General features: G+C 65.9%; 49 protein-coding genes and 1 pseudogene (1 of these 50 running past the window's edge). 23 read left to right on the top strand and 27 right to left on the bottom strand.

Going from position 1 to position 57,494, the window contains the following annotated elements:
* Nucleotides 1-908 precede the first annotated feature (908 nt).
* Both DWA33_RS19720 and gltB read right to left on the bottom strand, forming a co-directional pair.
* Nucleotides 909-2,363: a glutamate synthase subunit beta gene (locus DWA33_RS19720; RefSeq protein ID WP_114360224.1), complete on the bottom strand. Its 1,455-nt coding sequence runs from the start codon at nt 2,361-2,363 to the stop codon at nt 909-911.
* 197 nt (nt 2,364-2,560) lie between these two features.
* Nucleotides 2,561-7,294: a glutamate synthase large subunit gene (gene gltB / locus DWA33_RS19725; RefSeq protein WP_114360279.1), complete on the bottom strand. Its 4,734-nt coding sequence runs from the start codon at nt 7,292-7,294 to the stop codon at nt 2,561-2,563.
* 487 nt (nt 7,295-7,781) lie between these two features.
* On the opposite strand from gltB, the gene DWA33_RS19730 reads away from it, so the two are divergent.
* On the top strand, nt 7,782-8,501 hold the full coding sequence (locus DWA33_RS19730) for a hypothetical protein (protein ID WP_430707907.1): 720 nt from the start codon (nt 7,782-7,784) through the stop codon (nt 8,499-8,501).
* A 98-nt stretch (nt 8,502-8,599) separates the two neighbouring features.
* On the opposite strand, the gene DWA33_RS19735 is transcribed toward DWA33_RS19730, so the two are convergent.
* A complete protein-coding gene (locus tag DWA33_RS19735) occupies nt 8,600-9,076 on the bottom strand; it encodes an Hsp20 family protein (protein WP_114360226.1) in 477 nt (158 codons plus the stop codon).
* Nucleotides 9,077-9,293: 217 nt separating this feature from the next.
* Between DWA33_RS19735 and DWA33_RS19740 the strand changes: the two genes are divergently transcribed.
* Nucleotides 9,294-10,238 (top strand): alpha/beta fold hydrolase, encoded by a 945-nt coding sequence (locus DWA33_RS19740; protein WP_114360227.1) that lies wholly within the window; start codon nt 9,294-9,296, stop codon nt 10,236-10,238.
* Between the two features lie 121 nt (nt 10,239-10,359).
* A complete protein-coding gene (gene galU, locus DWA33_RS19745) occupies nt 10,360-11,235 on the top strand; it encodes a UTP--glucose-1-phosphate uridylyltransferase GalU (RefSeq protein ID WP_107343045.1) in 876 nt (291 codons plus the stop codon).
* A gap of 27 nt (nt 11,236-11,262) precedes the next feature.
* Here the strand turns inward: galU and DWA33_RS19750 are convergent, their stop codons facing one another.
* A complete protein-coding gene (locus DWA33_RS19750; RefSeq protein WP_114360228.1) occupies nt 11,263-12,771 on the bottom strand; it encodes a sensor domain-containing diguanylate cyclase in 1,509 nt (502 codons plus the stop codon).
* Between the two features lie 168 nt (nt 12,772-12,939).
* Here DWA33_RS19750 and DWA33_RS19755 point away from each other — a divergent pair, with 168 nt between their 5' ends.
* On the top strand, nt 12,940-13,212 hold the full coding sequence (locus tag DWA33_RS19755) for a DUF7662 domain-containing protein (RefSeq protein ID WP_114360229.1): 273 nt from the start codon (nt 12,940-12,942) through the stop codon (nt 13,210-13,212).
* Between the two features lie 128 nt (nt 13,213-13,340).
* Here the strand turns inward: DWA33_RS19755 and DWA33_RS19760 are convergent, their stop codons facing one another.
* A complete protein-coding gene (locus DWA33_RS19760; RefSeq protein ID WP_114360230.1) occupies nt 13,341-15,056 on the bottom strand; it encodes an outer membrane beta-barrel protein in 1,716 nt (571 codons plus the stop codon).
* Nucleotides 15,057-15,260: 204 nt separating this feature from the next.
* Here DWA33_RS19760 and DWA33_RS19765 point away from each other — a divergent pair, with 204 nt between their 5' ends.
* Together DWA33_RS19765 and DWA33_RS19770 are read left to right on the top strand one after the other, a co-directional pair.
* The gene (locus DWA33_RS19765; RefSeq protein ID WP_114360231.1) at nt 15,261-16,274 is read left to right on the top strand and encodes a KpsF/GutQ family sugar-phosphate isomerase; all 1,014 of its coding nucleotides are present in this window, start codon (nt 15,261-15,263) and stop codon (nt 16,272-16,274) included.
* A gap of 6 nt (nt 16,275-16,280) precedes the next feature.
* Nucleotides 16,281-16,940: a DUF3800 domain-containing protein gene (locus DWA33_RS19770; protein ID WP_114360232.1), complete on the top strand. Its 660-nt coding sequence runs from the start codon at nt 16,281-16,283 to the stop codon at nt 16,938-16,940.
* 350 nt (nt 16,941-17,290) lie between these two features.
* Here DWA33_RS19770 and DWA33_RS19775 read toward each other — a convergent pair whose 3' ends face one another.
* The 6 genes from DWA33_RS19775 to DWA33_RS19800 all read right to left on the bottom strand — a co-directional run bounded on the left by DWA33_RS19775 (nt 17,291) and on the right by DWA33_RS19800 (nt 24,030).
* Nucleotides 17,291-17,740 (bottom strand): NfeD family protein, encoded by a 450-nt coding sequence (locus tag DWA33_RS19775; RefSeq protein ID WP_114360233.1) that lies wholly within the window; start codon nt 17,738-17,740, stop codon nt 17,291-17,293.
* A 15-nt stretch (nt 17,741-17,755) separates the two neighbouring features.
* Nucleotides 17,756-18,763, bottom strand: coding sequence for an SPFH domain-containing protein (locus tag DWA33_RS19780; protein WP_114360234.1), 1,008 nt, complete (start codon nt 18,761-18,763; stop codon nt 17,756-17,758).
* 139 nt (nt 18,764-18,902) lie between these two features.
* Nucleotides 18,903-19,940, bottom strand: coding sequence for a ferrochelatase (gene hemH, locus DWA33_RS19785; protein WP_114360235.1), 1,038 nt, complete (start codon nt 19,938-19,940; stop codon nt 18,903-18,905).
* A gap of 175 nt (nt 19,941-20,115) precedes the next feature.
* Nucleotides 20,116-21,285, bottom strand: a complete 1,170-nt coding sequence (locus tag DWA33_RS19790) for a nickel/cobalt transporter (RefSeq protein WP_114360236.1) — start codon at nt 21,283-21,285, stop codon at nt 20,116-20,118.
* Nucleotides 21,282-21,935 (bottom strand): DUF1007 family protein, encoded by a 654-nt coding sequence (locus DWA33_RS19795; RefSeq protein WP_114360237.1) that lies wholly within the window; start codon nt 21,933-21,935, stop codon nt 21,282-21,284. Before DWA33_RS19795 ends, DWA33_RS19790 begins: the two co-directional genes overlap by 4 nt.
* Nucleotides 21,936-21,939: 4 nt before the next feature.
* Nucleotides 21,940-24,030, bottom strand: coding sequence for a M3 family metallopeptidase (locus tag DWA33_RS19800; RefSeq protein WP_114360238.1), 2,091 nt, complete (start codon nt 24,028-24,030; stop codon nt 21,940-21,942).
* A gap of 207 nt (nt 24,031-24,237) precedes the next feature.
* Between DWA33_RS19800 and DWA33_RS19805 the strand changes: the two genes are divergently transcribed.
* Nucleotides 24,238-24,498, top strand: a complete 261-nt coding sequence (locus DWA33_RS19805) for a hypothetical protein (protein WP_114360239.1) — start codon at nt 24,238-24,240, stop codon at nt 24,496-24,498.
* A gap of 20 nt (nt 24,499-24,518) precedes the next feature.
* Here the strand turns inward: DWA33_RS19805 and DWA33_RS24955 are convergent, their stop codons facing one another.
* Nucleotides 24,519-24,704 (bottom strand): hypothetical protein, encoded by a 186-nt coding sequence (locus tag DWA33_RS24955; RefSeq protein ID WP_147270258.1) that lies wholly within the window; start codon nt 24,702-24,704, stop codon nt 24,519-24,521.
* 456 nt (nt 24,705-25,160) lie between these two features.
* Here DWA33_RS24955 and DWA33_RS19815 point away from each other — a divergent pair, with 456 nt between their 5' ends.
* The 5 genes from DWA33_RS19815 (at nt 25,161) to DWA33_RS19835 (ending at nt 29,966) form a co-directional block, all read left to right on the top strand.
* Nucleotides 25,161-26,303, top strand: a complete 1,143-nt coding sequence (locus tag DWA33_RS19815; protein ID WP_114360280.1) for a type III PLP-dependent enzyme — start codon at nt 25,161-25,163, stop codon at nt 26,301-26,303.
* Nucleotides 26,304-26,505: 202 nt separating this feature from the next.
* Nucleotides 26,506-27,093: a GNAT family N-acetyltransferase gene (locus tag DWA33_RS19820; protein ID WP_114360240.1), complete on the top strand. Its 588-nt coding sequence runs from the start codon at nt 26,506-26,508 to the stop codon at nt 27,091-27,093.
* Between the two features lie 275 nt (nt 27,094-27,368).
* Nucleotides 27,369-27,755: a RidA family protein gene (locus DWA33_RS19825; RefSeq protein ID WP_114360281.1), complete on the top strand. Its 387-nt coding sequence runs from the start codon at nt 27,369-27,371 to the stop codon at nt 27,753-27,755.
* Nucleotides 27,756-28,020: 265 nt separating this feature from the next.
* The gene (gene rnk / locus DWA33_RS19830) at nt 28,021-28,425 is read left to right on the top strand and encodes a nucleoside diphosphate kinase regulator (protein WP_114360241.1); all 405 of its coding nucleotides are present in this window, start codon (nt 28,021-28,023) and stop codon (nt 28,423-28,425) included.
* 110 nt (nt 28,426-28,535) lie between these two features.
* On the top strand, nt 28,536-29,966 hold the full coding sequence (locus DWA33_RS19835; protein WP_114360242.1) for a homospermidine synthase: 1,431 nt from the start codon (nt 28,536-28,538) through the stop codon (nt 29,964-29,966).
* Between the two features lie 332 nt (nt 29,967-30,298).
* On the opposite strand, the pseudogene DWA33_RS19840 reads toward DWA33_RS19835, so the two are convergent.
* From DWA33_RS19840 to DWA33_RS19875, 8 genes and pseudogenes are all read right to left on the bottom strand, one after another.
* Nucleotides 30,299-31,262: pseudogene (locus tag DWA33_RS19840) on the bottom strand (IS5 family transposase).
* A gap of 473 nt (nt 31,263-31,735) precedes the next feature.
* Nucleotides 31,736-32,089: a hypothetical protein gene (locus DWA33_RS19845; RefSeq protein WP_244601352.1), complete on the bottom strand. Its 354-nt coding sequence runs from the start codon at nt 32,087-32,089 to the stop codon at nt 31,736-31,738.
* A 105-nt stretch (nt 32,090-32,194) separates the two neighbouring features.
* Nucleotides 32,195-32,917: an MgtC/SapB family protein gene (locus tag DWA33_RS19850; RefSeq protein WP_114360244.1), complete on the bottom strand. Its 723-nt coding sequence runs from the start codon at nt 32,915-32,917 to the stop codon at nt 32,195-32,197.
* Nucleotides 32,918-32,950: 33 nt separating this feature from the next.
* A complete protein-coding gene (locus DWA33_RS19855; RefSeq protein WP_114360245.1) occupies nt 32,951-33,970 on the bottom strand; it encodes a WD40 repeat domain-containing protein in 1,020 nt (339 codons plus the stop codon).
* Nucleotides 33,967-35,016: a CobW family GTP-binding protein gene (locus DWA33_RS19860; protein WP_114360246.1), complete on the bottom strand. Its 1,050-nt coding sequence runs from the start codon at nt 35,014-35,016 to the stop codon at nt 33,967-33,969. Before DWA33_RS19860 ends, DWA33_RS19855 begins: the two co-directional genes overlap by 4 nt.
* A 119-nt stretch (nt 35,017-35,135) precedes the next feature.
* Nucleotides 35,136-36,077, bottom strand: a complete 942-nt coding sequence (locus DWA33_RS19865) for a metal ABC transporter substrate-binding protein (RefSeq protein WP_114360247.1) — start codon at nt 36,075-36,077, stop codon at nt 35,136-35,138.
* Nucleotides 36,078-36,082: 5 nt separating this feature from the next.
* Complete coding sequence (locus DWA33_RS19870) at nt 36,083-36,952, bottom strand: metal ABC transporter permease (RefSeq protein WP_114360248.1); 870 nt, start codon at nt 36,950-36,952, stop codon at nt 36,083-36,085.
* A gap of 7 nt (nt 36,953-36,959) precedes the next feature.
* Nucleotides 36,960-37,709, bottom strand: a complete 750-nt coding sequence (locus DWA33_RS19875; RefSeq protein WP_114360249.1) for a metal ABC transporter ATP-binding protein — start codon at nt 37,707-37,709, stop codon at nt 36,960-36,962.
* A gap of 580 nt (nt 37,710-38,289) precedes the next feature.
* Here DWA33_RS19875 and DWA33_RS19885 point away from each other — a divergent pair.
* The 5 genes from DWA33_RS19885 to DWA33_RS19905 all read left to right on the top strand — a co-directional run bounded on the left by DWA33_RS19885 (nt 38,290) and on the right by DWA33_RS19905 (nt 47,696).
* Entirely contained in the window at nt 38,290-38,994 is a 705-nt protein-coding gene (locus DWA33_RS19885) for an outer membrane protein (protein ID WP_114360251.1), read from the top strand.
* A 213-nt stretch (nt 38,995-39,207) separates the two neighbouring features.
* Nucleotides 39,208-41,346 (top strand): methyl-accepting chemotaxis protein, encoded by a 2,139-nt coding sequence (locus DWA33_RS19890; RefSeq protein ID WP_114360252.1) that lies wholly within the window; start codon nt 39,208-39,210, stop codon nt 41,344-41,346.
* Between the two features lie 140 nt (nt 41,347-41,486).
* Nucleotides 41,487-42,548, top strand: a complete 1,062-nt coding sequence (locus DWA33_RS19895) for an MBL fold metallo-hydrolase (protein WP_114360253.1) — start codon at nt 41,487-41,489, stop codon at nt 42,546-42,548.
* A 220-nt stretch (nt 42,549-42,768) separates the two neighbouring features.
* Nucleotides 42,769-43,998 carry a 5-aminolevulinate synthase gene (hemA, locus tag DWA33_RS19900; protein WP_114360254.1) on the top strand — a complete coding sequence of 410 codons (1,230 nt, stop codon included), beginning with the start codon at nt 42,769-42,771 and terminating at the stop codon, nt 43,996-43,998.
* A 188-nt stretch (nt 43,999-44,186) separates the two neighbouring features.
* Nucleotides 44,187-47,696, top strand: a complete 3,510-nt coding sequence (locus DWA33_RS19905) for a hybrid sensor histidine kinase/response regulator (protein ID WP_114360255.1) — start codon at nt 44,187-44,189, stop codon at nt 47,694-47,696.
* A gap of 163 nt (nt 47,697-47,859) precedes the next feature.
* Here DWA33_RS19905 and DWA33_RS19910 read toward each other — a convergent pair whose 3' ends face one another.
* Entirely contained in the window at nt 47,860-48,537 is a 678-nt protein-coding gene (locus tag DWA33_RS19910; protein ID WP_114360256.1) for a response regulator transcription factor, read from the bottom strand.
* Between the two features lie 336 nt (nt 48,538-48,873).
* Between DWA33_RS19910 and DWA33_RS19915 the strand changes: the two genes are divergently transcribed.
* On the top strand, nt 48,874-50,538 hold the full coding sequence (locus DWA33_RS19915) for an MFS transporter (protein WP_114360257.1): 1,665 nt from the start codon (nt 48,874-48,876) through the stop codon (nt 50,536-50,538).
* Between the two features lie 240 nt (nt 50,539-50,778).
* Here DWA33_RS19915 and DWA33_RS19920 read toward each other — a convergent pair whose 3' ends face one another.
* From DWA33_RS19920 to DWA33_RS19930, 3 genes are read right to left on the bottom strand one after another with little or no spacing between them, the layout of a single operon-like run.
* Nucleotides 50,779-51,255 carry a secondary thiamine-phosphate synthase enzyme YjbQ gene (locus DWA33_RS19920; RefSeq protein ID WP_114360258.1) on the bottom strand — a complete coding sequence of 159 codons (477 nt, stop codon included), beginning with the start codon at nt 51,253-51,255 and terminating at the stop codon, nt 50,779-50,781.
* A gap of 23 nt (nt 51,256-51,278) precedes the next feature.
* On the bottom strand, nt 51,279-51,869 hold the full coding sequence (locus DWA33_RS19925) for a hypothetical protein (protein ID WP_114360259.1): 591 nt from the start codon (nt 51,867-51,869) through the stop codon (nt 51,279-51,281).
* A gap of 34 nt (nt 51,870-51,903) precedes the next feature.
* A complete protein-coding gene (locus DWA33_RS19930) occupies nt 51,904-52,539 on the bottom strand; it encodes a 2-hydroxychromene-2-carboxylate isomerase (RefSeq protein WP_114360260.1) in 636 nt (211 codons plus the stop codon).
* Nucleotides 52,540-52,843: 304 nt separating this feature from the next.
* Here DWA33_RS19930 and DWA33_RS19935 point away from each other — a divergent pair, with 304 nt between their 5' ends.
* From DWA33_RS19935 to DWA33_RS19955, 5 genes are all read left to right on the top strand, one after another.
* On the top strand, nt 52,844-53,230 hold the full coding sequence (locus DWA33_RS19935) for an AtpZ/AtpI family protein (RefSeq protein ID WP_114360261.1): 387 nt from the start codon (nt 52,844-52,846) through the stop codon (nt 53,228-53,230).
* A 69-nt stretch (nt 53,231-53,299) separates the two neighbouring features.
* Nucleotides 53,300-54,046, top strand: coding sequence for a F0F1 ATP synthase subunit A (locus tag DWA33_RS19940; RefSeq protein WP_114360262.1), 747 nt, complete (start codon nt 53,300-53,302; stop codon nt 54,044-54,046).
* A 48-nt stretch (nt 54,047-54,094) separates the two neighbouring features.
* Nucleotides 54,095-54,322, top strand: coding sequence for a F0F1 ATP synthase subunit C (locus tag DWA33_RS19945; RefSeq protein ID WP_009796340.1), 228 nt, complete (start codon nt 54,095-54,097; stop codon nt 54,320-54,322).
* Nucleotides 54,323-54,379: 57 nt separating this feature from the next.
* Nucleotides 54,380-54,937 carry a F0F1 ATP synthase subunit B gene (locus tag DWA33_RS19950; protein ID WP_107343013.1) on the top strand — a complete coding sequence of 186 codons (558 nt, stop codon included), beginning with the start codon at nt 54,380-54,382 and terminating at the stop codon, nt 54,935-54,937.
* 5 nt (nt 54,938-54,942) lie between these two features.
* Nucleotides 54,943-55,434 (top strand): F0F1 ATP synthase subunit B family protein, encoded by a 492-nt coding sequence (locus DWA33_RS19955; RefSeq protein ID WP_114360263.1) that lies wholly within the window; start codon nt 54,943-54,945, stop codon nt 55,432-55,434.
* A 518-nt stretch (nt 55,435-55,952) separates the two neighbouring features.
* Here the strand turns inward: DWA33_RS19955 and DWA33_RS19965 are convergent.
* The 3 genes from DWA33_RS19965 to DWA33_RS19975 all read right to left on the bottom strand — a co-directional run.
* A complete protein-coding gene (locus DWA33_RS19965) occupies nt 55,953-56,606 on the bottom strand; it encodes a hypothetical protein (protein WP_114360264.1) in 654 nt (217 codons plus the stop codon).
* 97 nt (nt 56,607-56,703) lie between these two features.
* The gene (locus DWA33_RS19970) at nt 56,704-57,291 is read right to left on the bottom strand and encodes a GNAT family N-acetyltransferase (RefSeq protein WP_114360265.1); all 588 of its coding nucleotides are present in this window, start codon (nt 57,289-57,291) and stop codon (nt 56,704-56,706) included.
* Between the two features lie 59 nt (nt 57,292-57,350).
* Nucleotides 57,351-57,494, bottom strand: the 3' portion of a protein-coding gene (locus DWA33_RS19975; RefSeq protein ID WP_114360266.1) for a M16 family metallopeptidase. 1,146 nt of this gene lie beyond the right edge of the window; 144 of the gene's 1,290 nt are visible here — the last part of the coding sequence; the start codon falls outside the window, past its right edge; its stop codon occupies nt 57,351-57,353.

Consider the following 57,494-nt stretch of genomic DNA (forward strand, 5'->3'; position numbering starts at 1 on the left):
CTCCCGGGCCACGTGGCTGCGAACCACGCAACGCAGGACGCCGCCCCTCTCCCCGCCTCAAGACGCCTCCGGAGGCGCCCCTCGATGGGAGAGGTGATGGGTCTTTATTCCTATTCGACGTGCTTGTCAACGGCGATTTCTGCCGCTTGGTGGCCGGCGCATTTCCACTGCGCGTTTCGAGCCCGGTCGACGGCGGCCTGATGGCGAGGAATGCGTGAGGGCTATCCGCTAAGGGTAGCTCGGGCGATTAGTCGTCCGCGCCACGCCTCTCCCTGCACCGTCGTTCCGGGGCGCTCGCAACGCGAGCGAACCCGGAACCCCGAGCTGATTGCAAAGAGATTCCGGGCTCGCGAGCTTTTGGTTGCGCCCCGAAATGACGCGGGGTGAGTGCGCCTCGCACGTCATGGCCGGGCTTGACCCGGCCATCCATCCTTCGAGGCGCCCCTGCTACGCTCTTCGAGCTGCGCCGCGGCTCCTCAGGATGAGGCCGTGCTGTTGGGTGAGTTGGGCGCTACGCGCTGATGGCGCGGCGTACGGTCGCACCCCTTACCCCACGTCATTCCGGGGCGCGCGAAGCGCGAGCCCGGAATCCATACGCCGCAGTATCGGCGATGTGGCAGAGTCGCAGTGACGCCCGCCTCGACGTTACCACGAGCGCAGGGGTTATGGATTCCGGGCTCACGCGCTGCGCGCGTGCCCCGGAATGACGGGTCGAGAGTCCGTCGTGGTTCGCGCAGCATGGTTGTGCTACCGCGCACGCCTCACCACCACCCGTCATCCCCGCGTAGGCGGGGATCCAGTTTTCCAGAGCGCTCGCAGCAGAGCACTGCATTGCGACCGACGCTCTGGGATACTGGGTCGCCCGATCAAGTCGGGCGATGACGGTGTGGGAAGGGTCGTTTCGACGCCTACCTCGGCAGCGTCGTGCTACCCATCAGGAACCGGTCGATCGCCTGGGCGCACAGCCGGCCTTCCCGGATCGCCCAGACCACCAGGGATTGGCCGCGGCGCATGTCGCCGGCGGCGAACACCTTGTCGACCGAGGTGGTGAAGTGCGACAGGTCGGCCGCGACGTTGCCGCGCGGGTCGAGCGCGACGCCGAGCTGGGTGAGGAGACCTTCCTTGACCGGCGAGACGAAGCCCATCGCCAGCAGCACGAGGTCGGCTTCGAGCACGAATTCGGTGCCGGGGATCGGCTGGAACTTGGCGTCGACGCGGACGCAGTTCAGCTTCTTGACGACGCCGCCCTCGCCTTCGAACGACTGCGTCATCACGGCGAATTCACGCGCGGCGCCTTCGGCCTGGCTCGACGAGGTGCGCATCTTCATCGGCCAGTTCGGCCAGGTCAGCGCCTTGTTCTCGCGCTCCGGCGGCGCCGGCATGATTTCGATCTGGGTCACCGACTTGGCGCCCTGACGGATCGAGGTGCCGATGCAGTCCGAACCGGTGTCGCCGCCGCCGATCACCACCACGTTCTTGCCGCCGGCGAGGATGTCGGTGCCGTTCACGGCTTCGCCGGAGACGCGGCGGTTCTGCTGGGTGAGGAAGTCCATCGCAAAATGGATGCCGGCAAGCTCACGGCCCGGGATCGGCAGATCGCGCGGCGCTTCGGCGCCGCCGGTCAGCGCCACGGCGTCGTACTGCTTCAGGAGCTCGGCCGGATCGACCGCACCCGGAGCGCTGCCGCCGACCGGCGCGCCATAGTGGAAGGTGACGCCTTCGGCCTCCATCTGTGCGACACGGCGGTCGATCAGATGCTTCTCCATCTTGAAGTCCGGGATGCCGTAGCGCAGCAGGCCGCCGGCCTTGGCCAGCTTCTCATAGACGTGGACGTCGTGACCGGCGCGCGCGAGCTGCTGGGCGCAGGCGAGGCCCGCCGGGCCGGCGCCGATGATCGCGACGCTCTGGCCGGTCTTGACCGCGGCGATCTCCGGCTTGACCCAGCCGTTGTCGAACGCGGTGTCGACGATCGCGCATTCGATCGTCTTGATGGTGACCGGGTTGTCGTCGATGTTCAGCGTGCACGACGCTTCGCACGGCGCCGGGCAGATCCGGCCGGTGAATTCCGGGAAGTTGTTGGTGGAGTGCAGGGTGCGCGAGGCCTCCTGCCAATAGCCGTTGTAGACCAGATCGTTCCAGTCCGGGATCTGGTTGTTGACCGGACAGCCGGTCGCGCCCGGCTGCGGCGAACCGGTGCCGTGGCAATACGGGATGCCGCAGTTCATGCAGCGGGCGGCCTGGTCGCGCAGGTCTTTCTCGCTGAGCGGCACCACGAATTCGTTGTAGCCCTTGATCCGCTCGGCGACCGGCGCATAGGCGCGATCGTGCCGCTCGATTTCCAGAAACCCCGTGACCTTGCCCATCGAACTCTGACGCCTCGAATTCTTGTCTTCGACTTTAAGTCTTCGTTTCGTGGCCCTCATGGTTCGAGACGGCGCTTCGCGCCTCCTCACCATGAGGGGACTGTGCTGGTTGCCGGACAGCGGCACGCCGCGCGTCCAGCCCTCATCCTGAGGAGCGCGCCTGCGGCGCGCGTCTCGAAGGATGATCGATCGAGAGCCTACGCCCCGATCGCGATCTTCGGCTCCTCGGCGGCGCGGGCTTTCAACTCGCGCAGCGCGCGGCGGTACTCGACCGGCATCACCTTGCGGAACTTCGGCAGATAGCTCTTCCAGTTCGCCAGGATGTCCTGGGCGCGCTTGGAGCCGGTGTACTTGGCGTGGCGCGAGATCAAGACGTGCAGCCGCTCGACGTCGGCGCCGAGCAGATCGGCGAACACGTCGACCTTGCCGTGCGCTTCGAGATCGCCGGACTGGTGGAAGGTGCCGGCGTTGATCATCTCCTCCGACAGCACCGGCTCGAGCTCGACCATCGCCATGTTGCAAGTCTTGGCGAAGCAGCCGTCCTCGTCCAGCACGTAGGCGACGCCGCCCGACATGCCCGCCGCGAAGTTGCGCCCGGTCTTGCCGAGCACCACGACGATGCCGCCGGTCATGTATTCGCAGCAATGATCGCCGGCGCCTTCGACCACCGCGACCGCGCCCGAGTTACGCACCGCGAAGCGCTCGCCGGCGATGCCGCGGAAGTAGCACTCGCCCTCGATCGCGCCGTACATCACGGTGTTGCCGACGATGATCGACTCTTCCGGCACGATGCCGGAGATCGCCGGCGGCCGGACGATGATCTTGCCACCCGACAGGCCCTTGCCGACATAGTCGTTGCCTTCGCCTTCGAGATCGAAGGTGATGCCGCGCGCCAGCCAGGCGCCGAACGCCTGCCCCGCGGTGCCCTTGAGGTGCACCTGGATGGTGTCGGCCGGCAGGCCGGCGTGGCCGTAATGCTTGGCCACGGTGCCGGACAGCATCGCGCCGGCCGAGCGGTCGGTGTTGTTGATCTCGATCTCGAACTTCACCGGCGCGCCGCGATCGATCGCCGGCTGCGACTTGGCGATCAGCTTGCGATCGAGCACGTTGTCGAGATGATGGTCCTGACCTTCCGAGTGGAAGATGGTCTGGCCCTTCTCCGCCTTCTGCTTGAAGAACAGCTTGGAGAAATCGAGGCCCTTGGCCTTCCAGTGCGCCACCAGCGCGGCCTGATCGAGCATCTGCGACTGACCGACCATCTCGTTGAAGCTGCGGTAGCCGAGGCTCGCCATCAGCTCGCGGACTTCTTCGGCGACGAAGAAGAAGTAGTTGATGACGTGCTCGGGCTGGCCGGTGAAGCGCTTGCGCAGCACCGGATCCTGCGTCGCGACGCCGACCGGGCAGGTGTTGAGATGGCACTTGCGCATCATGATGCAGCCGGCCGCGATCAGCGGCGCGGTGGCGAAGCCGAACTCGTCGGCGCCGAGCAGCGCACCGATCACCACGTCGCGGCCGGTGCGGAAACCGCCGTCGACCTGCACGGCGATGCGCGACCGCAGCCGCTCACGCACCAGGGTCTGATGGGTTTCGGCAAGGCCGATTTCCCACGGGCTACCTGCGTGCTTGATCGAGGTCAGCGGCGAGGCGCCGGTGCCGCCTTCGAAGCCCGAGATGGTGACGTGGTCGGCGCGCGCTTTCGCGACGCCCGCCGCGACGGTGCCGACGCCGATTTCCGACACCAGCTTCACCGAGATCGCGCTCGAAGGATTGACGTTCTTCAGATCGTAGATCAGCTGCGCCAGATCCTCGATCGAATAGATGTCGTGGTGCGGCGGCGGCGAGATCAGGCCGACGCCGGGGGTCGAGTGGCGCACCGCCGCGATCGTCGCGTCGACCTTGTGGCCGGGCAACTGACCGCCTTCGCCGGGCTTGGCCCCCTGCGCCATCTTGATCTGGATCATGTCGGAATTGGCGAGATATTCCGTCGTCACGCCGAACCGGCCCGAAGCGACCTGCTTGATCGCCGAGCGCATCGAATCGCCGTTCGCCATCGGCTTGAAGCGATCCGGCTCTTCGCCGCCCTCGCCGGTGTTCGACTTGCCGCCGATCCGGTTCATCGCGATCGCCAGCGTGGTGTGCGCCTCGCGCGAGATCGAGCCGAAGCTCATCGCGCCGGTCGAGAACCGCTTGACGATCTCGGCGGCCGGCTCGACCTCCTCGATCGGCACCGGCTTGCGGCCTTCGGCCTCGGCGCCCTTGATCTTGAACAGGCCGCGCAGCGTCAGCAGCTTCTCCTGCTGATCGTTGAGCAGCTTGGCGAAGGCGCGGTAGCGCTCCTGCGAATTGCCGCGCACCGCGTGCTGCAGCGTCGCCACCGAATCCGCCGTCCAGGCGTGATCTTCGCCACGGGTGCGGAAGGCGTATTCGCCGCCGACATCGAGCGCGGTCTTGTACACCAGCGCGTCGCCGAACGCGTCGCGATGCCGGCGCACGGTCTCCTCGGCGATTTCGGCGAGGCCGACGCCCTCGATCTGCGAGTGGGTGCCGGCAAAGTACTTGGCGATGAAATCGTGGCGCAGGCCGACCGCATCGAAGATCTGCGCGCCGCAATACGACTGGTAGGTCGAGATGCCCATCTTGGACATCACCTTCAAGAGGCCCTTGCCGATCGACTTGATGTAACGCTTGACGATCTCGTAGTCGTCGAGCTTGGCCGGCAGCCGGTCCTTCAGCGCGATGATCGTCTCGAACGCCAGATACGGGTTGATCGCCTCGGCGCCGAAACCGGCCAGGCAGGCGAAGTGATGCACTTCGCGCGGCTCGCCCGACTCGATCACCAGTCCGACCGAGGTGCGCAGGCCGACGCGGATCAGATGATGATGCACGGAGGCGCAGGCCAGCAGCGCCGGGATCGGAATCCGATCGGCACCGGCGGCGCGGTCGCTGAGGATGATGATGTTGACGCCGTCCCGCACCGCGGATTCGGCGCGGGCGTTGAGGTCGTCGAGCACCTGCTCCATCGCAGCGGCGCCGAGCGCGGAATGGAACGTGGTGTCGAGCGTGCGCGACTTGAAGTGCGGATCGCCGATCTCGGAGATCGAGCGGATCTTCTCGAGGTCGCCGTCGGTGAGGATCGGCTGACGCACTTCCAGACGCTTGGTGCCGGCGAGCTCTGCGGTGTCGAACAGATTCGGCCGCGGGCCGATGATCGACACCAGGCTCATCACCAGTTCTTCGCGGATCGGATCGATCGGCGGGTTGGTGACCTGGGCGAAGTTCTGCTTGAAATAGGTGTAGAGCAGCTTCGGCTTGTCCGACAGCGCCGACAGCGGCGTGTCGTTGCCCATCGAGCCGTTGGCTTCCTCGCCGGTCGAGGCCATCGGCGTCAGCAGGATCGAGATGTCTTCCTGCGTATAGCCGAACGCCTGCTGCCGATCGAGCAGCGGCAGGTTGGAGCGCTGGCCCTTGACCGGCGCTTCCTTCAGCTCTTCCAGCACGATCTGGGTGCGATGCAGCCAGTCGGCATAAGGATGGCTGGCGGAGAGCTGCGCCTTGATCTCTTCATCGGGAATCAGCCGGCCCTGCTCGAGATCGACCAGCAGCATCTTGCCGGGCTGCAGCCGCCACTTGGTGACGATCTGGTCTTCCGGAATCTTGAGGACGCCCATTTCGGACGCCATCACGATGCGGTCGTCCTTGGTGACCAGATAGCGCGCCGGGCGCAGGCCGTTGCGGTCGAGCGTCGCGCCGATCTGTCGGCCGTCGGTGAAGGCGAGCGCAGCCGGGCCGTCCCACGGCTCCATCAGGGCGGCATGGTATTCGTAGAAGGCGCGGCGCTTCTCGTCCATCAGCGGGTTGCCGGCCCACGCCTCCGGGATCATCATCATCACCGCGTGCGGCAGCGAGTAGCCGCCGCGCACCAGGAATTCGAGCGCGTTGTCGAAACAGGCGGTGTCGCTCTGACCCTCGTAGGAGATCGGCCACAGCCGGCTGATGTCCTTGCCGTACAGCTCCGAATGCACCGAGGCCTGCCGCGCCGCCATCCAGTTGACGTTGCCGCGCAGGGTGTTGATCTCGCCGTTGTGCGCGACCATGCGGTACGGATGCGCCAGCGACCAGGTCGGGAAGGTGTTGGTCGAGAACCGCTGATGCACCAGCGCCAGCGCGGAGGCGAAATCGTCCTCGTGCAGGTCGGGATAGTACTTGCCGAGCTGGTCGGCCAGGAACATCCCCTTGTAGATCACGGTGCGGCACGACAGCGACACCGGATAGTAGCCGGCGAGGCCACGTTCGCGGCGCTGATAGATCGCGTTCGAGATCGACTTGCGCAGGATGTAGAGCTTGCGCTCGAACTCGTCCTCGGACGCGATCGCGCTGCCACGGCCGATGAACACCTGCATGTTGGCCGGCTCGGTCGGCTTGACGGTCTCGCCGAGCGAGGAATTGTCGGTCGGCACGTCGCGCCAGCCGAGGAAGGTCAGGCCCTCGGCCTTGATGCGGTCCTCGATGATGCTCTTGATCACCTTCCGCCACGAGGTCTCGCGCGGCATGAACAGCGCGCCGACCGCGTATTCGCCCGGCGCCGGCAGCGAAAAGCCGAGCTCGGCGGCCTTGCGGCTGAAGAAGGCGTGCGGGATCTGCACCAGAATGCCGGCGCCGTCGCCGGCACGCGGATCGGCGCCGACCGCGCCGCGGTGCTCGAGGTTGCACAGGATGCGCAGCGCGTCGCAGACGATCTGGTGCGACTTGACGCCCTTGATGTTGGCGATGAAGCCGACGCCGCAGGCGTCCTTCTCGCGCGACAGGTCGTACAGCCCTTCGGCCGGCGGACGCCAGGTGTGTTCGGGCGCGTGCGCGGCGGTTTTGACAGACGAGTCCGCCGTCAGCGCATTGGCAACCATGTTTTCGCGCGCAAGCTCAGACCCGCTCATCTTCGTCCTCTTCATCCCGGGAGGGGATACACTATCCAGCATCGGCGCAGTTCGGACGCTCGCGGCACCCTCCGGGCCACCGCTCGCGCTCTGCGAGCCACGATTTGCGTATTCAGACCCCGGTGTCCATATCGCCCAACGGACAATGGGGTGCCGCGCGCGACGTCCATCGCCTCGCGTGACGCTGCAAACCCCGTGCCGGGCTACCACCGTAAATGAGACAGCGATGCTGTCCTAGCACGACTTTGCCAAATTTTTGTCTAGCACACAAGCGCGGCCGAGTCCTCCGTTGGATCGACCCATCGCGCCCGCCGCTGCCGCGGATTCACGCCAAATGCGCCGCGATTGGGCCAAGCCCAGGCCAAATTCCCCCGCGAGGCTCCCGCCCGCACCAGAACGGGGCGGGCGCTGCAGGGAGCATCAAGCTATGAAATTCACCGGGTGGGTCATATCGGCCAGTCTCGCCGCAACCGCCGCGACCGCGGCTATGGCCGATCCGCTGCCCGTCGGCGGCGCCGCGCGGCCGCCCGTCACGAAGGTGTCCGACCTTCAGGGCTCGTACGCGGCGATGCCACCTCCGCCGCCGCGACGGGAATTGCGCCGCGTCGCGCCTGCGGTCGAGGCGCTGGAGGTCCTGTCGCCGGACGCCGTCACCCGCGCCGCCCGCGCCGAAGGCTTCGCGCCGCTCGGCTATCCGCGCCAGCGCGGCGTCGTCTACACCATGGCGGTGATCAATCCGGAGGGCGACGACGGCCGGCTGGTGATCGACGCCCGCACCGGGCGGCTGCTGCGATTCATGCCGGCATGGCAGATGGGCGACCGCATGGAAGACGTGACCGTCGCCAGCTACGGCCGCATTCAGGGCCTGCCACGCTTCATCGAACGCAATCCGCCGCGGCCGCCGAAGCCGGTCGCGCGCGTCGCCACCCGGAATCCGGCCACTCCTCTGCCGCGCCCGGCGCCGCAGCACCCGGCGGGCGAAAAGGCGGCCAAAGCCGTGGGCGCCGACGCCTCCAAGGACGGCTCGAAGCCGGCGCTTGATCAGGCCAAGCAGGACAGCCCGAATACGGCCAAGCAGGACACCGCCGCGGCCCAGGCCCCGCCCACCGTGACGCCGTCGGCCGCGGGTCCGGCACCGGCCCAGGCCAAGCCATCCGTCACCATACGCCCCACAGAAGCGATGCCGCCGGTGCAGACACTGGAGTGACGGCCGGGGCCATCATAGAAAAGCGCCCCGGTTGCCCGGGGCGCCGTGTTGGCCAGAGGATCTATACAGCGAAGCAGAGTTCGCAATCGAACCGCGCGTTACGCGGCGGCCTTCTCGCTGTTATCGGTGACCACCTGCGGGGTCGCCTGAGCATTGATGCTGATCGGAATGCTGCGCGGCTTTTTCGCCTCGGGAATCTCGCGCACGAGGTCGACGTGCAGCAGACCGTTTTCGAGGCTGGCATTCTTCACCGTGACGTAGTCGGCGAGCTGGAACGCCCGCTCGAACGCGCGCGCCGCGATGCCGCGATACAGCACTTCAGCCTTGCCGGCCTCTTCGCCGCCCTTCTCGCCCTTGATGGTCAGCGTATTCTCCTTGCTGACGATCGAAAGCTCGGACGGAGAGAATCCAGCCACCGCGACGGTGATGCGATACGCATTCTCGCCGGTCCGCTCGATGTTGTAGGGCGGATAGCCGGGCGCGGCCGCATCCGCAGCGGTCTGGTCGAGCAGGTTGAACAGCCGGTCGAAGCCGATGGTCGAACGATAGAACGGGGTGAGATCGAAGCTACGCATGGTCAAAGTCCTCCTAGAAGCGACTATGTGACGACCCGCCCGCCATCGGGCCGGGCCTTGTCCGTGCAGCCGGGGATCAGTTCCTGATCCCTTGGTGTGGCCTGCACGGAAATGATATGGGAGGGGCGTTTCGGGGTTCAAGAGGGGGCCCGAAGCAGTTCGCGCCCGCCGCTTTCATCCCGATTTCCAGGTATTTGCCCTCCTCCGGACCCGGTCCATGACGCTCGTCTCGACTCCTGCCAATCCGGTGCCCGAAGACGCCGTCTCCGGTTTCATCAAGACGCCCGACGGCGTCCAGCTCCGCTTCGCGCGGTGGGATCCGACGGGGCATCGCAAGGGCACGGTGTGCGTTTTCACCGGGCGCACCGAGCAGATCGAGAAGTACTTCGAGACGGTGCGCGACCTGCGCGATCGCGGCTTTGCGGTTGCGGCGCTGGATTGGCGCGGCCAGGGCCATTCCGAGAGGCGGCTGCGCGATTATCGCAAGGGCTACGTCCGCAACTTTGCCGACTTCGAGGTCGACGTCGAAACCTTCGTCCGCGAGGTGGTGCTGCCGGACTGCCCGCCGCCGCATTTCGCGCTGGCGCATTCGATGGGCGGCGCGGTGATGCTGCGCGTCGCCCGCTCCGGCAAGCGCTGGTTCGATCGGATGGTGCTGTCGGCACCGATGATCGACCTGCCCGGCCGCGCCACTTCGTTGCCGGTGCGGCTGCTGCTGCGTGCGATGCGGCTGGCCGGCCAGGGCGGTCGCTACGTGCCCGGCGGCAACGAGGTGTTGGCCAATACCGAGCCGTTTCTCGGCAACCGACTGACCTCGGACCCGGTGCGCTACGCCCGCAACGCCGCCATCGTCGCCGAAGACCCGACGCTCGGACTGGCCTCGCCGACGGTGGCCTGGGCCGACAGCGCCTTCCGTGCCATGCACGCCTTCAAGGCAACCGACTATCCGTCTCAGATCCGGCAGCCGATCCTGATGATCGCTGCCGGCATGGACGGTGTGGTGTCGACACCGGCGATCGAGGAGTTCGCGTATCATTTGCGCGCCGGTTCACATCTGGTGATCCCCGGCGCCAAACACGAAATCCTGCAGGAGCAGGATCGCTACCGCCAGCAGTTCTGGGCGGCGTTCGATGCTTTCGTACCGGGGACGCCGCTGTTCTGATGTGACATTCTGTCTCCGGCGAGGCTCCGCGCCGCGGTTCGGAACTTCACACATCCGCCTTGGTTGCAGGCTGCAAGACCTTCCGGTTCAGCCCTCCGTTCCTCTCGAAAGATCTCCAGTCATGAAAATCCGCAAAGCCGTCTTCCCGGTCGCTGGCCTCGGCACCCGCGTCCTTCCCGCCACCAAGGCGATGCCGAAGGAGATGCTGACCATCGTCGACAAGCCGCTGATTCAGTACGTCGTCGACGAAGCCCGGGAAGCCGGCATCGAGCACTTCGTGTTCGTGACCGGCCGCAACAAGGGCATGATCGAGGATCACTTCGATCGTCAGTTCGAGCTCGATGTGACCCTGGAGAAGCGCAACAAGAAGAATGAAATGGAGATCCTGGCGCGCGATCAGCCGGAGGCCGGAGCGATGAGCTTCACCCGCCAGCAGGCGCCGCACGGGCTCGGCCACGCGGTGTGGTGCGCCCGCGACATCGTCGGCAACGAGCCGTTCGCGGTGGTGCTGCCGGACGAGCTGGTGCTCAACACCCCGGGCTGCCTGAAGCAGATGATCCAGGCCGCCGAGAAGCTCGGCGACAAGGCCAACGTCATCGCGGTTGAGGAAGTGCCGGCCGACCGCACCCATCAATACGGCATCTGCGGCGTCGGCAAGCGCACCGGCAAGGTGTTCGAGGTCGACGGCATGGTCGAGAAGCCGGCGCCCGGCACCGCGCCGTCGAACCTGTCGATCACCGGGCGCTACATCCTGCAGCCTGAGATCTTCAAGATCCTGGCGACGCAGGAGCGCGGCGCCGGCGGCGAGATCCAGCTCACCGACGCCATGATCGGGCTGTCGAAGACGCAGAAGTTCTACGGCGTCGAATTCGAGGGTGAGCGCCACGATTGCGGCTCGAAGGCCGGTTTTCTCCGCGCCAACATCGCCTTCGCGATGCAGCGAGACGATCTGCGCGCCGGCCTGATCGAAGACATGAAGCGTTATCTGGACAAGTAGTCGCGCTGCTCCGAAGCCCCGGAGAGGTTACGCCACCAGCGTGACCTCGCCGCGCACCGCGACGACGCAGCGATTGCGGCCGAGCTCCTTGGCGGCGTACAGCGCGCGGTCGGCGGCTTCGACCAGATCGTGCCAGTGCTGCGGGGTCGTGGGCGTGGTGCTGGCGACGCCGATCGAGACGGTCACGCCGCCCTCGACGTCCGACCATTGCTCGACTTTGCGCCGGATCGTCTCGGCGACGGCTTCGGCGGCCGGCGCCGTGAGCCCCGGCAGCAACACCGCAAATTCTTCGCCGCCAAATCGAGCCGCGCAATCGCCTGCGCGATGTACCGTGTCGGCAATGCAGACGGCGACGCCGACCAGCATCTGATCGCCGGCCTGATGACCGAAGCTGTCGTTGTAAGCCTTGAAGTGATCGGCATCGATCATCAACAGCGCGATCGGCGTATTCTGCCGGATGGCGCGGCGCCATTCGGTGTCGATCGCGGCGTCGAACTTGCGGCGGTTGGTCAGGCCCGTCAGCGGGTCGGTGGTTGCGAGCTCCTCGAGCCTGCGCTCGGCCTGGGCGCGACGTTCGATCTCGTGGATGAAGAACACCGTGACGGCAGCCACGAAGGTGGCGAGAACCAGCAGCACGATGCCGATCCAGGTCGCCTCCCGACGCCACATCGCGTAGATGTCGTCCCACGATTTCGCCACCAGCACCACCAGCGGCTTGGTGCTGTCGCTCCAGACGAACATCCGTTCGACACGATCGAGCGTGCCGACCCCGTCGAACCAGCCGCTGCGGTGCTCGAACATCTTCTGGACGCCCGGCGTGAACATCATGTTCTTGCCGATCAGCTCCGGCGTGAACGGGGTGCGGACGATCAGGGTGCCGTCCTGGGCGATCACCGCGATCATGTCGTTCGGTCGTAGCCGTAGCCGCTTGAACAGGTCCTGGAAGTAACCGAACTGGATCGATCCGGCGACGACGCCGAGGAACTGACCGTCGGGTCCGCTGATCCGGCGGCTGAGGACGACTGAATAGCGACCGTCGAGCTGCTGAGGGTCGCTGATGTACAGTCCGAAATACGGCTGGTCGCGGTGCACGGTGAAGAACGGCTGGTCGCTTCGATTGTCCTTCGTCGGGTGCAGCACCGCCGAGTCGCGGGTCAGGTCGCCGTACTGGTTGTAGACCCGGACCGTACCGAAATGCGGCGCCGACGCCAGATGATCGAACAGGATCAGGCGGGCGGTCGCCGGTTCGACGGAATCCAATTCGGGCAACAACAGATTGCTGGCGACGGATCGCAGCGAAGCGTCGTACAGCTCGACATTGCGGTCGATGTCGGCGCCGATCGAGGCGGCGAGGTTCTCCAGCATTTGCCGCGCCAGATCTTCGGCACCGCGCCGCATATCGAGCAGCACGCTGCCGCACACAGCGGAAAATCCCAGGACGGTCACCACCGAAAACGCCACCATCAGCCGCGCCGACATTCGGCGTCGGCGGTGAATCTCTCTTCTGATGGTGTCGAGAAGACTGTGCGTGTCCATTGGAGCAGGTTCCACGCAATGTCTTGCAGAGCGCTTAAGTTGCGCTATTGACGTAACGCGGGGTTAACACGCGCTTTCACCGCAAGCCGTAAGCCTCGGCCGGCGAGCGCCCCTGCACTAGCCGAGGTGACGAGCCCGCCCGATCCTCCGACCAACGTTGACCCTTCAATGAAGAACTTCGAACCGTTACGAGAGTACCTTGCCCAGCAGACCGCCGCAGAGCTGGTGCTGAGCATGGCCGAGATCGAGGAGATGCTCGGGTTCGATTTGCCGCGGGCGTCGCAACGTGCCGCCTGGTGGGATTCGACCTACGCCCTGGACGAACAGATGCCGCAGCGCGAGGCGTGCCTCGCCGCCGGCTATATCGCCACCCGGCTGCCGGACGGTTCCGGCGTGCGCTTCAGACGGATGAAGACCGGTCGCTCGCGCTGGCGGAGCTGACGAGCCATCGGCTGAGCCGGCCGTCGACGGCTCGTTGGCGACCCGGCCGTCACTTCAAGCTGCCGACCTGTCTCAGCCGTTCGGCGAAGAACTTGCCGGCGATCGGCGAGTCGCGAGGCAGTTGGCAGTCAGTTCTGCAGCCGGACGCTGAGCATCGCCACGGTGGCGTTGTAGCTGCCGCCCACGACATTGGAATCGAGCTTGTCGTAGCGGAGCTGTCCCTTCACCCACAGCGAGCGGCTGAGCTTGTAGATCAGATTGCCTTCGATCGAATTGAGCCGATCGGAACGGCCGGAACCCTGATAATCGTAGGTCGCGTAGGTGAACCGCCCGATCGCCGTCAGCCAGCGGCGGAAATCGTGGTCGACCTCCGCCGTGTAGGTCCGCGTGAACACGCCCGACACGCCGGCCAGCGGCGATTCGGAAATCTGGGTGTCGGCGTTGAACTTCACCGTGGTCAGCGGCGTCACCGTCCACACCAGCGAGGCGGCAGTGAGCAGCCCGCCGAGCTTCTCGAGCCGCGGATCGACGTATCTGCGCGCTGCATAGCCGATCGAAACTTCACCGGTCAGCAGCCGCGTCAGCTCGAAGCTGGTGCCACCCTTGACGTACCCACCGTCCGAGCCGCGCAAATACTGATAACGATCGACCGGCACGTCGTGGACGCGGGTGTCGCCTTCGATCTCGACGAACGGCTTCAGACCCGGCTTGAGCTCGTAGCTGACCCGGCCGACGCCGCCGTATTGATTGTAGTTGCGGTCCTTGTTCGGGTAGCTGGTGCCGTCGGTCAGCTGCGAGTCCTGATACACGGTACGGTCGAAACTACCGACCGCGGTGACCTGCAGACGATTGAAATTCTGGTCGATTCCGCCGGAGAATCCCGTGGTGGTGAACAGCGGATATTTGGTCAGGCCGGCCTGAATGTTCGGGCTGCCGGGGTTGTCGGTGCCGACGATCAGCCGGCCCTGGCCGATCAGGCGGGTATCGCGGCTCACGTCGAGCCGGCCGTCGACATGGCCGTTGAATTCGGGCCGGTCGAGGCTGATCGGCGCCGGTGACACTGTCCCGGCCGGCGGATTGAAGTCGTGGCCGTAGCCGGTGAAGGCACCGCGCAGATCGGCCACCAGCGCGTGCCGCTCCCAATCCGACGTGATCATCAGCTCCGGCGCCACCTTGTAGAAGCCGGAGCTGCGCGGCGTGTTGGTGCGCGCGGGGTTGGTGTCGTAGCCGCCACCCACTTCGAGCGCGCCCTTGATCAGGAAGCTGCCGGCGTAATCGCCGACCGGACCGAACGGATCGTCGTCGATCTTGAGCTGTCGCCGTGTCGGCTGCCCCGGCACCCGGCCGGCGAGCGCGGCCGGGAGCGGCGGCTTGGCGGCGGCCTGGGACGGCGGCAGTGGCCGCGCCGGCGGCGGCGTCGGAGTGACCATCGGCGATCCCGGCCCCACCGCCTTTGGCCGCGGCGCGCCCGGATAGTATTTCGGCTTCTGGCGCTTGCGGTTGAGCGCGTCATAGGCGACGCCGGCATTGTCCGGATTGGCGCCGCTGGGCGGAGGCTGCAACGCCACCGTCGAGGTCGGCCGCAGCGGCGTGCTGGTGTCGTCGTCCTGAGGCTGCGCGAACAGGTTGCGGCCCCTGGATGCCGAGGTGGTGGCGGCGCCGGGCGTCGGCCGCAGCGGCAGGTCCTGGGCGGCGACGAAACCGCCGCGCTGCGGATTGAACAGATCGCGGGTCAGGCTCTGGGCTGCCGCCGGACTCGTGCCGATCGCAGCGAGCGCCAGACATGCGGAACCGGCGCACAAAGCTGTGCGAGGCCGGCGGCCCGGTGGCGGAGCCCACGTCACGACTGCAAAAACTCCAACGAAATCAGAATCCTGAACAACGATGAGGCGCAGACGCGCCGCTCCTCATCGTTAATGGAGTTAAAACAACTATGGTTAAGGAGCGGTTGAGAACGGCGGGAGGCTGCGACCGGCTGCGTCGCATCCCGCCCGGCGCCATGCTAGGAGAAGGCCCGGCCGCTTCGCGGCCCATGCCGGAGACCCTGCATGGCACTGTCCAAAACCCACACCAAGATACCCGCAATGAGCGAGCAAGCCGCCGCAGCAATCCCCTCGGCCCTGCGCACCCTGGAGGCCGAAGCCAGCGGCGTGACCGCGCTCGCCGCCGCATTGCAGTCCGATCTGGGCGCCTGCTTCGCCTCCACCATCGACCTGATTCAGAGCGCCAAAGGCCGCCTGATCATTACCGGCCTCGGCAAGTCCGGCCATATCGGCCGGAAGATCGCCGCGACCTTCGCCTCGACCGGCACGCCGGCGTTCTTCGTCCATGCCTCCGAGGCAAGCCACGGCGACCTCGGCATGATCACCGCCGACGACATCATCCTGGCGCTGTCGTGGTCCGGCGAGCAGCCGGAGATGAAGAACCTGATCAGCTATGCCAAGCGCTTCAAGATCGCGCTGGTGGCGATGACCTCGGATCCGACGTCGACGCTGGCGAGCGCTGCCGACGTGTCGCTGACGCTGCCGAAGGCGCGCGAAGCCTGCCCGCACAATCTGGCGCCGACCACCTCGTCGCTGATGATGCTGGCGCTGGGTGACGCGCTGGCGATCGCGCTGCTGGAAAGCCGGGGCTTCACCCCGGGCGATTTCAGCGTGCTGCACCCTGGCGGCAAGCTCGGCGCGATGCTGAAATACGCCCGCGACCTGATGCACACCGGCGAGGCGGTGCCGCTGAAGCCGCTCGGCACCCGGATGTCGGACGCTCTCGTGGAAATGTCCGCCAAGGGTTTCGGCTGCGTCGGCATCATCGATGCGAACGGCCAGATCGCCGGCATCGTCACCGACGGCGACCTCCGCCGCAACATGCGGCCCGACCTGATGACCGCGACCGTCGACGAGGTGATGACCCGCAACCCGAAGACGATCAGCCCGAACATGCTGGCCGGTCAGGCGCTGGAACTGCTGAACTCCTCGAAGATCACAGCGCTGCTGGTCGCCGAAGGCAGAAGACCGCTCGGCATCGTCCACCTGCACGACCTGCTGCGAGCCGGGGTGGCGTAGGCTACCATGAGCTGGCTGTTCTTCATCGACGAGAGCGGCCACGATCACAAGAACACGCCGCTCGAAGTCAGAGGCGGGATAGCGCTCCACACGGGGAAACTCTGGAGCTTCGTGCAGGGCTGGCAGCGGTTAGAGGAAGACGCCTTCGGGACACGGCTAGCTGTATACCAGAAGGAAGCCAAGGGCGCGAAACTGCTGAGCGGAGACCGCTTCAATTGGGCCGCTCAGGGCGAGCCACTGATCGGCCAGGAACGCCGAAAGCTTGCCCGCGCTTTTCTCGACAAGGGAGTCCGTCGGCAGCCGCCAACGCGGCCCGAGTTCACCGCCTACGGACAAGCCTGTTTGGAGATGGCGCGCGGCGCGTTCGAACTGATGATCTCCCACGAAGCCAGACTGTTCGCCTGCGCGATTCCGAGAGGGACCAAACAGCCGAGCGGGTTCAAGCACGTTGACTATCTCCGTAAGGATCACGTCTTTCTGTTCGAACGCGTCTACTATTTTCTCGAAGCCCAGCATGAACACGGGCTGATCGTCATGGACGAGAGCGAGAAACGCTCGACAAGAAGTTCGTTTCAAGGATGGAGAGTTACTTCACGAGAACCGCAACAGGGCGAAATCGCTCCTATTGGATCGTTCCTGCGCCACTTTTTGTATCATCGGAGATGACAGTCGCCGTCCAGGCCGCAGACATCTGCCTTTATTGCATAAACTGGGGCTTCCGCCCTGTGGCATGGGGAAAAGAACTAACGAGCCGCTCCGAGATCGCTCGAGAGTTCGGTCCGAAACTAGCTCGCTTGCAGTGGGAGGGAGATGGATACAGGGACCAACAGGTCTTCAAGACACGGGGAATAGTCCTCGTGCTCGATCCGTATGGAGACGCCTCCAAATAGAAAAGGAGGCAATGCTCCAACTGATTTCCGCAAGGGATTTCAACCGGACCGAGCCTCCGTGTCAAATATGATCATAGCTGCGACCTATGTCAATGTGGCCATCTTGCGCGGCCAGAACGTTCGAGTCTAAATCGCAGCCACCGTCAGCTTCACCCCGTCCGCGGCGACGATTCGTACCCGGCTGCCGGCCGGCGTGTCCGGGCCGAAGACCCGCCAGACGGTGTCGTCGATCCGCACCGTGCCGACGCCGCTTTCGATCGGCCTCTCCAGGGTGAATTCGCGGCCGACCAGGGCGTCGGTGCGGCGGTTGAGGAACGGATCGGCGGCGTGCGCCTCGGCGTCGCCGCCGCGCGCCATCCGCCGCCACAGCGGCACGGCAGCGACTGCGAACAGCGCAAACAGCAGGATCTGCGCCTGCCATCCCGGATCGAGCAGCAGCGCCAGCAGTCCGACCAGCAGCGCCGCCAGCCCGAGCCAGAACAGGAAGACGCCGGGGGCGAGCAGCTCCAGGGCCATCAGCAAGAAACCGAGAATCAGCCAGTTCCAGGCGCCGAGTCCGGTGAAAAGTGCGGCCATGATTGCGGCCCTGCCTCAGCGGACCGGCGGGGCCGGCGGCGTCGATCCCGTCCCGGGCACCGAGCCACGGCGCGCGGCTGTCTGGGACGACGCGGCACCGTCGCCGAAGGTGGCCTTGGCGATCTCGCCGATGCCGGCAAGCGAGCCGAGCATGCTCATCGCCTCGACCGGCAGCATGATCACTTTCTGGTTCGGCGATTCGGCGAGCTGGCCGAACGCCTTGATGTATTTGTCGGCAATGAAGTAGTTCAGCGCTGCGACGTCGCCTTTGGCGATCGCTTCGCTGACCATCTGGGTGGCGCGGGCCTCGGCCTCGGCGGAGCGCTCGCGCGCCTCGGCGTCGCGGAACGCAGCCTCGCGGCGGCCTTCGGCTTGCAGGATCTGGCTCTGCTTGGCGCCCTCGGCGCGCAGGATTTCCGATTGGCGCTGGCCTTCGGCCTGCAAGATCTCGGCGCGCTTGACGCGCTCGGCCTTCATCTGCCGGCCCATCGCCTCGACCAGATCGGCCGGCGGCGCGATGTCCTTGATCTCGATGCGGTTGACCTTCAGTCCCCAGGGCGACACCGCGGCGTCGACCACTTCGAGCAGCCGGACGTTGATCTCGTCGCGATGCGACAGCACCGCGTCGAGATCCATCGACCCCATCACCGAGCGGATGTTGGTCATGGTCAGCACCACGATCGCCTGATTGAGATCGGCGACCTCGTAGCTCGCCTTGGCGGCGTCGAACACCTGATAGAACGCGACGCCGTCCACCGTCACGGTGGCGTTGTCCTTGGTGATCACCTCCTGCTCGGGAATCTCGATCACCTGCTCCATCATGTTCACCTTGCGGCCGACGCGATCGAAATACGGGATGATCAGGTTCAGCCCCGGAGACAGCGTGCGGGTGAACTTGCCGAACCGCTCGATCGTCCAGTTGAAGCCCTGCGGCACCGTCTTGACGCCGGCGAACAGCGTCAGGATCACCAGCAGAACGAGCACGATGGTGAACACATCGAACCCGCTGAGATTGTAGAACATGCAGCGTCTCCTCACCGGTCGTCGGGCGCCAGAGGCCATGGTGGGGCCTCCGCGCGACCGGCGCAACCACGGTTGGGTCGCTGCCGCGGTAAAGCAGGTTCGACGATAGCGGATTTGGTCGCGCCGCCGACGTAGCCGGCTACAGCCAGCCTTGCAGCTCGCGCAGCACGAGCTGGCGGATCACCTGGATGCCGGCGTCGGAATCGTTGAGGCAGGGAATCGCGGTGAACTCCTGACCGCCGTGCTCCATGAAGATCTCGGCATTTTCCTGCGCGATCTCTTCCAGCGTTTCCAGGCAGTCGGCGGAAAATCCCGGCATCACCACCGCGATCCTGCGCACGCCCCTGCGGGCCAGCTCTTCGATCGTCTTGTCGGTGTACGGCTGCAACCACTGGTCGAAGCCGAACCGCGACTGGAACGTCAGCAGCAGCTTGTCGTCGGCCAGCCCCATCCGCTCGCGCAGCGCCTCCACCGTGGCGACGCATTGCGCCTGATACGGATCGCCCTTGTCGATATAGGCCTGCGGCATGCCGTGGAACGAGGCGACGATCAATTCCGGCTCGAACGACAGCGAACCGAGGTGGGATTTGATCGAGGTCGCGAGCGCATCGATATAGGCGGTGTCGCGGAAATACGGCGGCGTCACCCGCAGGGTCGGCTGGGCGCGGAGTTCGCGCAGCACCCGGAACGCCTGGTCGCACACCGTCGCCGAGGTCGCGGCGGAATATTGCGGATACAGCGGCACCACCAGCAGCCGGGTGCAGCCCTTGGCCACCAGCGCTTCGATCCGGTCACGCAGCGACGGATTGCCGTAACGCATGGCCCAGTCGACGATCAGATGTCCACGGTCGGACAGCGACGCGGCGAGCTTCTCGGCCTGGGCACGGGTGATGGTCTTGAGCGGCGACTCGTTCTTCTCGTGGTTCCAGATCTTCTGATAGTCCTTGGCCTTGCGGGCCGGACGGGTGTTCAGAATGATGCCGTTGAGCGCCAGCTTCCAGAACAGCCCCTGGTTCTCGATCACCCGCGGATCCGACAGGAACTCGCGCAGATAGATCCGCACGCCCTTGGTGTCGCAGCTGTCCGGGGTGCCGAGGTTGACCAACAGCACACCGACCCGCTCCGGCGCAGGCGCCGCGGCGATCGCAGGTCCATGGATCGGAATAATGACGCTCATGTTGCTGCTTGGCTTCGCGCTTTGGCCTATCGTTGTCAAGACGACGCGGTGGCGGTCGGGAGTTCGTACACCGCATCGCTTCGGCGGTTCCGTGGTGTCCCGATCATCATCTACGCACGAACCGGCGCCGGGTTTTGCCGCAACCGGCGCAAAGCGCAGATTTGCAGGCTGCTGGTTAAAGACACGTCACACGTTCGGCTGCGACATATCCTAGGAGAAGTCCGCAGCCCAGCAGCAGCACCAACCCGGCTGCGCCGAACTCGAGACCTCGCATCACCAGCATGCCGCCGCCGTCGCGCTGCGCGGCCAGCTTGCGGGCCAGCCCCTTTGCCGACACCGCCGCCACCGCGATGGTCGCGACCGTGATCGCGGTGCCCAGCGCCATCACGAAAGTGGCGACTATCCCCGCCCAGAACAAGCCCTGGGCCAGCGCGAACACCAGCAGCAGGATTGCGCCGGAACACGGACGGATGCCGACCGTCAGCACCGCGCTCAGGCCGCGCCACCAGCCGCCGGGACCCGCGAGCGCGCTGGGTTCCGGCCCGTGTGAATGGCCGCAATGGTCGCAGGCTTCGCCCGGACCGTGATGATGGTGATCTTGACGGGCGTGGCCGTGCGGATGGCCGTGGTCGTGCCCATGGTCATGATGGTGGTGCTCGCCGTGCGCAGCGCGAGCGTGGGCATGGCCGTGCCCGCCGTGGTCGTGATCATGGACGTGGTGGTGATGGCCGTGATCCGCCAGCGCCGCCGGCACGCCCGCCATCGCCAGTTGCGGCTTGCGCATCGAGGCCTGCAGGGCGCGAAAGAAGCCGCCGCCCTTGGCCCAGACCAGCCGCGCACCGAACAGCGCGATCAGTGCGTAGCTGCCGATCTCGATCGCGCGTTCCGCGCTGCACATCGTGCTGGCGGTGGCATTGAGCAGCCAGGCGCAGATTCCGACGATCGTCACCGCGACCACCGCCTGCAGCAGTGCCGAGACGAACGACAGCGCGATGCCGCGCCGCGCGGTCTCTTCATTGGCGACCAGATAGGACGAGATCACCGCCTTGCCGTGGCCCGGCCCGGCGGCGTGGAACACCCCATAGGCGAACGAGATCGCCAGCAGGGTCCACACCGCGCTGCCGTCGGCCTTGGCGGCGCGGATCGTCGCCGACATCTGCTTGTAGAACGCCGATTGCTGCGCCAGCAGCCAGCCGATGATGCCCCCGGCCTGCGGCTCCGCAGCGCCCTTCGGCGCACCGAACGGATTATGCGCCAGCGCCGCATGCAGCGTAGCGTCAGCGACCGCGAGCGTGGCAATGCAGACCATCAAGACCACGAACGCGAACCGGCGATGAGACATCATGGGCAATTCACCGCGATCTTGTTGGCGAACATCGCGCCATAGTTGGAATTGTCGCCGCTGAGGAAATTGTCCTCGCTCATCCGCTGCGCGGTGGCGGTGCCGTCGGTCGGCCGCTGGAAATTCAGCGCGCAGCCGGCCGGCGCACCCACGAGGCTGACCGGCTTGTCCTTGGCGAAGGAGAAGTCGATGAAGTAGCTCGGATCGAACACCTCGACCATCAGCTCGCTGCTCTTGACCGGGGTCTTCAGCGGCAGGAAGAAGTGCAGCGTCAGCACGCTGTCCTTGTAGGACAGATAGTAGTCGACCGGCTCGCCGAACTTCTGCTTCTTGCCATTGACCTTGGCGAAGGTGAAGTAGGCGAAGTCCTTCAGCGACTCGACGTTGGTCTGCGCCAGCGGCGCCAGCTCTTCGCGGGTGTAGACACCCTTCTCCTTGGTCTCGATACCCTGCAGCGCATAGGTCGAGAACATGTCGTCGAACGCCCAGGCGTGGCGGACGCCGGTGAACGAGCCGTCCGGCGCATAGACCAGTTCGCTGGTCGAGGTCACCCAGACGTGCGGATGGGCCTCGGCGGCGGACAGACCGAACAAGGCCAGCACCGCCGCGACCAGCGCGGAGCGGACGGCGGCGCGGCGGAACAGGCCGATCATGCGGCTACGCGGCCTCCGGCGTGTCGAGCAGGCCGCGGCGGCGGAGCAGCGCGTCGGGCTCCGGCTTGCGGCCGCGGAACGCCACATAGGCTTCCTCCGGGTCGCGCGAACCGCCGGACGCATAGATGTCGTCGCGCAGCCGCTTGGCCACGTCGGCCGCGAAGATGTCACCGGCCTCCTCGAACGCGCCGAATGCGTCGGCATCCATCACCTCGCTCCACATGTAGCTGTAGTAGCCCGAGGCGTAGTGGTCGCCGGAGAAGATGTGGCCGAACTGGGTCGGCCGGTGCCGCAGCGCGATCTCTTCCGGCATGCCGATCTTGTCGAGTTCCTTGCGCTCGAACGCGCGGATCTCGCCGATGCTGGCGGCCGGCTGGGTGTGGAATTCGAGGTCGAGCAACGCCGAGGAGACGAATTCGACCGTGGCGAAGCCCTGGCCGAATTTGCGGGCGGCAAGGAAGCGTTGAAGCAGATCGTCCGGCAGCGGCTCACCGGTTTGGTAGTGACGGGCGAACTGCCGCAGCACCTGCGGCTGCTCCTGCCAATGCTCGTAGAGCTGCGACGGCAGCTCGACGAAATCGGTGAACACGCTGGTGCCCGACAGCGACGGATAGGTCACGTCCGACAGCATGCCGTGCAGGCCGTGGCCGAACTCGTGGAACAGGGTGCGGGCATCGTCCGGCGACAGCAGCGACGGCTCGCCGCCGGCGCCCTTGGCGAAGTTGCAGACGTTGATGATCAGCGGCGCCACCGCGCCATCGAGCTTCTGCTGGTCGCGCAGCGAGGTCATCCAGGCGCCGGAGCGTTTCGACGGCCGGGCGTAATAGTCGCCGTAGAACAGACCGCGATGTGCGCCATCCTGATCCTTCACCTCCCACACCCGGACGTCCGGATGCCACACCGGCACGTCCCTGCGCTCTGCGAAGGTGATGCCGAACAGCCGCGTGGCGGTGTCGAACGCCGCAGCGATCATGCCGTCGAGCGTCAGATACGGCTTGATCGCGGCGTCGTCGAAATTGGCGCGGCGCTGGCGCAGCTTCTCGGCGTAATAGCGCCAGTCCCACGGCGCCAGCTTGAAGTTGCCGCCTTCCTCGGCGACCAGCTCCTGCAGCGCGTCGCGGTCGGCGAGCGCACGGGCGCGGGCCGGCTTCCACACCCGCTCGAGCAGGCCACGCACCGCCTCCGGCGTCTTGGCCATCGAGTCCTCGAGACGATAGGCCGCAAACGTCGGATAGCCGAGCAGCTTGGCGCTCTCCTCGCGCAGGCTCAGGATCTCACCGATGATCGCGTTGTTGTCGTTGTCGTTGCCATTGTCGCCGCGGGCGATGAAGGCGCGGTACACCTTCTCGCGCAGATCGCGCCGGCTCGACATCTTGAGGAACGGCTCGACCGAGGAGCGCGACAGCGTGATCACCGCCTTGCCGGGCATACCGCGCTCCTCCGCCGCAGCCTTGGCCGCAGCCACGAAGCTGGCCGGCAGCCCTTCGGTATCGTCCTCGCCGAGCTCCATCACCCAGTCCTGCTCGTCGCCGAGCAGATGATGGCTGAAGCTGGTGCCGAGCTGCGCCAGCCGCTCGTTGATCTCGGCCATCCGCGTCTTGGCGGCGTCGTCGAGACCGGCGCCGGAGCGGTGGAAGCGGGTGTAGGTGCGCTCCAGCAGCCGCTGCTGCTCGGGCGTCAGGTCGAGGCTTTGGCGCTTGTCGCGCAACGCCGCGATCCGGCCGAACAGCACAGCGTTCATCATGATCGGATTCCAGTGCCGCGCCATCCGCAGCGACACCTCTTCGTCGATCTTGAGCAGCTCCGGGCTCGAATGCGCCGACACCAGGTCGTAGAACACCGCCGCGACCTTGTTCAGCAGCTTGCCGGAGCGCTCCAGCGCCGTGACGGTGTTGTCGAAGTCCGGCTCTGTCGGGTCGTTGACGATTGCGGCGATCTCGGCGGCGTGGTCGGCGAACGCCCGCTCGAACGCCGGCACGAAGTGCTCCGGCCGGATCGTTTCGAAAGGCGGGGTTTCGAACGGTGTGGTCCAGGCGGCAAGCAGCGGATTGCCGGCGTCGACGGGTGCGGCAATCGGTCCGGTGCTGTCTGACATCAATCCATCCTGAATTCGGGGCCGGTTAACGCCCGACATATACCATCGGGTGAGGCTTTTTTACGCCCGGTTTGTCGCGGCCGTGCTGGTAAATTGCACAGTTTGAACCTGGCGCCCCACTGCTGACACTTTGCGGGATCATGCGCTTTCGCTTGCCGCCGCGGGCGATTTCGCTAGATTGCGCCCGCCAGAAGGACCTTTCGAACCATGAGCAAGCCTGCCACCGCCGCCGGATCACGTCAGATCGCCTGGCCGAGCGTCATCACCGTCGTCAGCGCCGCAATCCTGATCGGCGCCGAGGTGTTCGGAGCTGCGTTCGCGGGCGGGTGGGCCCTGGCGATCCTGTTCGGTCTCGGTGACGATGCCACTCACATCCTGCAGGCGGTGCTGTTCGTGCTCGGCGTCGTGATCATGATCGGCTTCGTCCGCAACGCGCAGCGCATCGAGCCGTTCTTCAAACGCGCCTGATCTGCCGCCGCAGCGCGTCGTCACACCGCCGCGTCGCCGTCGTACTTGTCCCCGTCGTTATTGGCGAACTTGAACGAACGTTCAGCTTCGCGCCGCGCGGTGTGATGGATCGGCAACGCTCCGCGACGCGGGCGAATAATTCCCGGGTTAAGACAAAAAAAATCTTGCGGCCCGGCATCGAAACACCTATTTGCACCCTTGCCCAATTTCGCACGTGCCTGTGGTCGTGTGTCAGTCGGTAGGTATCCGGACAAGAGGCCGGACAGCCGCCAAGGGATGAAGAGCCGAGGGTCCTCCGTTCAAGCGGATGGCCAGCATCTCTCTCAAGAGATGCCGTTGAAGGTGGCTTCTTCTCTTGCAACCGTGACTGACAGCCGGAGGCGAACCGGCGCACCTCGTTCTCAACGGGGGACGCGACTTAAAGCAACGACGGAGCGGGCTTTTTTGGTCTCTGCCGGCTTTCCAACAGCCGGCGCGAATACCGAAGAGGCTTGTCCTTCATTGCCAGGTGAGCGGGCGGGATCCCTCCCAACCAATCCACGGCAGCACTGTTGATCCGAGCTCATCGCTCGTTGCGCCTCCATCGCGCGACGGGCGCTTGAAGCATCGGATCGGCGTCATCGTCTGGAATGCGCCCGTCGCTGGGCGCGTGGGAGAGTGCCATGACCGAACGTATCCGCGAATTCCTGCGCGACCGCCGTGCCAAGGGTCTGGACGTCGAGCCGTGCCTGGTCGTCGACCTCGAAGTGGTGCGCGACAACTTCATGCATTTCGCCAAGGCGCTGCCGGACAGCCGTGTGTTCTATGCGATCAAGGCCAACCCGGCGCCGGAAGTGCTGTCGCTGCTGGCCTCGCTCGGCTCGTGCTTCGACTGCGCCTCGGTGCAGGAGATCCAGATGGCGCTGGCCGCGGGAGCGACCCCGGACCGCATCTCGTTCGGCAACACCATCAAGAAGGAGCGCGACATCGCGCGCGCCTACGAGCTCGGCATCCGTCTGTTCTCGGTGGACTGCACCGCAGAGGTGGAGAAGATCGCTCGCGTCGCGCCCGGCTCGAAGGTGTTCTGCCGCATCCTGTACGATTGCGCCGGCGCCGAGTGGCCGCTGTCGCGCAAGTTCGGCTGCGATCCGGAGATGGCGGTGGACGTGCTCGACGTCGCCAAGCGTCTCGGCCTGGAAGCCTACGGCATCTCGTTCCATGTCGGCTCCCAGCAGCGCAAGGTGAAGGCGTGGGACCGCGCGCTGGCGATGGCCGCGCAGGTGTTCCGCGACTGCGCCGAGCGCGGCATCAACCTGTCGATGGTCAACATGGGCGGCGGCTTTCCGACCAAGTACCTGAAGGAAGTGCCGGCCGTGGTGCAGTACGGCCGCTCGATCTTCCGGGCGCTGCGCAAGCACTTCGGCAACCAGATCCCGGAGACCATCATCGAGCCGGGCCGCGGTATGGTCGGCAACGCCGGCGTGATCGAGACCGAAGTCGTGCTGATCTCGAAGAAGAGCGACGAGGACGAGTTGCGCTGGGTGTATCTCGACATCGGCAAGTTCGGCGGTCTCGCCGAAACGATGGACGAGTCGATCCGCTACGCGATCAAGTCGCGCCACGACGGCGCCGAGATGACGCCCTGCGTGCTCGCCGGCCCGACCTGCGATTCGGCCGACGTGCTGTACGAGAAGCTGCCGTATCCGCTGCCGGTGACGCTGGAGATCGGCGACAAGCTGCTGATCGAAGGCACCGGCGCCTACACGTCGACCTACTCGGCGGTGGCGTTCAACGGCTTCCCGCCGCTGGCGACCTACCACATCTGAGCTTTCCCCTCCCCGCTTGCGGGGAGGCCGGACAGCAGGGTGAAACAGCGACTCGTGTCGCCCTCACCCCGGCCCTCTCCCGCGAGCGGGAGAGGGAGCAGAAAAGTCGAGGCCGGCTCGCCGGCCTCTCCCTGTCACATCTGCTTTTGCTGACAACATGCTGCCGGCGCGGTTCGCCGGACAGTGTGGGGATCGACGTGCCATGACGAACACCATCGCCACCCTGACTGCCTTGAACGTCGCAGCCGTTCCGTTCGCGATCCGTGCGGAAAAGAGCTCCGACATTGCCGCGCGTGAGCGCCTGCTGGATGCGTGCTTCGGCGAAGGCCGGCATGCGCGCACCTGCCAGCGTTTGCGTGATGGACGCGCGCCCGCGGAAGGCCTCGCTTTCTCCGCGGTCCGTCAAGGCCGTCTGGTCGGCACGGTGCGGCTCTGGCACGTCGACGCAGGGGGCCGGGCCGCACTCGTGCTCGGCCCCCTCGCCGTCGATTCGTCCTGCCGGGAATTCGGCGTGGGCGGCGCGCTGATGCGCGCGGCGCTGGCGGAGGCCGCTGCGCGCGGCCACGGCGCGGTGATCCTGCTCGGTGACGCCCCGTACTACGCGCGGTTCGGCTTCTCGTCCGACAAGATGGGAGCGCTGGCGCTGCCCGGGCCGTTCGAGCGCGACCGCCTGCTCGGCCTCGAACTACGCGAGGGCGCGCTCGACGGCGCCGCCGGCCTGATCGTCGCGACCGGTGCCGCCGCCAAACCGGCGCGCGCCGAGCGGGCGCGTCTTCGTCGCGCCGCGTAAGGAGGGACCGATGCGTTTTCTACGATTGCCGCGCCCGACTCACCGCGTCTTTGCACGGCGCGATCCGGCCAAGCGCCCGCGTGTCACGGTGCTGGTGCTCGCCGTGCTCGCACTCAAGATCGCGGTCGACGCCTGGCGCCGACGTCGGGGCCGTGGAGCCGAGACAACCGCAGCCTAACCCGATCATGTGTCAGGGCTGAGACAGTCGGCCTTGATTTGCAAAACCGGACGCGGCATTGGCTGCCGGTCTCCCCTCAGTAACAGGATTGTTCTCGATGTCGCGTCGCCTGATTTCCACCGGATCGCCGTTCGAAAAGACCGCCGGCTACAGCCGCGCCGTGGTCGACGGCGACTTCGTCTTCGTGTCCGGCACCACCGGCTACGACTACACCACCATGACTCTGCCGGAGGACGTCACCTCGCAGACCCGCAACTGCTTCAAGACCATCGCCGCCGCACTGAACGAAGCGGGCTTCGCGATGGAGGATATCGTGCGGGCGACCTACTACATCACCGACCCGAAGGACGCGGACGCGGTGTTCGCGGTGTGCGGCGAGAACCTCGCCGAGATCCGCCCAGCGGCAACGATCGTCGCGGTTGCCGGCCTGTACAAGCCGGAGATGAAGATCGAAATCGAAGTCACCGCCAAGCGCCGCAGCTAAGCCTATCCAATTGTACGATAATCGGCTTCCGGTTGACTTTCGGGCCGGGAGCCCTACGTTCCGACGATCATGACGATCTTGCCCCGCAACCGCTTGATGCTGCGCGCCGGTCGCCTTCACGCAGGAAGGTGACCCGGACGCGCGCGTGCGCCGTCCGGGCTGAACGATCTCGTCGACTGCTCCCCCTTCTGTTTTCAAACTGCTGCTTATCCAGAGAATGCCGGTGCGCATGACGCGTCCGGCGTGACAAGGACCCGTGAAACACATGATCCAATCAATTCCCGCCCAGCGCCCACCGATTACCATCCGCAATTGCGACGCCGAACGGCTCGGCCAGCTCGCCGAAGCCGCCGCGCAGCGCTACCCGACCACGGCCGAGTTTCTCGCCGGGGAGGTCGCGCGCGCCCATGTCGCGCCCGACAGCGATCCCCTGCCCGGGATCGTCTGCATGGAATCCACCCTCACCTTCCGGGACGATACCACCGGCAAGGAAAAGCACGTGACTCTGGTGTACCCGACCGAGGCCGACGTCGACGCTGGTCGTATTTCGGTATTGACCCCGATCGGAGCCGCGCTTATCGGCCTCTCCGTCGGGCAGTCGATCAGCTTCGAGACCCCGTCGGGCGAGCGGCGCTCCCTGACGGTACTCAGCGTGTCCGCGCCAGACTGACTACCGCGTCGCAGGTGACATTCGAAATTCACCTGGCCGTCACATTCCCGAACCGTCCTGTCCGCACATAGCGGCCTGATCCCTGTCCCCCTGTCCGGAGTCCAAACCTGATGTCGTCCACTTCGAAGATCCACGCCAAGATCACCGGCCCCATCGTGATGATCGGCTTCGGCTCGATCGGCAAAGGCACGCTGCCCCTGATCGAGCGGCACTTCGAGTACGACAAGCAGCGGTTCGTGATCATCGACCCGCACGCCGACGGCGAACTCGCCGAGAAGCACGGCGTCCGCTTCATCAAGCAGGCGGTGACCAAGGACAACTACCGCGAGCTGCTGGTGCCGCTGCTGACCGAAGGCGGCGGCCAGGGCTTCTGCGTCAATTTGTCGGTCGACACCTCGTCGGTCGACATCATGACGATGTGCCGCGAGATCGGTTCTCTGTACATCGACACCGTGGTCGAGCCGTGGCTCGGGTTCTATTTCGACAAGAACGCCGGCCCGGAGAAGCGCTCCAACTACGCGCTGCGCGAGACCCTGCTGGCCGCCAAGGCCAAGAACCCCGGCGGCACCACTGCGGTGTCGACCTGCGGCGCCAACCCCGGCATGGTGTCGTGGTTCGTCAAGCAGGCGCTGCTCGACATCGCCCGCGACACCGGCCTCGAATTCAACGAGCCGAAGAGCCGCGAGGGCTGGGGCCAACTCGCGCAGAAGCTCGGCGTCAAGGGCGTCCACATCGCCGAGCGCGATACCCAGCGCGCCAAGACCCCGAAGCCGATGAACGTGTTCGTCAACACCTGGTCGGTCGAAGGCTTCGTGTCCGAGGGCCTGCAGCCGGCCGAACTCGGCTGGGGTACGCACGAGAAGTGGATTCCGGACAACGGCCGCAAGCACACCGAAGGCTGTCAGGCTGCGATCTACCTGCTGCAGCCGGGCGCCAACACCCGCGTCCGCACCTGGTGCCCGACGCCGGGCGCGCAATACGGCTTCCTCGTCACCCACAACGAATCGATCTCGATCGCCGACTACTTCACGGTGCGCGACGGCCAGAACGTCGTCTACCGGCCGACCTGCCATTACGCCTATCACCCGGCGAACGACGCGGTGCTGTCGCTGCACGAGATGTTCGGCGCCGAAGGCAAGATGCAGCCGAAGTGGCACATCCTCGATGAGAACGAGATCGTCGACGGCATCGACGAACTCGGCGTGCTGGTCTACGGCCACGCCAAGAACGCCTACTGGTACGGTTCGCAGCTCTCGATCGAAGAGACCCGCGAGGTCTGCCCGTATCAGAACGCCACCGGCATGCAGGTGTCGTCGGCGGTGCTCGCCGGCATGGTGTGGGCGCTGGAGAATCCGGAAGCCGGCATCGTCGAAGCCGACGAGATGGACTTCCGCCGCTGCCTCGAAGTGCAGAAGCCGTATCTCGGCCCGGTGAAGGGTTACTACACCGACTGGACCCCGCTCACCGACCGCCCCGGCCTGTTCCCGGAGGACATCGACACCTCCGACCCGTGGCAGTTCAAGAACGTGCTGGTGCGCTGAGGCCCCTCCCCGACCGCAGCGCGCTCCCTCTCCCGCGTGCGGGAGAGGGCTGGGGTGAGGGCGACGCGAGCACAATGCTTGTGTGGCACAACGCGCACTCAGTGCCTGGGGACCCCCACCCCCGCCCCCTCCCCGCAAGGGGGAGGGGAGAAGAGCGCTCCCACCCCTGATTGCAGAAATTGCGCCATCCCCGCTCCGCAGCGCGCTCCCTCTCCCGCAAGCGAGGCCTCTGCGAAACTGGCCGAGTTTGTTATTTTTGGTCGGTGAGGAGGCGATCTCGGGATGCGATGCGAGCGACGAGCGACGGCTGAGCGGCCCTGGCGGCGGCCTCGTCAGCGGATGGCGGCTGCGGTTCGCAGGTTGTAGGCGATCGAGATCAGATCGAGGTGGAATTCGTTGGCGGTGATGCCTGCGTAGCGCATGCGGGTGAAGCCGTAGCGGCCTTTGAGTTGCGAAAAGGTCCGTTCAATCGCCTGCCTCACGCGCCCGATCAGCTTGTTGCGTACGGCCTGCCATCGCGGCAGCGCCTTCTGGTGTTTGTTGCGACGATGCTGGATGCGATCCTTGATGCCGCGGGCCTTGAGAGCTTGGCGCCGAGCCCGTTTCTCGTAGGCCTTGTCGGCATAGACCGCCTTCTCGTCGCCGAGGACGAGATCGTCGGCGACTTCGCTCTCGGAGGTCTTCGCGCCGGTCAGGCGACGAGCCCGGATCAGACCAGATCCCTGATCGATCGCAACGTGCGCCTTGTAGCCGAAGAACAGTTGGCGCTTCGGGCCCTGCCTTGTCCAGTTGGCTTCCGGATCGTGTGACGAGCGGCTCTCGACCTCGCGCGGGGTCGAACCCGACGCCGGCGTTCGCCCCGAACTCTGAACCAGGGTTGCGTCAATCAAAGTCCCTGTCTTCAAGACATATCCGGCCGCTTCGAGCTGCCGGAGAACCTCATGGAACAGCGCCTCTCCCAGTCCCGCTTGCTGCAAGGCATTGCGAAACCGGCACAGCGTCGTCTCGTCGGGTGTCTGCGCATCCAGCGCAAACCCGCAGAAGCGCCGAAACGAGACCCTATCGAGCAGCGCCTCTTCCAGGCCGGGGTCGGACAGTCCGTACCACTGCTGCAGCAACAGTGCTTTGAACATCGCCAGCGGCTCGTAGGGGCGGGCGGCCGGTCTCGCCCGGCCGCACCTTGCGGATCAACCCAGCAACGCGCTCCCAATCGATCAGGCCGGAAATGCGCTCCAGCCGCTCGTTGCGCCCAAACCCCGCCGGCAGCAAAGCCTCGATGAAACTGTCCTGCGCCATCCGATTCACCTCCGCATACCGAAGTGAATCATATCCAGAGCAAACAGTCAGGTTTTGCAGAGGCCTCGCTTGCGGGAGAGGGTTGGGGTGAGGGCGACGCGGGCACAATGCTTGTGTGGCACAACGCGCACTCAGTGCCTGGGGACCCCCACCCCCGACCCCTCCTCGCAAGGGGGAGGGGAGAAGAGCGCTCCCACCCCTGATTGCAGAAATTGCGTCATCCCCGCTCCACAGCGCGCTCCCTCTCCCGCCTGCGGGAGAGGGTTGGGGTGAGGGCCGACGCGGGCACTGACTCAGCGACTCGTTGATAGGAGTGCCCTCACCCGGATCGCTACGCGATCCGACCTCTCCCGCAATCGGGAGAGGTGCGCTGTGCTTGGGACTCCTCGCCGACGACCACTGATCACCAAAAGACCGAGCCCGCAGACGCGAGCCCGGTGAGGTGATCGTCGGCCGTTTCTTGGTGGCGGCGGTCAGCCGCCCTTCGGCTTGATCGGCTCGCCGATCTTCTCCGGCGGGGCCGGCGGCAGCGCGGGCTTGGCGCCGGACTGGACCGCGTCCTGATCCGGACGGGCCGGCTGCGGCGGGATGTCGTGCGGACGCGCGCCGGTCGGTCCGGCGTCGTCCGGTGCGGTCGGCTTGGTCTCGGCGCCCGGGGTCGAGCTCGGCGGCTGCGGGGTGGCCTGGGCGAATTGCAGCCGGCCGGTGCGGCTGTCGACCTGGGTCAGCGACAGGCCCGACAGGGCCACGCCCGCCGCGATCAGCACGCCGGCCAGCAGCAGATCCCGCTTCAGGCCGCGCTCCTTGTCGTTGTCGTTCGGCGCCATGATCCTCATCCCTTGCTCGCCGAACCAACGGACGCGCACCGGCATCGTTCCGGGTTCCGGTGTCGCACCGGGTTCCGGAACGGCCGCAATTGCCTACAAGGTGAATCAATCTTTAGTGCTGGTTTCCCAGGTGGCGAAGTCGACACCGGCTTCCCTGCCGAGTTCGTCGACCACCGCATCGAGTTCACTCGGGTCGATTGCGGTCGACACCAACGTGGCGACGATCTCGACCTTGTCCTCGGCATGCTCGAGCGCTTCGACCTCGACTTCCGCGACCGGATAGTCGGCTTGTTCCAGCCGCTCTTCGAGGTGCTCGCGCAGACGCCCGGCGGCGGCGCTGCCGGCGGTGAGCCGCACCGCATAGGTCGCCTCCGAGGTGCGCTCGTCGAACGGGATGCGGTTGATGGCGTTGACCAGCGGCCGCAGCAGCGTGTTGCCGGCGATCACGAACACCGTCAGCGCCACGGCCTGCGCCGCCATGTCTCCGCCGGCGCAGCAGCCGACCGCCGCCGAACTCCACAGCGTCGCAGCGGTGTTCAGGCCGCGGACGTTCATGCCCTCCTTCATGATCACGCCGGCGCCGAGAAAGCCGATGCCGGAGACCACATAGGCGATCACCCGGACCGCGCCGTCGGCGCCGGCCAGATGCATCGCCAGATCGACGAAGGCGGCGGCGCCGACTGCCACCAGCACGTTGGTGCGCAGGCCCGCAGCACGGGTCCGATACTGCCGCTCCGCGCCGATCAGCATCCCGAGCACGAACGCGACGGTGAGGCTGACCAGCGTGTCGAAGAAGTCCGCGGTCTGGAAGGTGGTGAGGAAACGCATCGGAAGCCGCCTGCTGTCGGAGACGGCTTCCTCTTACAGCGGAAGGATGCCGGCCGCACCATCCTCGTCGGAAAACGCCAGCAGGGTGCCGGCGGCATTCCAGCCGAGCGCCGCGATCGCGGGCGTGCCGTTGCGGCGGCCGAGGATCTCGGCGCCGTCGTTCATCCGCACCAGCAGCACGGTGCCGTCGCTGTAGCCGGCGGCGAGGATGTCGTTCTTGGGATGGCAGGCGACCGCGCTGACCCGCGCCTCGAGCGGTCCCAGCATCGCCGGCTGCTTGCCCATCGGGCCATCCTTGCTGGCGAACGGCCAGATGATCACCGCGTCGGCGCCGGAGGTGGCGAGACCCTTGCCGCCGACCGTCCAGGCCATCGACCGCACCCGGCCGGGATAGCCGGTCATCCGCATGTGCTTGGAATCGGCGAGCCGCCAGCCATGCAGCGCCGGCTCGTGCATCGCGGTGACCAGGAAGCGGTTGTCCGGGCTGAACATCACGCCGAGATGCGAGCCGGCCCATTCGAGGAATTCGGCGTTGCCGGCCATGTTCGGAAACCACAGCGTCACGCCGTTGTAGTGCGCGATCGCGAGCCGCAACCCCTTCGGCGCGAACGCGAGGCCGCCGACAGTTGACGGCACCTCGAAAAACTTGTCCTCGGCCTTGGGCGTCCGGACATAGGCGATCTTGCCGGCGGACCACGCCACCGCGCCGTCCGGATGCAGCGCGACATTGTCGATCCAGCGCCGCTTGGCATCGGTGGCGACGGTCTCGGCGTTGCCGGAGCCGTCCAGCAGCATCACCTTGCCGTCGTCGCCGCCGGTGACGATGCGCTTGCCGTCGCAGGCCGAGCTGAGAATGCCGCCGCCGTGCAGCGCGACGGTCGAGACGGTGCCGTCGGCGGCGACCAGCGCCGCGTTCTCCTCGGTGCCGATGAACACCGCGGTGTCGCCGAGGAAGTGGACCGCACTGGCGCCGCCTTCGATCGTGACCGGCCTGACCCGGTCGGTTACCGACGCGATCGACCCGGCTTCGCCGGGCGCCTCGAAGCCGCTCATGACGCGATGCACTTGGCGAAGCCGTCGCGGATCGCCTGCTCGGGCAGATCGCGGCCGATGAACACCACCCGGCTCTCGCGCGGTTCGCCGTCCTTCCAGGCGCGCTGATGATCGCCTTCCAGCATCATATGCACGCCCTGGAACACGTAGCGGTCGTCGTCTCCCCTGAAGGCAAGAATGCCCTTGGAGCGCAGGATCTTGCCGCCTTCAGTCTGCACCAGTTGCTGCAGCCAGGGCATGAACTTGGCCGGGTCGAGCGGCTTGTCGCTCTTCAGCGACAGCGATTGCATGTCCTCGTCGTGATAGTGCTTGAGCCCGTGGCCGTGATGATGATCGTGGCCGTGGTGATGGTCACCATGGTCGTGATCATGATGGTGATCGTGATCGTCGGCTTCGAGGAACGCAGGCTCGATCTCGAGAATGCGGTCGAGGTCGAACGCGCCGCGCTCCAGCACGTCGGCCAGCGCGACCTGGCAGCGCTGCGTCGGGTGCAGCTTGGCATAAGGATTGATCGCGCGGATTCGGGCCTCGACTTCGGTCAGTTCGGCCGGGCTCACCAGGTCGGTCTTGTTGAGCACGATGACGTCGGCGAAGGCGATCTGGTTCTTGGCTTCCGGCGCATCCTTCAGCCGCTCGCTCAGCCATTTGGCATCGGCGACGGTGACCACTGCGTCGAGCCGTGCGGCGTTCTGCACGTCCTCGTCGACGAAGAAGGTCTGCGCCACCGGCGCCGGATCGGCGAGCCCGGTGGTCTCGACGATGATCGCGTCGAACTTGCCCTTGCGCTTCATCAGGCCGGCGAGAATCCGCACCAGGTCGCCGCGCACCGTGCAGCAGACGCAGCCGTTATTCATTTCGAACACTTCTTCGTCGGCGCCGATGATCAGGTCGTTGTCGATGCCGATCTCGCCGAACTCGTTGACGATCACCGCATATTTCTTGCCGTGGTTCTCCGACAGAATGCGGTTCAGCAGCGTGGTCTTGCCGGCGCCGAGATAGCCGGTGAGCACGGTGACGGGAATTTTCGAGGCGGCGGTAGAGGACATCAGGCACGAACTCCAGCACGGAAGCCCCGTCCTGAAACACGGCTTGCGCGTCTCGAAGGTCGGGGCCGGAAAGGGCGGGATTGCGCTCCGCCGGGCATGCCGGACGCAGCGGGACCGGGCTAACTGCTCAGCGCGCCGGTCAGCGTCTTTATATTGTGCCTCACCATGTCAATGTAAGTGGGGGCGTCGCCGTTTTCGGCCGTCAGGCTGTCGGAATACAGCGTGCCGCCGATCTTGGCGCCGGTCTCGGCGCTGATCCGCTGCATCAGCCGCGGATCGCTGATGTTCTCCAGGAACACCGCCGGCACCTTGTCCTTGCGGATCTGCTTGATGATGGTGGCGACGTCGCGGGCGCTGGCCTCGGACTCGGTCGAAACGCCCTGCGGAGCGATGAAGGCGACGCCGTAGGCGTCGGCGAAATAGCCGAACGCCTCGTGGGTCGAGATCACCTTGCGGCGGGCGGCGGGGATCGACGCAACCGCGGCGCGGACGTCGCGGTCGAGAGCGTCGAGCTTGCCGAGATAGGCCTCGGCATTGGCGCGGTAGGCGTCGGCGCCGGCCGGATCGGCGGCGATCAGCGCGTCGCGGATGTTTGCCACATAGACCTTGGCGTTGCGCACCGACTGCCAGGCGTGCGGATCGGTCTTGCCGTGGTCGTGGGCGTGGCCACCCTTGTCGTGACCGCCCTTGTCATGGCCGGCATGATCGTGATCATCGTCGCCGTCGGCTTCGCGCGCCTTGACGCCCTTGGTCGCGGTGACGATGGTCGCCTTGCCGCCGGACGACTGCACCAGCCGCGGCAGCCAGCCTTCGAGCCCGAGGCCGTTGACCACCACCAGCCTGGCATCCGCGATCGTCTTGGCGTCGGTCGGCGACGGCGTATAGACGTGGGCGTCGCCGTTCGGCCCGACCAGCGTCGTGACCTCGACCCGATCGCCGCCGACGTTGCGGACGAAATCGCCGAGGATCGAAAAGCTCGCGACCACGCGGATGCGGTCGTTCGCCTGCGCCGGCGCCGCCATCAGCAGCGCCGCTATCACCATCACACTCCAACGGATCATCGCACTCAAGCCTCCAGATGGCGGCCGGGAAACAGCTTGCGAATCACGCCCCCGGACCGGCCGAAGAAAAGCGAAACCAGATAGATCACCGCCGCGACCAAGATGATCGCAGGCCCCGACGGCAGGCCGGCGTGATACGACAGCACCAGGCCGCAATAGCCCGACAGCATCGCGCTGCCGACCGCCACCAGCATCATTCCCGAGATGTCGCGCGCCCAGAATTTGGCGATGCCGGCCGGCAGGATCATCAAGCCGACCGCCAGCAGGGTGCCGAGCGCGTGAAAGCCGTTGACCAGATTGATCACCACCAGCGCCATGAAGATCAGATGCGCCGGCGCGCCGGCGCGGCTGACGGTGCGCAGAAACAGCGGATCGACGCATTCGATCACCAGCGGCCGCCAGATCACCGCCAGCGCCACCAGCGTCAGCGTGGCGTTGAAGGCGATCACCAGCAGGGTGCGGTCGTCCATCGCCAGGATGTTGCCGAACAGCACGTGCAGCAGATCGATATTGGTGCCGCGCATCGACACGATGGTGACGCCGAGCGCCAGTGACACCAGATAGAAAGCCGCCAGCGAGGCGTCCTCCTTCAGTTCGGTGACGCGCGACACCAGCCCGGCCAGGATCGCCACCGCGAAGCCGGCGATCAGGCCGCCGAACGTCATCGCGAACAGATTGAGTCCCGACAGCAGGAAGCCGATCGCGGCGCCGGGCAGGATCGCGTGGGCCATCGCGTCCCCGACGAGACTCATTCGCCGCAGCATCAGAAACACGCCGATCGGCGCGCCGCCGAGCGACAGCGCGACGATGCCGGCGAGCGCCCGGCGCATGAATTCGAACTCGGTGAACGGCGCCACCAGCGCCTGATCCAGCATCATGATGTCAGGCTGCCTGCGGGGCGGCGGTGCAGGCGGCGGCGCTGTCGTCGAACGCCTCGCACATCCGCCGCGCCTCGGTCTGGTTGTCGGTCGTCAATACGTCGGCGGTCGCGCCCCAGGCCACCGCGGTCCGCGCCAGCAGCAGCGTCTGCGGGAAGCTGGCATGCACCAGCTCCAGGTCGTGCAGCGCCGCGATCACGGTTCGCCCCTCGTCGTGCCAATGACGCACCAGATTGACGAGGTCCGCCGTCGTCCGGGCGTCGACGGCGTTGAACGGCTCGTCGAGCACGATGACGCGGGCGTCCTGCAGCAGCACGCGGGCGAACAGCATGCGCTGCATCTGGCCGCCCGACAGCGTGCCGATGTTCCGGCCTTCGAATCCCGACAGGCCGACCGCCGCGAGTGCGCGCGAGATCCGCTGCTTGGCATCCCCGCCGAGCCGCCCGAACGCCCCGGTCGTTCGCCACAGCCCAATGCCGACGAAATCGAACACCGAAATCGGAAACGAGCGGTCGATCTCGGCACTTTGCGGCAGATAGGCGATGTCGTGGACGTCGACCCCGTCGCGATCAATCGAGCCGGCCAGCGGTTTCAGGATACCGACGATCCCGCGAAACAGCGTCGACTTGCCGGCGCCATTCGGACCGACCACAGCCAGCAGCGTCCCAGCCGCAATCTGCCCGGACAAGTGATGCACCGCGGGGTGACGGTCGTAGCCCAGGGTGACGTCGTGGAAGGTAAGCTGCGGCGTCATGGTCATCTCATTGCGGCCAGCACGAGCGCCCATAAGGCGGCGCTGATCGCGAGCGCCGCCCCGACTCGGCTGGCGAGGCCCATCCTCAGGATCGACCAGGGGGCTGGCTGCGGCGGGTGCGGCGATTCGGCGCCATGGACATGCAAATGGACATGGCGCGCCGGCTGTCCCGGATTCGAGACGGGAGAAGGAGAATGGGTCACGCTCGATCCATGAACGGGAGTTATCTTGTCGGCCTCTCGTAATACTATAACATCATCCGGGCGACCTGAGGCAAGTGCCCGGCAGCGCACATAACCTCAACAGATCAAGGCCTTAAAACGCGAGCGGACGATTCCGTCCATCTTTTGAGCAGCCGGCCGAATCCGATGCTCTGGAAGGCGGCAGGCGAGGTTCCGAATTAAGGCGAAATTTAGATCTCTTTAAGGTTCCATTAGCCATAAAAAATTGTGCACCATCATGAGGTTAGTTCCAAAGGGAGTGTGGCCTCCCGGTGACAGCATTTTGCGTAAAATCCCGCTAAGCCATGAAGCAGATGGCGCCGACGAACGGTGCGTCTGACAAAGTCTGGAGACAACACATGAAGAAGATTCTGCTCGGCACCGTGGCCCTGGTCGCCCTCGGCGCGGCCCCGGCCCTCGCCGCGGACCTCGCTGCTCGTCCGTACACCAAGGCTCCGGCCTACGCCCCGGCCCCGATCTACAACTGGACCGGCTTCTACATCGGTGGTCACATCGGTGGCGCCTTCTCGGGCGACAACAGCATCGGCACTGGCGTCACCGCCAGCAACGACGGCAAGTTCCTCGGCGGTGTGCAGGCCGGTTACGACTGGCAGTTCGCTCCGAACTGGGTGCTCGGTGTTGAAGGTCAGTACAGCTGGCTGAGCGGCACCAACAGCTCGGTGTCGTGGGGTGCCCCGGGTGCGGTGTTCACCTATGCTGACAACCAGCGTGGTCTGGCCTCGGTCACCGGCCGCCTCGGCTACACCTGGGGTCCGGCTCTGCTCTACGTCAAGGGCGGTTGGGCCTACGCCGACTACTCGAGCAGCCTGACCTTCAATGGCGTCGGCGTTGCGGTCGACAGCAAGACCGACGGCTACACCGTCGGTGGCGGTCTCGAATACCTGTTCGCTCCGAACTGGTCGGGCAAGATCGAGTACCAGTACTACGACTTCGGCAACGTCACCCTCGCCCCGGGCTTCACCGCGAAGAACGACGAGCACGTTGTCAAGGCCGGCCTGAACTACCGCTTCAACTGGGGCGGTCCGGTCGTCGCCAAGTACTAAGACCTGATCACTTCCTTCTTCGGGAAGTTGGAAGGGCCGGCCTCGCGCCGGCCCTTTTTCATTTTTGAAACCATGTCGGGCGGCGACGAACCGATTGCTCAAATTGCGATCGATGCTCGTAGAACCACGTGAAGAATATTAACCCCCTAAACTGATACTCCCGCCGGCGTCGCCGAGATCGACGCGAAGTTGAATGAATCAGGTGGGGGAAGCATGTCTGGGAAATTCGCGAAACTCCGACGGTTGCGGCCGAAATTTCCGCAGCTCGGAATTCGTGGCAGCCTTTTCGCCGCATTCGCCGTGATTGCCGGCATGGCGATCCTGATCAGCGCCTGGGCCGGCATGAGCCTGCACCAGCTCGGCAGGACGATGTCGGAGCTGAGCGGCCGTGACATTCCCAAACTCGCCGCCAGCCTGCAGCTCGCCACCGAAAGCGAAAGTCTCGCCAGCCAGGCGCCGATCCTGCTCGACTCGCTGTCCGCCGAGCAGCTTCAGGAGCGCTCGGCCCGGATGAAGGCGGCGCAGCAGGTGGCGATCCAGAAGCTCGCCGACATCACCACTTACGGCGGCGACAAGGCGGTCGTCTCGGCGCTGAACGAAACGCTGAAGAACATCGACGACACCATCCGCAGCCTCGGCTCCGCCGCCAAGGAACGGCTCGACCTGACCACCCGCCACGTCAAGCTGTACGACGACCTGCGGCGCTCGCACGACGCCTTCATCGCGGTCGCCAATCCGGCGATGCTCGATGCCCAGGCCCAGATGAACGCGGTGCTCGGATCGGCCAACCTGTCGCAGGACGACGCCACCTCCGCCGGCCGCCGCATCGAACAGCTCGGCAATGTCATCGCCCTGACCAATCTGATCGCCTCTGACCTGATGGCGGCGCTGTCGGCTTCCAGCTCCGACGATCTCGAGCCGGTGGAAACCAGCTTCAAGGAAGCCCGTCAGGTGGTGAACAGCAATCTCGACGGACTCCCGGACAACCAGACCACGGCCGAGATCAAGGCTGCGGCGCAGAAGCTGATGGCGCTCGGCGACGGCAAGACCGGCGCGTTCAAGCTGCGACAGCTCGAACTCGACGCCCGCGACTATCGTGACCTGCTGCTCGACGAGACCCGCAAGCTCAACGTCGGCCTCGGCATCAGCGTCAAGCAGCTCGTCGACAACGTTCGTAACGAAACAACGCGGGGCACATCGGACGCGCAAGCGCAGATCACCTTGGCCACCCGGGTGATGATCGCGCTCGGCGCCCTGACCCTGGTCGGCTCGGCACTGTTCGTCTGGCTGTATGTCGGGCGCAGCATCGTGCGCCGGATCGTCGGCCTGCAGAAGTCGATGCAGAGCCTCTCGGCCGGCGATCTCGGGACCGCGATCGACCGCGGCAGCCGCCGCGACGAGATCGCCGTGATGGCCGAGTCGCTCGAAGTGTTCCGCGACAACATGATCCGGGCGCGGGCGTTGAGCGAGGAGCAGGACAAGGATCGCGCCGCCAAGGCCGAACGCACCGAACGGATCGAGGCGCGGATCGCCGAGTTCGAGGCGACGGTGCGCAGCGCGATGGAGAAGCTGCAATCCTCCGCCGATCAGATGCAGGAAACCGCGCACGCGATGGCCACCACGTCGGAGCAGTCGAGCGCGCTGGTCACCACCGTCGCCTCGGCCGCGGAGGAAACCTCGGTCAACGTCCAGACCGTGGCGACCGGCACCGAGCAGCTCGCCTCGTCGATCGCCGAAATCAGCCGTCAGGTCACCACCTCGGCGGAGATCGCCACCCGCGCGGTGCGCGAAGCCGGCGAGACCGACAGCACGATGCAGGGGCTCGCCGACAACGCCGAGCGGATCAGCGCGGTGATCGACCTGATCCAGAGCATCGCCTCACAGACCAATCTCCTGGCGCTCAACGCCACGATCGAAGCCGCGCGGGCCGGCGACGCCGGCCGTGGCTTCGCGGTGGTCGCAGCCGAGGTCAAGGACCTCGCCAGCCAGACCGCCAAGGCGACCGAGGAGATCCGCGCTCAGATCGCGGCGATGCAAGGGGTGACCAGTTCGGCGGTGGGCGCGATCCGCAACATCGGCCAGACCATCACTTCGATCAACGAGGTCACCACCGCGATCACCGCGGCGGTCGAGGAACAGGGCGCGGCGACCCGCGAGATCGCCCGCAACATCCAGCACGCCGCCGGCGGCACCAGCGAGGTCTCCAGCAACATCGTCGGCGTCAGCGCTGCTGCCTCGCAGGCCGGCTCGGCTGCCGCCGAGGTGTTGAACGCCTCCGGCTCCCTGCGCCAGGAAACGGCAGTGCTGCGCGAGGAAATCGACGCCTTCCTGGTCAACATCCGCGCCGCCTGACGGCGCGGCGAAATCGGGCGGCCGGTGGCGTACACCCCGGCCGCCGGTCCAGCCCTGTGATCGCTGCAGCCGGCCCGGCGGTTTTTCGGCTGGCGCCGCCGCTCCGCTGCCGCTAAGCCGGGTCAGGGAGCCCGCGCCGAATGCATAAGAAGACCGACGCCGCCACGCCGCACGACGAACTCCGCTATCTGCGGGAAAGCCATCCGGGTCCGGATCAGGCTGTCGAAATCGCGCCGGGGGTGCTGTGGCTGCGGCTGAAGCTGCCGTTCCGGCTCAATCACGTGAACATCTATCTGATCGCCGATGGCGACGGCTGGGCGATGGTCGATACCGGCTTCGGCAACGACGCCACGATCGCCGCCTGGGACACGTTGTTCGACGGCGCGCTTGCCGGCTTTGCGATCAGCCGGGTGATCGTCACCCACGCGCATCCCGATCACGTCGGCATGGCCGGCTGGATCGTGCAGCGGTTCGGCTGTCCGTTCTATATGTCGCAGATCGAGTATCTGCAGGGCGTGTATCATCAGAACCGGCGCACCGACGAACGCCTCGTCAACAACCGCGCGTTCTTCCGCCGGCACGGCATTGACGAAAATGTGATCGAGCAATTGGTCGGACGCGGTCAGGACTACCTGAAGAAGACGGTGCCGCTTCCGGCGGCCTACCGCCGCCTCGCCGACGGACAGGACATCGGGATCGGGCAGCGCACGTTCCGGGTCATCACCGGCGCCGGCCACTCGCCGGACCAGGTGATGCTGTACTGCGCTGCCGAGAAGCTGTTCCTCTCCGCCGACCAGGTGCTGAGCAAGATCTCGCCGAATGTCAGCGTCTGGGCTCACGAACCCGACGAGGATGCGCTCGGCTCCTATCTGGCTTCGCTCGCCAGACTCGACGCACTGCTGCCCGACGACGTGTTGGTGCTGCCGGGACATGGACTGCCGTTTATCGGCGCCAAGACGCGCATTCACCAGCTCGCCGACCACCACGAAGAGCGCTGCGGGCTGATCGCCGATGCTTGCCGCCACAAGCCGATGAGCTCGGCGGAGCTGGTGCCGGTGGTATTTCACAAGCATGTGCTCGACGCCCACCAGACCGGCTTCGCGGTCGGAGAGCTGATCGCACACGTCAACTACATGCTGGCGCAGAACCGTTTGCAGGTTCTGCCGCTCAGCGACGGCGTGCTGCGGTTCACCAGCGCTTAACGTTTGCGGCGTTGTCCGCGTGATCCCTGACAAGGCGGCATTCGCGCCAAGGCATTGATCCTCATCAAGCCTTGCCCTGCGGAACCGATGATATGGATCGCGTCGGGCGCAGCCCGATCCGTCGAATTGCGCCTCGACTTCGGTGATGGAAGAGTTCTAATAGTTTCGCCGGTTCTGCGGCGTTCCGTCGTTCGATCCGCCTCCCCAACAGGTCATCGCGATGCAGTACAATCAATTCTTTCAAGACGCTCTCACCCGCCTTCACGACGAGCGTCGTTACCGGGTGTTCGCTGATCTCGAGCGGATTGCCGGCAGGTTCCCGCACGCCACGTGGCACTCGAACTCCGGACCTCGCGATGTCGTGATCTGGTGCTCCAACGATTACTTGGGCATGGGCCAGCATCCGAAGGTGGTCGGCGCGATGGTCGAGACCGCGACGCGGATCGGCACCGGCGCCGGCGGCACTCGCAATATCGCCGGCACGCATCATCCTCTGGTGCAGCTCGAGCAGGAAATCGCCTCGCTGCACGGCAAGGAAGCGGCGCTGCTGTTCACCTCGGGCTACGTCTCCAACCAGACCGGCCTCTCGACGCTGGGCAGGCTGATCCCGAACTGCCTGATCCTGTCGGATGCGCTCAACCACAACTCGATGATCGAAGGCATCCGCCAGTCGGGTTGCGAACGCGTGGTGTGGCGCCACAACGATACGGCGCATCTCGAAGAGCTGCTGATCGCCGCCGGTCCGGACCGGCCGAAGCTGATCGCCTTCGAGAGCCTGTACTCGATGGACGGCGACACCGCCCCTCTGGCGAAGATCTGCGACCTCGCCGAGAAGTACAACGCGATGACCTACTGCGACGAAGTGCACGCGGTCGGCATGTACGGTGCGCACGGCGCCGGCGTCGCCGAGCGTGACGGCGTGATGGCGCGCATCGACATCATCGAAGCGACCCTCGCCAAGGCGTTCGGCTGCCTCGGCGGCTACATCACCGGCAAGACCGAAGTGATCGACGCCGTACGCTCCTACGCGCCGGGCTTCATCTTCACCACCGCACTGCCGCCGCCGATCTGCGCCGCCGCGACCGCCGCGATCAAGCATCTGCGCAGCTCGACCTGGGAGCGTGAGCGCCATCAGGACCGCGCCGCGCGTGTCAAGGCGGTGCTGAACAACGCCGGCATTCCGGTGATGCCGACCGACACCCATATCGTGCCGGTGTTCGTCGGCGACGCCGAGAAGTGCAAGAAGGCGTCGGATCTGCTGCTCGAACATCACGGCATCTACATCCAGCCGATCAACTACCCGACCGTCGCCCGCGGCCTCGAACGCCTCCGCATCACGCCGTCGCCGTATCACGACGACAAGCTGATCGACGCGCTCGCCGAAGCCCTGGTACAGGTCTGGAACGAGCTCGGCCTGCCGCTCGGAGCCAAGGCGATCGCTGCGGAGTGATCCGTACCGCTCGCGCGACGCTGTAACGATTTCGGCGGGGGCGCCCGCGGCTGGGAAAAATCCCTGTCGCAGGCGCCCCTTCTGTTTTGGTAGACTTGCGATTGCGTCCCGCAGGCCGGCACCTGGCGGGCTGCGCGGGAAGTGGTTGATCGATCGCCTGCCGCCTGACGCGAGGGAGCACGACCGCGATGCTGCACGACTGGGGCGTGATCGCAGCCGCCCTCGCCTACATCGGGTTTCTGTTCTACGTCGCGAGCTGGGGTGACCGGCTGTCGCAAGGCCAGCGCGAGCGTGCCGGCGGACTGATCTACCCGCTGTCGCTGGCGATCTATTGCACCTCCTGGACTTTCTTCGGCTCGGTCGGCTCCGCCAGCCGCTCCAGCTTCGATTTCCTGGCGATCTATGTCGGCCCGGTTCTGGTGGTCCTGGTCGCCACGCCGCTGCTGCGCCGCGTCATCCGGCTGGCGAAATCGCAGAACATCACCTCGATCGCCGACTTCATCGCCGCGCGCTACGGCAAGAGCCAGAAGGTCGCGGCCGCGGTGGCGATCATCGCGATCATCGGCTCGGTGCCGTACATCGCGCTGCAACTCAAGGCGGTGTCGTCGTCGCTGCAGACCATCCTCGGCGACGGCCACAACATCGCCGACATCCCGATCGTCGGCGATATCGCGCTGATCGTGGCGATGGCGATGGCGGTGTTCACGGTGCTGTTCGGCACCCGCCAGGCCAGCGCCACCGAGCATCAGCACGGCCTGATGCTGGCGGTCGCCACCGAATCCATCGTCAAGCTGGTGGCGTTCCTCGCCGCCGGCATCTTCGTCACCTTCTGGATGTTCAGCCCGTCGGCGCTGATCGAGCGCGCAATGCAGATGCCGGAAGCGGTGCGCGCGCTCGACCAGACTTCGCCGGCCAACTTCCTGACGATGACGGCGCTGTCGTTCTGCGCCTTCATGATGCTGCCGCGGCAATTCCACGTCAGCGTGGTGGAGAATTCCAACGACGCCGAAGTCGGCCGCGCCCGCTGGCTGTTTCCGCTGTATCTGGTGGCCATCAATCTGTTCGTGATTCCGATCGCGCTGGCAGGGCTGGTCAAGTTCCCGTTCGGGAAGGTCGACAGCGACATGTACGTGCTGGCGCTGCCGATCGAGGCCGACGCGCCGATGCTCAGCGTCGCAGTGTTCATCGGCGGGCTGTCGGCGGCGACCGCGATGGTGATCGTCGAATGCGTGGCGCTGGCCGTGATGGTGTCGAACGATCTGGTGATGCCGCTGGTGCTGAAGCGCCAGGGCGCGCCACGGCCCGACGCGCAACGCAATTTCGGCCGCTTCCTGCTGACGGTGCGGCGGGTCGCGATCTTCGCGATTCTGATCCTCGCCTATCTGTATTATCGCGCCCTCGGCAACACCCAGCTCGCGGCGATCGGGCTGTTGTCGTTCGCCGCGATCGCGCAATTCGCACCGGCGTTCTTCGGCGGCCTGATCTGGCGTCGCGCCACCGCACGCGGCGCGATCGGCGGACTCCTGGTCGGGTTCGCGGTGTGGGCCTACACGCTGTTCATTCCGAGCTTCATGGAGAACTCGACTGCCGGGCTGCTGCTGTTGCAGCACGGCCCGTGGGGGATCGAATCGCTGCGGCCGCAGGCGCTGTTCGGCGCCGATCTGCCGCCGCTGCTGCACGGCGTGCTGTGGAGCCTGTCGCTCAACCTCGTCGCCTATATCGTGCTGTCGCTGCTGCGGCAGCCGACGTCGATCGAGCGGCTGCAGGCCGAGGTGTTCGTCCCCGACGCGCTGACGCCGATGACTCCGGCGTTCCGGCGCTGGCGCACCACCGTCACGGTGCAGGACATCGTCGGCGCAGTGTCGCAATATCTCGGCCCGGACCGCGCCCGGGACTCGTTCCGCAACTTCGCCGCCGGCCGCCGCATCACGCTCGATCCGGCCGCGCCGGCAGATTTCGAGCTGCTCAAGCACGCCGAGCATCTGATCGCCTCGTCGATCGGCGCGGCGTCGTCGCGGCTGGTGCTGTCGCTGCTGCTGCGCAAGCGCACCGTCTCGGCTGAAGCGGCGCTGAAGCTGCTCGACGACTCCCACGCCGCGCTGCATTTCAACCGCGAGATCCTGCAGACCGCCCTCAACCACGTCCGCCAGGGCATCGCGGTGTTCAATCCCGAGCTGCAACTGATCTGCTCGAACCGGCAGTTCGGCGAGATCCTCGGCCTGCCGCCGCACATCATCCAGATCGGCATTCCGCTGATCGAGATCCTGGAATTCCTCGCCAGCAACAGCATCGCCCCGATCGACGCCGAAGCGCACACCCAGATGCGGATGGCGGCCTACACCACCGAGGGCGAGCCGTTCATCGAGCGGTTTCCCGAGCGGCATCTGGTGGTCGAGGTCCGCGCCAACCGGATGCCCGACGGCGGGCTGGTGATCACCTTCTCGGACGTCACCCCGAGCTTCGAAGCCGCCGAGGCGCTGGAGCGCGCCAACGCCACGCTGGAACGCCGGGTGCGCGAACGCACCGAGGAACTGACGCGGCTGAATTCGCAGCTCGCCTTGGCCAAGAGCACGGCCGAAGAAGCCAACATCTCCAAGACCCGCTTCCTCGCCGCCGCCAGCCACGACATCCTGCAGCCGCTGAACGCAGCGCGGCTGTACGCCACCAGCCTGGTGGAACGCCAGGCCGGCGGCGAAGACTCGCGGCTGGTCGACAACATCGACGAGTCGCTGCAGGCGATCGAAGAAATCATCGGCGCGCTGCTCGACATTTCCCGGCTCGACGCCGGCGCGATGACGCCGTCGCTGTCGAATTTCGTGATCGGCGATCTGATGCGCTCGCTGGAGATCGAATTCGCCCCGACCGCGCGTGCCAAGGGGCTCGACCTCACCTTCGTGCCGTGCTCGCTGCCGGTGCAGTCGGACCGGCTGATGCTGCGGCGGCTGCTGCAGAACCTGATCTCCAACGCGATCAAATACACCCCGCAGGGCCGGGTGCTGGTCGGCTGCCGGCGGCAGGGCCAGTCGCTGCGGATCGGCATCTACGACACCGGGGTGGGGGTGCCGATCCTCAAGCGCGGCGAGATCTTCAAGGAGTTCCATCGGCTCGAACAGGGCGCGCGGATCGCCCGCGGACTCGGGCTCGGGCTGTCGATCGTCGAGCGGCTGGCGCGGGTGCTCAACCACGGCATCGCGCTGGATTCCAACCGCGGCGGCGGCTCGTGCTTCTCGGTGACGGTGACGGTCGCCGAGGTCGTCAACCACACCGCCGCGGTGACCAGCGCTACGCCATTGTCCCGCGCGTCGATGAGCGGCATCCTGGTGGTCTGCATCGAGAACGACCCGGCGATCCTCGACGGCATGAAGACGCTGCTGACCACCTGGGACGCCAAGGTGATCGCGGTCGCCGACCCGGAAGCCGCGATCCGCGCGATCGAGAGCAGCGAGCAGCGCATCACCGGCCTCCTGGTCGACTACCACCTCGACCGCGGCAACGGCATTGCGGCGATCCGTGAAATCCGCCAGCGCTTCGGCCAGAGCATTCCGGCGATCCTGATCACCGCCGACCGCAGCCCCGGCGTCCGCGCCTCGGCGCGGCAGGAAGAAATCGCGGTGCTGAACAAGCCGGTGAAAGCCGCGTCGCTGCGGGCATTGCTGAGCCAGTGGCATGCCCAGCAGCAGGTGGCGGCGGCGGAGTAATCACTTATCCTGGCACACCGACCTCATCCTGAGGAGGCCGCGCAGCGGCCGTCTCGAAGGATGAGCTGGAAGGCAAGGCCGTGCCGCCTCATGGTTCGAGACGGCGCTTCGCGCCTCCTCACCATGAGGGAAAGGCTATCTCCGTCGTACAAAAGGACTAACTCTACGACGCGATCGGTTCTTCCTGGCGCCACTGGCTGCCGGAGATCTTGGCGGCGGCGATCACCGCCTGGGTGCGGCTTTCGACGCCGAGCTTCTGCAGGATCGCCGAGACGTGGGCCTTGATGGTCGCTTCGGAGACGCCGAGCTCGTAGGCGATCTGCTTGTTGAGCAGCCCCTCGGACAGCATCATCAGCACCCGGACCTGTTGCGGGGTCAGCGTCACCAGCCGGTCGCGCAGCTTGGACGTCTCCGGATCGGACGCGGCCGACAGATCGACATCCGGCGGAACCCAGACGTCGCCGTCCAGCACCCGCAGGATCGCCTCGCCGAGCTTCTCGACACCGAACCGCTTCGGCACGAAGCCGGAGGCGCCGAAATCCAGTGAGCGGCGGATGGTCTCGACATCGTCGCTGGCGGACACCACCACCACCGGGATCGCCGGATATTGCGCGCGCAGATAGATCAGCCCGGAAAAGCCGCTGATCCCCGGCATCTTGAGGTCGAGCAGCACCAGATCGACGTCGCCCTCGCGCTCGAGCATCGCCGTCAGGTCCTCGAACGAGCCGACTTCACCTATCTTGGCCGCGGAGACCACGCTGGCGACCGCCAACCGGAGCGCATCGCGAAACAACGGATGGTCGTCGGCAATGATCAAATGCGTGCTGGCGGGGGTGGTCATGATGTCCCTTACTCGCAAGCTGGAACCGAACCGTCTTCGTTCCCGGCTCGCGACAGCAAACCGGTGGCAAGGTGTGGTGGCAAGTGTCGCCCTGTGATGGACGGCTGGCAAGGCGGACGTGGCTGCCTTGTCCGTATCATCATGCCCTCGCGCGTCACCAAAAACATTGAGCAAGCGCAACTATACGCGCTTTTGGCGTCGAAAGTCGTAATGCCGCAGGGCGGGAGCGGTGCTACGGTACACTGACGCACGGTGACCCCGCACCTTTAGGCGCGGGCCAGTCCCAACAAAAACAACAACATAGCCCTCGAAACAACCTTAGGGAGGCAGACGCTGATGGCTACACTTGCCGCAACGAGCAAGCGTTCGGGTGGAATGACCCGCGACGAGCGGTTCGTTATTCTCGCATCTTCGCTCGGTACCGTTTTCGAATGGTACGATTTCTACCTGTACGGTTCGCTCGCTGCGATCATCGGAGCGCAGTTCTTCAGCGCCTATCCGGAGGCCACCCGGGACATTTTCGCGCTGCTCGCTTTCGCCGCCGGGTTCCTGGTGCGCCCGTTCGGCGCCATCGTGTTCGGCCGGGTCGGTGACATCGTCGGCCGCAAATACACCTTCCTGGTCACCATCCTGATCATGGGCCTGTCGACCTTCATCGTCGGCCTGTTGCCCAACGCGGCGACCATCGGCATCGCTGCGCCGATCATCCTGATCAGCCTCCGCCTGCTGCAGGGCCTCGCGCTCGGCGGCGAATACGGCGGCGCCGCGACCTATGTGGCCGAGCACGCGCCGCCCGGCAAGCGCGGCTACTACACCTCGTTCATCCAGACCACCGCGACGCTCGGTCTGTTCATGTCGCTGATGGTGATTCTCGCCACACGCACCATCGTCGGCGAAGCCGCGTTCGCCGACTGGGGCTGGCGAATTCCCTTCCTGGTGTCCGTGTTGCTGCTCGGCGTCTCGGTCTGGATCCGGCTGCGGCTCAACGAGTCGCCGGTGTTCCAGAAGATGAAGGAAGAAGGCAAGAGCTCGAAGGCGCCGCTCACCGAAGCCTTCGCCAACTGGGGCAACGCCAAGATCGTGCTGATCGCGCTGCTCGGCGCGGTGATGGGCCAGGGCGTGGTCTGGTACACCGGCCAGTTCTACGCGCTGTTCTTCCTGCAATCGATCCTGAAGGTCGACGGCTACACCTCGAACCTGCTGATCGCGTGGTCGCTGCTGCTCGGCACCGGCTTCTTCATCATCTTCGGCTGGCTGTCCGACAAGATCGGCCGCAAGCCGATCATCCTGACCGGCTGCTTGATCGCGGCGCTGTCGTTCTTCCCGATCTTCCGGATGATCACCACCTACGCCAACCCGGCGCTGGAAAAGGCGATCGAGACCGTGAAGGTGCAGGTCGTTGCCGATCCGGCGGGCTGCGGCGACCTGTTCAATCCGGTCGGCACCCGCGTGTTCACAAAGCCGTGCGACACCGCACGCGACTTCCTGTCGAAGTCGTCGGTGAAGTACTCGACCGTGAACGGCCCGGCCGGCTCCGGCGTCAAGGTGATGGTGAACGACAGGGAAGTGCCCTACGCCGACGCCAAGACCTCGAATCCGCAGGTGCTCGCGGCCGTGCAGGAAGCCGGCTATCCGAAGGCCGGCAACCCGCAGATCATCAAGATGTCGCACCCGTTCGACGTGTTCAATCCGAGCACCGCCGCGGTGATCGGACTGCTGTTCGTGCTGGTGCTGTTCGTCACCATGGTCTACGGCCCGATCGCGGCGCTGCTGGTCGAACTGTTCCCGACCCGGATCCGCTACACCTCGATGTCGCTGCCGTATCACATCGGCAACGGCTGGTTCGGCGGCCTGTTGCCGGCGACCGCATTTGCGATCGTCGCCTCGACCGGCGATATCTACGCCGGCCTGTGGTACCCGATCGTGTTCGCCTCGATCACCGTGGTGGTCGGCCTGATCTTCCTGCCCGAAACCCGCAAGGTCGATATCAGCAAGACCTGATGATCAGCGGTCCGGCGCCTGCGCCGGACCGGCCAATCAGCAACGGCCGCGGAGCGATCCGCGGCCGTTTGTTTTTGGCAGTAGGAGTGAGGCCGCCAACATCATGTCCAACCTCATGGCGAGGAGGCGCGAAGCGCCGTCTCGAACCATCGACCACGGACATTGCGTACCCTTCATCCTTCGAGATCTCCGGCTTCGCCGGCTCATCAGGATGGGGGCTCCGTGCATCTTGGCGAAGAGTTATTGCTCCGTCGTGCCGATGAACTGCAGCACCACCTCGCGGCGGTGCGGCCTGGCGCGGTGCTCGATCAGGTAGATGCCCTGCCAGGTGCCGAGCGCGAGCCGGCCCTGCAGCACCGGGATCTGCAGCGACACCGACGTCAGCATGGTCTTGACGTGGGCCGGCATGTCGTCCGGCCCCTCGGTATCGTGGCGCCAGCCGGCATGTTCCGGCGCGAGCTTGTTCAGCACCGTGGCAAGATCGGCCAGCACCGTCGGATCGGCGTTCTCCTGAATCGTCAGCGAGGCCGAGGTGTGACGCACGAACACCGTGACGCCGCCGTCCTTGGCCCGCGCCTCTTTGACGAAGGCCGCGACCTCGCGGGTGATGTCGGAGAAGCCGGCGCCGCCGGTCTGCACGGTCAGCACCGACGAGGCCACGGTAGTGGCGGTCGCGTGCGCCAGCGGTGCGCGGCTCAGGGTGCGGGGTGAATTCATCGACAACCTCGCGTCGCGGCCGGTCAGATCTTGTCGCCGCTGATGTCCCGCTGCACCCGGGTCGCCATGTCGATCAGCTTGCGCCAGGCGCGCTCGAGGAAGCCCATCACCCGATCGACGTCCTGATCGCTCGGCAGCGGGATTTCCAGCTTGCGCTGGCCGTCCTTTTCGGTGACCTGCGGCTGAGGCAGCCTGTCGCTCTTCGGCATCGCCTCATCGGTCTTGGCGCCCGGCTGCCCGGCGCTGGCGAGTTGCGCTTTCAGGCTGTCATTGGCGGCGCGCAGCGCATCGGCCTCCTTCTTCAGCCGGTCGATCTCGGCCTGCAGCCGGCCGGTCTCGGCATCGAATGCGGCGCGTTCGTCGGCGATCGCGTAGCAGGCCCAGCCGCTGCCCTTGTCGGTGCAGGTCGAGACCTTGCCGGTACGGGTGTCGAGCCGCACCACGCCGTCGGCCGACGGCGTGAAGGTGTAACGGCCGTTCTCGCTGTCCGGCAGCGGCGTCTCGGCCAGGGCGCCGCCGGCGCCGCCGAACGCGATCAGCAGCGCCAGCGCCGCGACCCGGGGGCTGCGACGGGCGACGCCGCTGGGCGCCACGGCCAAAGGTGCAAAGCTCATCGGGATGCTCCCGCCTTTCGGATGAAGACCCTGCCTATATGGGGCTTCGGTTCGCCGGCCGGTACGGGGCGCGGCCGGATTTCAACGCATCCTCGAGCAGTTCGATCCGGTCCTGGCCCCAGAACACCTCGCCGTCGAGCACATAGGCCGGCGAGCCGAACACGTCGGCCGCGATGGCGTCCTGCCGGTTCTGATCGTAGGCGGCGCGAATCTGGTCCGAACCGGCATGCGCCAACAGCTTCTCGCCGGGCAGGCCGGCCGCATCGGCGAGTTCGATCAGCACATTTGGCTGGGTGAGGTCGAGCTCGCGCTCCCACACCGCGGCATAAGCGCGCTGCAGATACGGCTCGGGGTCGAGCCCGGCGGCGAGCGCCGCGATCACCACGCCGTCGGCGAGCCGCGCGTCGAACGGCCAGTGCTTCGGCCACAATTTGAAGTCGAGACCGCGCTTGTCGCGCCAGCGCTGCAGCTCGACCAGCCGGTAGTGCTGCCGCGCCGGATGCCGCTTGGCCAGCGGCAGGCCGCCGGTCTCGGAAAACAGCCCGGTCAACAGCACCGGCTTGTAGGTGAGATGAATGTCGTAGGTCTCCACCAGCCGCCGCAACTGCTGATGGCCGATATAGGCCCAGGGGGACTGGAACGAGAAGTAGTAGTCGATCCGACGCGGCATGCGCTCTCCGATGGCGGGGGGGACCTTCCGTCCGCCGCTGCGAACGGCTCGCTGGAAGCGGCCGCATCGGATCAGAGCCATTCCCGTCGTGCAAGCCGGATCATGGCGCAGCGCCGCAAACGCGCTGCGGACAAGTTATCGCATCGACTCGCAAATCATCAATAAAATCAGCCAAAACAACACTGTAGGCGGCTGCGACCGAATCTTGACTTGCCTACAGGTGGTCAGTATGGTCCGCGCGGCTTTTAAGGGTTTCTGGGGCGTTATTTCATCGTTAGCGGCAGCTGGTTCGGGTCTCCACGACATGGCGGACGACACGCACGACAGCAGCCGACCAGCGCATGAACCGCGCGACGGATCGCCTGAGGAGGCTGCGCTTTCCGCACGGCTCGGAAGCCTGGAACAACGGTTGGCCCATTCTCGGGTGAACCGGAAACTCCAGTCGGATCAATCCGAAACAGGAAGTGAAAACGGACATGCCAAAGCCTCGGCGATGGCGCTCGGTTTTCGGCTTTCATCGGAGTTGATTGCGGGCGTTCTCGGCGGAGCGGCTCTCGGCTGGGGTATCGATCGTTTGTTTTCGACCTCGCCCTGGGGTCTCATCGCGTTTGCGCTGATCGGCTTCATCGCCGGTGTGGTCAATGTGATGCGGGCAGCAGGCGTCATGGCGAAACAGTCCGAGCGACTCTGAGCGGGATCCAAGGCGCACCGATCGTTCGAATCCCGCGCAAGCTCGCGACACCGACAGACTGAGAGACGAATGGCCGCCGATCCGATCCATCAGTTCCAGATCACCAAGCTCTTCACCCTCGGTCACGTTGGCGGACAAGAAATCGCGTTCACCAACTCGTCGGCCTACATGTTCGGCACGGTGGCGCTGATCGCCGTCCTGATGCTGGTGCCGGGCCGCCAATTGGTACCGGGCCGGTTCCAGTCGATCGCGGAGCTGTCCTACGAATTCGTCGCCAACATGATACGGTCGACGGCCGGCAAGGAAGGGCTGAAGTTCTTCCCGCTGGTGTTCTCGCTGTTCATGTTCATCGCCGTCTCGAACCTGATCGGCATCGTGCCCTACACCTTCACGGTGTCGAGCCACCTGATCGTCACCGTCGCGCTGGCGCTGCTGGTGTTCTTCACGGTGCTGATCTACGGGTTTTCCAAGAACGGCCTGAAGTTCTTCAAGCTGTTCGTGCCCTCCGGCGTGCCGATCTACATCCTGCCGCTGGTCGTCTTCATCGAAGTCATCTCGTTCTTCCTCAAGCCGGTTTCGCACTCGGTGCGTCTGTTCGCCAACATGCTGGCGGGCCACATCGCGCTGAAGGTGTTCGCGAGCTTCGTGGCGATGCTCGGCGCACTGGGCATCGTCGGCTGGTTCGGCGCCGTGCTGCCGCTCGGCCTGACCATCGCGCTGACCGCGCTGGAGCTGCTGGTCGCGTTCCTGCAGGCTTATGTGTTCGCCATTTTGACTTGCATCTATCTCAACGATGCAATTCATCCGGGCCACTAAAGACCCACTCGCAAACGACTACACCCAACCCCAACAGGAGTTCGTTACATGGATCCGATTGCCGCGAAGTACATTGGCGCTGGTATTGCCTGCATTGGCATGGGCGGCGCCGGCGCTGGCGTGGGCATCATCTTCGGCAACTACCTCGCCGCTGCGGTGCGTAACCCCTCGGCCGCCCAGGGCCAGTTCGGCAACCTGATTTTCGGCTTCGCGGTGACCGAAGCGCTCGGCATCTTCTCGCTGCTGATCGCGCTGCTGCTGCTGTTCGCCCTCTAAGATCCAAAATCCGGTCCTGACCTTCCGGGGTCGTGACCGGCCGAACAGGAGAAGCCCGTGGCTCAAGGTCATGGCGACGCCAAGGGCACCACTGCCCACACGGAAGCGGGCGGAGGCCACAAGGCGCCGTTCCCGCCCTTCCAGCAGGAAACCTTTGCCTCGCAACTGGTGTCGCTGGCGATCGCATTCGTTGCGCTCTACCTGATCGTTTCCAAGATCGCACTGCCGCGCGTCGGCGGTGTGATCGAAGAGCGGCAGAAGACCATCGACGGCGATCTGGCGGCGGCTCAGAAGCTGAAGGGCGAGGCGGACGACGCGCTGAAAGCCTATGAGGCCGAACTCGCCGACGCCCGCGCCCGGGCCCAGGCGATCGGCGCGGAAACCCGCGAAAAGCTCAACGCGCAGGCGGAAGCCGAGCGCAAGACGCTGGAACAGCGGCTGGCGGCGAAGCTCGCCGACGCCGAAAAGACCATCGCAGCCACCCGAACGGCGGCGATGGGTAACGTGCGCAACATCGCTTCGGACGCCGCTTCGGCGATCGTCCAGCAGCTTGCCGGCGTCACGCCGGACGGCAAGGCGGTGGACAGCGCGGTCGACGCTTCGTTGAAGGGTTGAGGCTGATGGCAATCTTCGCAGAAGCAGAGACCTGGGTCGCCGTCGCGTTCGTGATCCTGCTCGCCGTGTTCGCTTATTTCGGCGTGCACCGCACCGTGCTGCAGGCGCTGGACAAGCGTCGCGACCGGATCAAGGCGGAGCTCGACGAAGCGCGCAAGCTGAAGGACGAGGCCGCCAAGCTGCTCGCCGACTATCGGGCGCGCCGGGCCTCGGCCGAACGCGAAGCGCAGGCGATCGTCGAGAGCGCCAAGGCGGATGCCGAGCGGATCGCGGCGGAAGCCAAGGCCAAGCTGGAAGACTTCGTCGCCCGTCGCACCAAGAGTGCAGAGAGCAAGATCGCCCTCGCCGAAGCCCAGGCGCTCGCCGACGTTCGTGCGGCGGCGGCCGAAGCCGCGGTGGCCGCAGCCTCCCGGATCCTGTCCGAGTCGGTCAAGGGCAACCTCGCCGACGAACTGCTCAACAAAGGCATCCAGGAAGTCCGCGGCAAACTCAATTGAGCTGACGCCTCCTCGAGCAAATCAAAGGCCGGCGCGAGCGATCGCGCCGGCCTTTTTCGTTTGATTTGCCGATCGTCTCCGCCATCCCCTGGAGAGGAAAGGTCGACCAGCCGGCTGCGGAGCAGGATGCAGGGCGGGGGTGAGGGTGAGCCACGAATCCGGCGATCCTGTATTTAGAGCGGTTCATCGTTTGATTGAAACGATCCAACCTTTCCGAAGACACTGAGTCCTCACCCTGAGGAGCCCGGCGAAGCCGGGCGTCTCGAAGGATGGGGCAACGCATTCCGTGCGTCACATGGTTCGAGACGGCGCTACGCGCCTCCTCACCATGAGGTTGTGCGTGTGGCAGGCGGTGCGGATCAGCTCCGATTCGATGAAAAGAAGAACTGCTCTAGCACGCGGAACGAGCCCGCCGGAACAGGCGCGGGCATGCCTCTCGGTCTTCTCACCAACCGACCCCGCGCTCGGTGCGCGAGCGCCCCTCCCCCTCCGGGGGAACGTGAAGGGGGGCGTCTCGCTTACTTCCGCCTGCTTCGCGGCTCCGGCTTCAGCGCCTGCGGATCGAAGCCGACATAGAACACGTAGGCATCGTTGGCCGCGACCGACGGTGCCGGATAGGCGACGTCCTCGGCCACCAGGCTGAACGGCACGCTGCCGTCAGGCTGCATCGAGACGCTGGTACGGTATGCCTTGGTGAAGACCGTCTTCGGCGACACGCCTTCCTGAACCACGGCGACGCGCAGCGGCACGTCCACCGAGGTCGGCGCGCCGGCGGGACCGGCGATGATCCGGCCCTGGATGCCGATCTTGGCCGTGATGATGCCGGAGTTGAGATTGCATTCGCGCGCCGTGCGGCTGATGACCGCCTGATAGCGCAGATCGGCGCCGGCCGCCTCCTTGCCAGGCAGGCCGACCGCATAGGTCGAAGCCCCGGAGCGCACCGTCACCGAGGGGCAGGTCAATTGGCTCTCGACTGGCGGACCGTTGGAGACGGTCGGGTCCGGCTGCTGCTGCGAGGAGCCGCCGAACAGGCTCTTGAAACGATCGGTGATCGACTGCGACCACGCCGGCGTCGCCGCCAGCACCGCGCCGCAGAACCCCACCACGACAGTGACCCGCGCCGCTTGCCAAGCCCGCCGCCGCGCCGACACCCGTTCAATCTCCTGAGCCATTCACCCTACCCGGTCCGTGCACTCGTTTCGACCGCCGGGGTTATAGCAAAGCAAAGCCGGCGAACCAAAGGCACCCGACGTTGCAATGCGTGTCGAATCAGCCGCGAAAATCCTCGTGCAGCAGACCGAACAACAGATGGTCCTGCCAGACGCCGTTGATGCAGAGATAGCGCCGCGCCAACCCCTCCCGGGTGAAGCCGCATTTCTCCAGCACGCGGATCGACGGTGCATTGGTGGGGATACAGGCGGCTTCGACCCGGTGCAGGTTGAGCTCGCCGAACAGGGTCGGCAGCAGCACCCGCAGCGCGGCGGTCATATAGCCCTGGTGGGCGAACGGCTGGCCGATCCAGTAGCCGATGGTCCCGGCCTGGACGATGCCGCGCCGGACATTAGCCAGCGTGACGCCGCCGACCAGCTGGCCGCCCTGCTCGCGAAACACCAGAAACGGATAGGATCGGTCGGCGGCAATATCCTCGGCGTAGCGCCGCAGCCGCCGCCGGAAGCCGGCCCGGGTCAGATCGTCCGACGGCCAGATCGGCTCCCACGGCGTCAGATAGGCCCGGCTGTATTCGCGCAGCTCCGCCCATTGCGGAAAGTCCGCCATTTGCGGGGCGCGTAGCAGAAGCCCATGGCCGCGCGGCGCTAGTGCTGCAGGTCCGACGGACGGCATTCGAAACAGCGCCATGGGCGGCACTCCCGACCCGCGACCCGGCGGGCCTCGAACGCCGCGACTGCGGCGTCAGCTCAATGATAGGACGTCTTGGCCTTGGATTGTGTCAAGCCTTCCGCATGGCCGACAGCTCTGTCGAGACCGCGGCCGCTGCCGAGCGCCACCACCGCAGGCCGGCTGCGCGCCAGCAGCGTGCGCCCGGCTTCGCGTGCGGTTTC

Origin of the sequence: Rhodopseudomonas pentothenatexigens (genome assembly GCF_900218015.1) — a bacterium.
GTDB lineage: Bacteria > Pseudomonadota > Alphaproteobacteria > Rhizobiales > Xanthobacteraceae > Rhodopseudomonas > Rhodopseudomonas pentothenatexigens.

Coding starts and splice junctions, on each gene's coding strand:
- DWA33_RS19720 (WP_114360224.1), bottom strand. CDS start 2,363: ATGGGCAAGGTCACGGGGTTTCTGGAAATCGAGCGGCACGATCGCGCC.
- gltB (WP_114360279.1), bottom strand. CDS start 7,294: ATGAGCGGGTCTGAGCTTGCGCGCGAAAACATGGTTGCCAATGCGCTG.
- DWA33_RS19730 (WP_430707907.1), top strand. CDS start 7,782: ATGGCCGATCCGCTGCCCGTCGGCGGCGCCGCGCGGCCGCCCGTCACG.
- DWA33_RS19735 (WP_114360226.1), bottom strand. CDS start 9,076: ATGCGTAGCTTCGATCTCACCCCGTTCTATCGTTCGACCATCGGCTTC.
- DWA33_RS19740 (WP_114360227.1), top strand. CDS start 9,294: ATGACGCTCGTCTCGACTCCTGCCAATCCGGTGCCCGAAGACGCCGTC.
- galU (WP_107343045.1), top strand. CDS start 10,360: ATGAAAATCCGCAAAGCCGTCTTCCCGGTCGCTGGCCTCGGCACCCGC.
- DWA33_RS19750 (WP_114360228.1), bottom strand. CDS start 12,771: ATGGACACGCACAGTCTTCTCGACACCATCAGAAGAGAGATTCACCGC.
- DWA33_RS19755 (WP_114360229.1), top strand. CDS start 12,940: ATGAAGAACTTCGAACCGTTACGAGAGTACCTTGCCCAGCAGACCGCC.
- DWA33_RS19765 (WP_114360231.1), top strand. CDS start 15,261: ATGGCACTGTCCAAAACCCACACCAAGATACCCGCAATGAGCGAGCAA.
- DWA33_RS19770 (WP_114360232.1), top strand. CDS start 16,281: ATGAGCTGGCTGTTCTTCATCGACGAGAGCGGCCACGATCACAAGAAC.
- DWA33_RS19775 (WP_114360233.1), bottom strand. CDS start 17,740: ATGGCCGCACTTTTCACCGGACTCGGCGCCTGGAACTGGCTGATTCTC.
- DWA33_RS19780 (WP_114360234.1), bottom strand. CDS start 18,763: ATGTTCTACAATCTCAGCGGGTTCGATGTGTTCACCATCGTGCTCGTT.
- hemH (WP_114360235.1), bottom strand. CDS start 19,940: ATGAGCGTCATTATTCCGATCCATGGACCTGCGATCGCCGCGGCGCCT.
- DWA33_RS19790 (WP_114360236.1), bottom strand. CDS start 21,285: ATGATGTCTCATCGCCGGTTCGCGTTCGTGGTCTTGATGGTCTGCATT.
- DWA33_RS19795 (WP_114360237.1), bottom strand. CDS start 21,935: ATGATCGGCCTGTTCCGCCGCGCCGCCGTCCGCTCCGCGCTGGTCGCG.
- DWA33_RS19800 (WP_114360238.1), bottom strand. CDS start 24,030: ATGTCAGACAGCACCGGACCGATTGCCGCACCCGTCGACGCCGGCAAT.
- DWA33_RS19805 (WP_114360239.1), top strand. CDS start 24,238: ATGAGCAAGCCTGCCACCGCCGCCGGATCACGTCAGATCGCCTGGCCG.
- DWA33_RS19815 (WP_114360280.1), top strand. CDS start 25,161: ATGACCGAACGTATCCGCGAATTCCTGCGCGACCGCCGTGCCAAGGGT.
- DWA33_RS19820 (WP_114360240.1), top strand. CDS start 26,506: ATGACGAACACCATCGCCACCCTGACTGCCTTGAACGTCGCAGCCGTT.
- DWA33_RS19825 (WP_114360281.1), top strand. CDS start 27,369: ATGTCGCGTCGCCTGATTTCCACCGGATCGCCGTTCGAAAAGACCGCC.
- rnk (WP_114360241.1), top strand. CDS start 28,021: ATGATCCAATCAATTCCCGCCCAGCGCCCACCGATTACCATCCGCAAT.
- DWA33_RS19835 (WP_114360242.1), top strand. CDS start 28,536: ATGTCGTCCACTTCGAAGATCCACGCCAAGATCACCGGCCCCATCGTG.
- DWA33_RS19845 (WP_244601352.1), bottom strand. CDS start 32,089: ATGGCGCCGAACGACAACGACAAGGAGCGCGGCCTGAAGCGGGATCTG.
- DWA33_RS19850 (WP_114360244.1), bottom strand. CDS start 32,917: ATGCGTTTCCTCACCACCTTCCAGACCGCGGACTTCTTCGACACGCTG.
- DWA33_RS19855 (WP_114360245.1), bottom strand. CDS start 33,970: ATGAGCGGCTTCGAGGCGCCCGGCGAAGCCGGGTCGATCGCGTCGGTA.
- DWA33_RS19860 (WP_114360246.1), bottom strand. CDS start 35,016: ATGTCCTCTACCGCCGCCTCGAAAATTCCCGTCACCGTGCTCACCGGC.
- DWA33_RS19865 (WP_114360247.1), bottom strand. CDS start 36,077: ATGATCCGTTGGAGTGTGATGGTGATAGCGGCGCTGCTGATGGCGGCG.
- DWA33_RS19870 (WP_114360248.1), bottom strand. CDS start 36,952: ATGCTGGATCAGGCGCTGGTGGCGCCGTTCACCGAGTTCGAATTCATG.
- DWA33_RS19875 (WP_114360249.1), bottom strand. CDS start 37,709: ATGACGCCGCAGCTTACCTTCCACGACGTCACCCTGGGCTACGACCGT.
- DWA33_RS19885 (WP_114360251.1), top strand. CDS start 38,290: ATGAAGAAGATTCTGCTCGGCACCGTGGCCCTGGTCGCCCTCGGCGCG.
- DWA33_RS19890 (WP_114360252.1), top strand. CDS start 39,208: ATGTCTGGGAAATTCGCGAAACTCCGACGGTTGCGGCCGAAATTTCCG.
- DWA33_RS19895 (WP_114360253.1), top strand. CDS start 41,487: ATGCATAAGAAGACCGACGCCGCCACGCCGCACGACGAACTCCGCTAT.
- hemA (WP_114360254.1), top strand. CDS start 42,769: ATGCAGTACAATCAATTCTTTCAAGACGCTCTCACCCGCCTTCACGAC.
- DWA33_RS19905 (WP_114360255.1), top strand. CDS start 44,187: ATGCTGCACGACTGGGGCGTGATCGCAGCCGCCCTCGCCTACATCGGG.
- DWA33_RS19910 (WP_114360256.1), bottom strand. CDS start 48,537: ATGACCACCCCCGCCAGCACGCATTTGATCATTGCCGACGACCATCCG.
- DWA33_RS19915 (WP_114360257.1), top strand. CDS start 48,874: ATGGCTACACTTGCCGCAACGAGCAAGCGTTCGGGTGGAATGACCCGC.
- DWA33_RS19920 (WP_114360258.1), bottom strand. CDS start 51,255: ATGAATTCACCCCGCACCCTGAGCCGCGCACCGCTGGCGCACGCGACC.
- DWA33_RS19925 (WP_114360259.1), bottom strand. CDS start 51,869: ATGAGCTTTGCACCTTTGGCCGTGGCGCCCAGCGGCGTCGCCCGTCGC.
- DWA33_RS19930 (WP_114360260.1), bottom strand. CDS start 52,539: ATGCCGCGTCGGATCGACTACTACTTCTCGTTCCAGTCCCCCTGGGCC.
- DWA33_RS19935 (WP_114360261.1), top strand. CDS start 52,844: ATGGCGGACGACACGCACGACAGCAGCCGACCAGCGCATGAACCGCGC.
- DWA33_RS19940 (WP_114360262.1), top strand. CDS start 53,300: ATGGCCGCCGATCCGATCCATCAGTTCCAGATCACCAAGCTCTTCACC.
- DWA33_RS19945 (WP_009796340.1), top strand. CDS start 54,095: ATGGATCCGATTGCCGCGAAGTACATTGGCGCTGGTATTGCCTGCATT.
- DWA33_RS19955 (WP_114360263.1), top strand. CDS start 54,943: ATGGCAATCTTCGCAGAAGCAGAGACCTGGGTCGCCGTCGCGTTCGTG.
- DWA33_RS19965 (WP_114360264.1), bottom strand. CDS start 56,606: ATGGCTCAGGAGATTGAACGGGTGTCGGCGCGGCGGCGGGCTTGGCAA.
- DWA33_RS19970 (WP_114360265.1), bottom strand. CDS start 57,291: ATGGCGCTGTTTCGAATGCCGTCCGTCGGACCTGCAGCACTAGCGCCG.